The organism is Teichococcus globiformis (assembly GCF_042646265.1).
Classification (GTDB): Bacteria; Pseudomonadota; Alphaproteobacteria; order Acetobacterales; family Acetobacteraceae; genus Pseudoroseomonas; species Pseudoroseomonas globiformis.
The window spans coordinates 181,459-237,847 of sequence record NZ_JBHRTN010000007.1; the positions used below are offsets into that span (position 1 = coordinate 181,459).

Annotated in this window: 51 protein-coding genes (1 of these 51 cut by a window edge); 22 read left to right on the top strand and 29 right to left on the bottom strand. The window is 66.8% G+C overall.

Features of this window, described 5'->3' with window-relative positions; genetic code table 11:
* Window positions 1–331 precede the first annotated feature (331 nt).
* The 6 genes from ACFOD4_RS06095 to ACFOD4_RS06120 all read left to right on the top strand — a co-directional run bounded on the left by ACFOD4_RS06095 (window position 332) and on the right by ACFOD4_RS06120 (window position 6,610).
* The gene (locus tag ACFOD4_RS06095; protein WP_379595047.1) at window positions 332–1,081 is read left to right on the top strand and encodes a gluconate 2-dehydrogenase subunit 3 family protein; all 750 of its coding nucleotides are present in this window, start codon (window positions 332–334) and stop codon (window positions 1,079–1,081) included.
* Window positions 1,078–2,853, top strand: coding sequence for a GMC family oxidoreductase (locus tag ACFOD4_RS06100; RefSeq protein ID WP_379595048.1), 1,776 nt, complete (start codon window positions 1,078–1,080; stop codon window positions 2,851–2,853). The genes ACFOD4_RS06095 and ACFOD4_RS06100 overlap by 4 nt, the downstream gene beginning before the upstream one ends.
* Window positions 2,850–4,103 carry a cytochrome c gene (locus ACFOD4_RS06105; protein WP_379595049.1) on the top strand — a complete coding sequence of 418 codons (1,254 nt, stop codon included), beginning with the start codon at window positions 2,850–2,852 and terminating at the stop codon, window positions 4,101–4,103. Before ACFOD4_RS06100 ends, ACFOD4_RS06105 begins: the two co-directional genes overlap by 4 nt.
* Before the next feature lie 106 nt (window positions 4,104–4,209).
* Window positions 4,210–5,013 (top strand): SDR family NAD(P)-dependent oxidoreductase, encoded by an 804-nt coding sequence (locus ACFOD4_RS06110; RefSeq protein WP_379595050.1) that lies wholly within the window; start codon window positions 4,210–4,212, stop codon window positions 5,011–5,013.
* Window positions 5,014–5,093: 80 nt separating this feature from the next.
* Window positions 5,094–6,179 carry an aminotransferase class III-fold pyridoxal phosphate-dependent enzyme gene (locus tag ACFOD4_RS06115; RefSeq protein ID WP_379595051.1) on the top strand — a complete coding sequence of 362 codons (1,086 nt, stop codon included), beginning with the start codon at window positions 5,094–5,096 and terminating at the stop codon, window positions 6,177–6,179.
* A gap of 158 nt (window positions 6,180–6,337) precedes the next feature.
* Entirely contained in the window at window positions 6,338–6,610 is a 273-nt protein-coding gene (locus ACFOD4_RS06120; RefSeq protein ID WP_379595052.1) for a hypothetical protein, read from the top strand.
* 158 nt (window positions 6,611–6,768) lie between these two features.
* Here the strand turns inward: ACFOD4_RS06120 and ACFOD4_RS06125 are convergent, their stop codons facing one another.
* Genes ACFOD4_RS06125 through ACFOD4_RS06150 form a run of 6 tightly spaced genes read right to left on the bottom strand, consistent with a single transcriptional unit; the run spans window position 6,769 to window position 13,260 of the window.
* The gene (locus tag ACFOD4_RS06125; RefSeq protein ID WP_379595053.1) at window positions 6,769–7,470 is read right to left on the bottom strand and encodes an ABC transporter ATP-binding protein; all 702 of its coding nucleotides are present in this window, start codon (window positions 7,468–7,470) and stop codon (window positions 6,769–6,771) included.
* The gene (locus ACFOD4_RS06130) at window positions 7,463–8,215 is read right to left on the bottom strand and encodes an ABC transporter ATP-binding protein (protein WP_379595054.1); all 753 of its coding nucleotides are present in this window, start codon (window positions 8,213–8,215) and stop codon (window positions 7,463–7,465) included. Before ACFOD4_RS06130 ends, ACFOD4_RS06125 begins: the two co-directional genes overlap by 8 nt.
* The gene (locus tag ACFOD4_RS06135; RefSeq protein ID WP_456316877.1) at window positions 8,212–10,041 is read right to left on the bottom strand and encodes an ABC transporter permease; all 1,830 of its coding nucleotides are present in this window, start codon (window positions 10,039–10,041) and stop codon (window positions 8,212–8,214) included. Before ACFOD4_RS06135 ends, ACFOD4_RS06130 begins: the two co-directional genes overlap by 4 nt.
* Window positions 10,042–10,060: 19 nt before the next feature.
* Entirely contained in the window at window positions 10,061–11,308 is a 1,248-nt protein-coding gene (locus tag ACFOD4_RS06140; RefSeq protein WP_379595056.1) for an ABC transporter substrate-binding protein, read from the bottom strand.
* A gap of 44 nt (window positions 11,309–11,352) precedes the next feature.
* A complete protein-coding gene (locus ACFOD4_RS06145; RefSeq protein ID WP_379595057.1) occupies window positions 11,353–12,540 on the bottom strand; it encodes an aminotransferase in 1,188 nt (395 codons plus the stop codon).
* Window positions 12,541–12,585: 45 nt separating this feature from the next.
* Entirely contained in the window at window positions 12,586–13,260 is a 675-nt protein-coding gene (locus tag ACFOD4_RS06150) for a DNA-3-methyladenine glycosylase family protein (RefSeq protein ID WP_379595058.1), read from the bottom strand.
* Between the two features lie 101 nt (window positions 13,261–13,361).
* Here ACFOD4_RS06150 and ACFOD4_RS06155 point away from each other — a divergent pair, with 101 nt between their 5' ends.
* The gene (locus tag ACFOD4_RS06155; RefSeq protein ID WP_379595266.1) at window positions 13,362–14,129 is read left to right on the top strand and encodes a response regulator; all 768 of its coding nucleotides are present in this window, start codon (window positions 13,362–13,364) and stop codon (window positions 14,127–14,129) included.
* Window positions 14,130–14,154: 25 nt separating this feature from the next.
* On the top strand, window positions 14,155–15,504 hold the full coding sequence (locus ACFOD4_RS06160) for an ATP-binding protein (protein WP_379595059.1): 1,350 nt from the start codon (window positions 14,155–14,157) through the stop codon (window positions 15,502–15,504).
* A 27-nt stretch (window positions 15,505–15,531) separates the two neighbouring features.
* Here the strand turns inward: ACFOD4_RS06160 and ACFOD4_RS06165 are convergent, their stop codons facing one another.
* Entirely contained in the window at window positions 15,532–16,722 is a 1,191-nt protein-coding gene (locus tag ACFOD4_RS06165; RefSeq protein ID WP_379595060.1) for a M20 aminoacylase family protein, read from the bottom strand.
* A 183-nt stretch (window positions 16,723–16,905) separates the two neighbouring features.
* On the opposite strand from ACFOD4_RS06165, the gene ACFOD4_RS06170 reads away from it, so the two are divergent.
* A complete protein-coding gene (locus tag ACFOD4_RS06170; protein ID WP_379595061.1) occupies window positions 16,906–17,217 on the top strand; it encodes a hypothetical protein in 312 nt (103 codons plus the stop codon).
* A 163-nt stretch (window positions 17,218–17,380) separates the two neighbouring features.
* On the opposite strand, the gene gltX is transcribed toward ACFOD4_RS06170, so the two are convergent.
* A complete protein-coding gene (gene gltX, locus ACFOD4_RS06175; protein WP_379595062.1) occupies window positions 17,381–18,775 on the bottom strand; it encodes a glutamate--tRNA ligase in 1,395 nt (464 codons plus the stop codon).
* Between the two features lie 127 nt (window positions 18,776–18,902).
* Between gltX and ACFOD4_RS06180 the strand changes: the two genes are divergently transcribed.
* Window positions 18,903–21,011, top strand: coding sequence for a ComEC/Rec2 family competence protein (locus ACFOD4_RS06180; protein ID WP_379595063.1), 2,109 nt, complete (start codon window positions 18,903–18,905; stop codon window positions 21,009–21,011).
* On the opposite strand, the gene lexA is transcribed toward ACFOD4_RS06180, so the two are convergent.
* The 6 genes from lexA to ACFOD4_RS06210 all read right to left on the bottom strand — a co-directional run bounded on the left by lexA (window position 21,005) and on the right by ACFOD4_RS06210 (window position 27,423).
* Window positions 21,005–21,721, bottom strand: a complete 717-nt coding sequence (gene lexA / locus ACFOD4_RS06185; RefSeq protein ID WP_379595064.1) for a transcriptional repressor LexA — start codon at window positions 21,719–21,721, stop codon at window positions 21,005–21,007. The genes ACFOD4_RS06180 and lexA overlap by 7 nt on opposite strands.
* A gap of 153 nt (window positions 21,722–21,874) precedes the next feature.
* A complete protein-coding gene (locus ACFOD4_RS06190; RefSeq protein WP_379595065.1) occupies window positions 21,875–23,080 on the bottom strand; it encodes a molybdopterin molybdotransferase MoeA in 1,206 nt (401 codons plus the stop codon).
* Window positions 23,077–23,637: a cyclic pyranopterin monophosphate synthase MoaC gene (gene moaC, locus ACFOD4_RS06195; RefSeq protein WP_379595066.1), complete on the bottom strand. Its 561-nt coding sequence runs from the start codon at window positions 23,635–23,637 to the stop codon at window positions 23,077–23,079. The genes ACFOD4_RS06190 and moaC overlap by 4 nt, the downstream gene beginning before the upstream one ends.
* The gene (gene trpC / locus ACFOD4_RS06200) at window positions 23,634–24,446 is read right to left on the bottom strand and encodes an indole-3-glycerol phosphate synthase TrpC (RefSeq protein ID WP_379595067.1); all 813 of its coding nucleotides are present in this window, start codon (window positions 24,444–24,446) and stop codon (window positions 23,634–23,636) included. Before trpC ends, moaC begins: the two co-directional genes overlap by 4 nt.
* Window positions 24,447–24,467: 21 nt before the next feature.
* The gene (trpD, locus tag ACFOD4_RS06205; protein ID WP_379595068.1) at window positions 24,468–25,490 is read right to left on the bottom strand and encodes an anthranilate phosphoribosyltransferase; all 1,023 of its coding nucleotides are present in this window, start codon (window positions 25,488–25,490) and stop codon (window positions 24,468–24,470) included.
* A 31-nt stretch (window positions 25,491–25,521) separates the two neighbouring features.
* Window positions 25,522–27,423 carry a peptidylprolyl isomerase gene (locus tag ACFOD4_RS06210; protein ID WP_379595069.1) on the bottom strand — a complete coding sequence of 634 codons (1,902 nt, stop codon included), beginning with the start codon at window positions 27,421–27,423 and terminating at the stop codon, window positions 25,522–25,524.
* Window positions 27,424–27,548: 125 nt separating this feature from the next.
* Here ACFOD4_RS06210 and tpiA point away from each other — a divergent pair, with 125 nt between their 5' ends.
* On the top strand, window positions 27,549–28,280 hold the full coding sequence (gene tpiA, locus ACFOD4_RS06215; RefSeq protein WP_379595267.1) for a triose-phosphate isomerase: 732 nt from the start codon (window positions 27,549–27,551) through the stop codon (window positions 28,278–28,280).
* Window positions 28,281–28,852: 572 nt separating this feature from the next.
* Window positions 28,853–30,256: a dipeptidase gene (locus ACFOD4_RS06220; protein ID WP_379595268.1), complete on the top strand. Its 1,404-nt coding sequence runs from the start codon at window positions 28,853–28,855 to the stop codon at window positions 30,254–30,256.
* A gap of 40 nt (window positions 30,257–30,296) precedes the next feature.
* Here the strand turns inward: ACFOD4_RS06220 and ACFOD4_RS06225 are convergent, their stop codons facing one another.
* From ACFOD4_RS06225 to hutC, 13 genes are all read right to left on the bottom strand, one after another.
* Window positions 30,297–31,361, bottom strand: coding sequence for a threonine aldolase family protein (locus tag ACFOD4_RS06225; RefSeq protein ID WP_379595070.1), 1,065 nt, complete (start codon window positions 31,359–31,361; stop codon window positions 30,297–30,299).
* 26 nt (window positions 31,362–31,387) lie between these two features.
* Complete coding sequence (locus ACFOD4_RS06230; RefSeq protein ID WP_379595071.1) at window positions 31,388–31,564, bottom strand: hypothetical protein; 177 nt, start codon at window positions 31,562–31,564, stop codon at window positions 31,388–31,390.
* A 100-nt stretch (window positions 31,565–31,664) separates the two neighbouring features.
* On the bottom strand, window positions 31,665–32,156 hold the full coding sequence (locus tag ACFOD4_RS06235) for a type II toxin-antitoxin system RatA family toxin (protein ID WP_379595072.1): 492 nt from the start codon (window positions 32,154–32,156) through the stop codon (window positions 31,665–31,667).
* Entirely contained in the window at window positions 32,156–33,232 is a 1,077-nt protein-coding gene (lipA, locus tag ACFOD4_RS06240; protein WP_379595073.1) for a lipoyl synthase, read from the bottom strand. The genes ACFOD4_RS06235 and lipA overlap by 1 nt, the downstream gene beginning before the upstream one ends.
* Window positions 33,233–33,333: 101 nt before the next feature.
* On the bottom strand, window positions 33,334–34,728 hold the full coding sequence (gene lpdA / locus ACFOD4_RS06245) for a dihydrolipoyl dehydrogenase (RefSeq protein ID WP_379595074.1): 1,395 nt from the start codon (window positions 34,726–34,728) through the stop codon (window positions 33,334–33,336).
* Window positions 34,729–34,744: 16 nt separating this feature from the next.
* A complete protein-coding gene (locus tag ACFOD4_RS06250; RefSeq protein ID WP_379595075.1) occupies window positions 34,745–35,233 on the bottom strand; it encodes a GNAT family N-acetyltransferase in 489 nt (162 codons plus the stop codon).
* Window positions 35,230–36,600, bottom strand: coding sequence for a pyruvate dehydrogenase complex dihydrolipoamide acetyltransferase (locus ACFOD4_RS06255; RefSeq protein WP_379595076.1), 1,371 nt, complete (start codon window positions 36,598–36,600; stop codon window positions 35,230–35,232). Before ACFOD4_RS06255 ends, ACFOD4_RS06250 begins: the two co-directional genes overlap by 4 nt.
* A 12-nt stretch (window positions 36,601–36,612) precedes the next feature.
* Complete coding sequence (locus ACFOD4_RS06260) at window positions 36,613–38,028, bottom strand: pyruvate dehydrogenase complex E1 component subunit beta (RefSeq protein ID WP_379595077.1); 1,416 nt, start codon at window positions 38,026–38,028, stop codon at window positions 36,613–36,615.
* A 3-nt stretch (window positions 38,029–38,031) separates the two neighbouring features.
* Window positions 38,032–39,114, bottom strand: coding sequence for a pyruvate dehydrogenase (acetyl-transferring) E1 component subunit alpha (gene pdhA, locus ACFOD4_RS06265; RefSeq protein ID WP_379595078.1), 1,083 nt, complete (start codon window positions 39,112–39,114; stop codon window positions 38,032–38,034).
* A 299-nt stretch (window positions 39,115–39,413) separates the two neighbouring features.
* A complete protein-coding gene (gene hutI / locus ACFOD4_RS06270; protein ID WP_379595079.1) occupies window positions 39,414–40,613 on the bottom strand; it encodes an imidazolonepropionase in 1,200 nt (399 codons plus the stop codon).
* Between the two features lie 5 nt (window positions 40,614–40,618).
* Window positions 40,619–42,118 (bottom strand): histidine ammonia-lyase, encoded by a 1,500-nt coding sequence (gene hutH, locus ACFOD4_RS06275; protein WP_379595080.1) that lies wholly within the window; start codon window positions 42,116–42,118, stop codon window positions 40,619–40,621.
* Window positions 42,118–43,794 (bottom strand): urocanate hydratase, encoded by a 1,677-nt coding sequence (gene hutU / locus ACFOD4_RS06280; protein WP_379595081.1) that lies wholly within the window; start codon window positions 43,792–43,794, stop codon window positions 42,118–42,120. Before hutU ends, hutH begins: the two co-directional genes overlap by 1 nt.
* Before the next feature lie 20 nt (window positions 43,795–43,814).
* The gene (gene hutC, locus ACFOD4_RS06285; RefSeq protein WP_379595082.1) at window positions 43,815–44,552 is read right to left on the bottom strand and encodes a histidine utilization repressor; all 738 of its coding nucleotides are present in this window, start codon (window positions 44,550–44,552) and stop codon (window positions 43,815–43,817) included.
* Window positions 44,553–44,630: 78 nt separating this feature from the next.
* Between hutC and ACFOD4_RS06290 the strand changes: the two genes are divergently transcribed.
* A complete protein-coding gene (locus ACFOD4_RS06290; RefSeq protein WP_379595083.1) occupies window positions 44,631–46,010 on the top strand; it encodes a formimidoylglutamate deiminase in 1,380 nt (459 codons plus the stop codon).
* Between the two features lie 104 nt (window positions 46,011–46,114).
* Here ACFOD4_RS06290 and ACFOD4_RS06295 read toward each other — a convergent pair whose 3' ends face one another.
* Window positions 46,115–47,140 carry a dipeptidase gene (locus ACFOD4_RS06295; protein WP_379595084.1) on the bottom strand — a complete coding sequence of 342 codons (1,026 nt, stop codon included), beginning with the start codon at window positions 47,138–47,140 and terminating at the stop codon, window positions 46,115–46,117.
* 52 nt (window positions 47,141–47,192) lie between these two features.
* A complete protein-coding gene (locus ACFOD4_RS06300; RefSeq protein ID WP_379595085.1) occupies window positions 47,193–48,287 on the bottom strand; it encodes a serine hydrolase domain-containing protein in 1,095 nt (364 codons plus the stop codon).
* A 93-nt stretch (window positions 48,288–48,380) separates the two neighbouring features.
* Here ACFOD4_RS06300 and msrA point away from each other — a divergent pair, with 93 nt between their 5' ends.
* The 9 genes from msrA to ACFOD4_RS06345 all read left to right on the top strand — a co-directional run.
* Entirely contained in the window at window positions 48,381–48,935 is a 555-nt protein-coding gene (gene msrA, locus ACFOD4_RS06305; RefSeq protein ID WP_379595086.1) for a peptide-methionine (S)-S-oxide reductase MsrA, read from the top strand.
* Window positions 48,936–49,192: 257 nt separating this feature from the next.
* Window positions 49,193–49,936 (top strand): GntR family transcriptional regulator, encoded by a 744-nt coding sequence (locus tag ACFOD4_RS06310; protein WP_379595087.1) that lies wholly within the window; start codon window positions 49,193–49,195, stop codon window positions 49,934–49,936.
* A gap of 133 nt (window positions 49,937–50,069) precedes the next feature.
* On the top strand, window positions 50,070–50,273 hold the full coding sequence (gene rpmF, locus ACFOD4_RS06315) for a 50S ribosomal protein L32 (RefSeq protein WP_379595088.1): 204 nt from the start codon (window positions 50,070–50,072) through the stop codon (window positions 50,271–50,273).
* Window positions 50,274–50,383: 110 nt separating this feature from the next.
* Complete coding sequence (gene plsX / locus ACFOD4_RS06320; protein WP_379595269.1) at window positions 50,384–51,433, top strand: phosphate acyltransferase PlsX; 1,050 nt, start codon at window positions 50,384–50,386, stop codon at window positions 51,431–51,433.
* Between the two features lie 26 nt (window positions 51,434–51,459).
* A complete protein-coding gene (locus ACFOD4_RS06325; RefSeq protein ID WP_379595089.1) occupies window positions 51,460–52,413 on the top strand; it encodes a beta-ketoacyl-ACP synthase III in 954 nt (317 codons plus the stop codon).
* A gap of 140 nt (window positions 52,414–52,553) precedes the next feature.
* A complete protein-coding gene (locus ACFOD4_RS06330) occupies window positions 52,554–52,745 on the top strand; it encodes a hypothetical protein (RefSeq protein ID WP_379595090.1) in 192 nt (63 codons plus the stop codon).
* Window positions 52,746–52,938: 193 nt separating this feature from the next.
* Entirely contained in the window at window positions 52,939–53,355 is a 417-nt protein-coding gene (dksA, locus tag ACFOD4_RS06335; RefSeq protein WP_379595091.1) for an RNA polymerase-binding protein DksA, read from the top strand.
* A 401-nt stretch (window positions 53,356–53,756) separates the two neighbouring features.
* A complete protein-coding gene (gene fusA, locus ACFOD4_RS06340) occupies window positions 53,757–55,838 on the top strand; it encodes an elongation factor G (RefSeq protein WP_379595092.1) in 2,082 nt (693 codons plus the stop codon).
* Between the two features lie 454 nt (window positions 55,839–56,292).
* Window positions 56,293–56,389: the 5' portion of a DUF1129 domain-containing protein gene (locus ACFOD4_RS06345; protein ID WP_379595093.1), read on the top strand. It continues 221 nt past the right edge of the window; 97 of the gene's 318 nt are visible here — the first part of the coding sequence; the start codon lies at window positions 56,293–56,295; its stop codon lies off the right edge, out of view.

Genomic DNA, 56,389 nt, shown 5'->3' on the forward strand with positions numbered 1-56,389 from the left:
CGGCACCGGGCCCGGTGCCAGTTTCGCAAATCCCGCGACGCGTTGGCCGGCCTTCGATCCCGCCCTGCCGCCTCGCACGACGCTGATTGCGCTGTCCAGCGCCAATGGGGCCCCGGTGGGCGGCTGAAGGGGATTCAGGTTCAGTCCGGCACCTTACTCCGAATTCAGAAAACATGGTTTGTCATCGGTCGCCCTAGCTGCTGCTTTGCCAGCCGCCTGCCCGGCGATTCTGTTGCCTGATGAGTTCCCCCTTCGCCTTTGCTTGCCGAAGGGACACCAAGCGTAACGTCTCACCGGACCGGTTCCTGCATTGGGTAGCAAGGGAGCGGTCATGCCTCACTCAACACGTCGCCAGTTGCTGTCGGCGACAGCGCTGGTGGCTTTCGCAAGCCCCGTGCTCGCCCGAAGCGTCACCGGACGCCTCCCCTGGTCGCCAAACGAAGCTTATCCGGTTGAACTGGTCCGGCCGGGCGGTTGGAAATTCCTGCGTCCGGAGGAAGTCGCGGCGCTGGATGCCATTGTCAGCCGGCTGATCCCCGCCGATGAGCTCAGCCCGAGCGGAAAGGATGCCGGCTGTACGGTGTTCATCGACCGGCAGCTCGCGGGTCCCTGGGGAACCTATGACTGGTACTATATGCAGGGTCCCTTCGCCGAGAAGCCGTTGCCGCAACAGGGCATCCAGTCGCCACTGGTGCCGCAGCAGCAATACCGCGCCGGGCTCGCAGCACTTGCGAAGCACTGCCGCCAGAACTTCGGTGGCAAGACCTTCGAGCAGCTTTCACCCTCCGATCAGGACAAGCTGCTGACGGCCATGGAGAAGGGCGAGGTGCAGCTGCCCGACCTCAGCGCGCCCAAGCTCACCACCACCATGTTCTTCAATCTTGTGCTGCAGAACACGATGGAAGGCTTTTTCGCCGACCCGATCTATGGCGGCAACAAGGACATGGCGAGCTGGAAGATGATCGGCTTCCCCGGTGTACGATACGATTTCCGCGATGTGCTGGCCGATCCCGGCAAGCCTTACAACAAGCCGCCCGTTTCGCTGATGGGCCGTCCCGATTGGAATGGAAAGCCGGCATGAACGCGACCCGCCTCCCCAAGAAGGATGTCGTTGTTGTCGGGCTCGGCTGGATGGGCTCGATCATGGCGTATGAGCTGTCCAAGGCCGGCCTGGACGTTGTCGCCATCGAGCGCGGTCCGTGGCGCGACACCGCCACCGACTACAACATCGGCACCGCGCCGGATGAGCTGCGCTACGCGATCCGCCAGGACATCTTCCTGCGCACCGCGCAGACCACGGACACGGCGCGCAACACCATGAGCCAGACGGCGCTGCCGATCCGCAAATGGGGCTCCTACCTACCGGGCAATGGCGTGGGCGGTGCCGGCATGCACTGGAACGGCCACACCTGGCGCTTCTTCCCGAACGATTTCCGCCTGCGCTCGCACTACACTGAACGATACGGGGCTCACTACATCCCCGAGGACATGACCATCCAGGACTACCCGGTCTCCTACGACGAGTTGGAGCCTCACTATGATTTCTTCGAGAAGGTATGCGGAATTTCGGGCAAGGCCGGCAACATCCGCGGGGTGATCCAGGAAGGCGGCAACCCGTTCGAGGGTTGGCGCTCCGACGAGTATCCGACCAAGCCGCTGCGCCCGAATCTGGCGCAGATCAAGTTCAAGAAGGCGGCCGAGGAACTCGGGCTGCACCCGTTCCCGCTGCCTTCGGCCAATATCTCCGAAGCCTACACCAATCCTTACGGCGTCCGCCTCGCGCCCTGCACCTATTGCGGGTTCTGCGAATGGTTCGGCTGCGCCAACTACTCGAAGTCCAGCCCGCAGACCTGCGTGCTGCCGGCGCTGATGCGTCACACGAATTTCGAGGCCCGCACGCTGTGCGAGGTGACGCGCATCAACAAGACGATGGATGGCCGCATGGCCTCCGGCGTCACCTACGTCGATTCCGCCGGGCGCGAATGGGAACAGCCGGCCGAGCTGGTCATTGTTGCCGCCTACGCCACCTTCAACGTCCGCCTGCTGATGCTGTCGGGCCTCGGCACGCAGTATGATCCTGCGACAGGCAAGGGTACGCTGGGCCGCAACTACGCCTATCAGACGAATGCCGGCGTTGTCGGCTATTTCGACAAGGACACGCATTTCAATCCGTTTGCTGGCGCCGGCTCGCAGGGCATGATGGCGGACGACTTCAACGGCGATAATTTCGACCACGCCCGGCTCGGCTTCGTCGGTGGCGCCAACATCAACTGCAACACCCCGCATGGCCGTCCGATCTCGTCGCGCCCCGTGCCGCCCGGCACGCCGCGCTGGGGTTCGGAGTGGAAAAAGGCAACGGCCGAGACCTATGGCCATACGCAAAGCGTGGGCAGCCAGGGTTCGTCGATGGCCTATCGCGACGTTTATCTGGACCTCGACCCGACCTACAAGGACCGGCTCGGCAATCCGCTGATGCGCATGACATTCGACTTCAAGGAAAACGACCTGAAGATGTCGCGCTTCATCGTGGACCGCACGGAGGAGATCATGAAGGCGATGGGCCCGCAGCGCATCGTCAAGACCTACAAGCGCGGCCCCTGGAGCGTCGTTCCCTACCAGACGACGCACAACACCGGCGGCGCGGTGATGAGCAGCACACCCGACCAGGGCGTGGTCAACCGCTATTGCCAGCACTGGGATGCGCCGAACGTCTTTGTCACTGGTGCCTGCCTGTTTCCGCAGAATGCCGGCTACAACCCGACGGGAACGGTCGGCGCGCTGACCTACTGGGCGCTGGATGCGATCAAGAACCAGTACCTCAAGAACCCTGGCCAGGCCCTGGTGGACGCATGATGCGCGCTTCTATCCTCGCGGCGACGCTGCTCGCCTCCATTGTGCTCGGCACCGGCACCGTCCGTGCCGACGCGGACAATTTCGTCGAGGTGGAGCGCGGCCGCGCGCTTTCCAACGCCGGCGATTGCATGGGCTGCCACATCGGGCCCGACGGCAAGTCGATGGCCGGTGGCCACATGCTGGAGACGCCATTCGGCAAGATCTCCGTGCCCAACATCACGCCGGACAATGAGACCGGGATCGGCCGCTGGACGCGCGACGAGTTCGACGATGCCATGCGCCGCGGCATCGGGCCGGGCGGCACGCACCTCTATCCCGCCTTCCCATACACCGCGTTTACCAAGATGCCCCGCAAGGACATCGATGCGATCTACGATTATCTCCGCACGCTGCCTGCCGTGCACAACGATGTGGACCGGGATACACTGCCCTTTCCCTTCAACATCCGCACGGCGATGATCGGCTGGAACTGGTTGAACTTCACGCCGGGCGAGTTCCGGCCCGACCCGTCGAAGTCGGACGAGTTCAATCGCGGCGCCTATCTGGTGGAGGGGCCAGGGCATTGCGGCATGTGCCACACGCCCCGCAACATCATGGGCGGTGACAAGTCGGCCGAGCATCTGCAGGGCGGGGACTTGCAGGGCTGGTTCGCGCCCAACATCACCGCTGACCGCCGCCTTGGTATCGGCGCTTGGTCGGTGGAGGAGATCGTCACCTACTTGAAGACCGGCCATACCGAACGAAGCGCCGCCAGCGGCCCCATGGCGGAGGTGGTGCAGTACTCCACCAGTCTGATGCCCGAGACGGAACTCAAGGCCATCGCTGTTTATTTGAAGGAGCGCGGCGCGGCCGGTCCTGGTACGCCGCAGCCTGTTGCTGCCAGTGACGCGCGGATGCAACGTGGCGCGGCAATCTATGACGATGGCTGCGCGGCCTGCCACGTCGGGAACGGCTCCGGTGTCGCCGGCATGTTTCCGCGCCTGGCGGACAACCAGAACATTCAGCAGAACGATCCGTCCGGTATTCTGAGGGTCGTCCTGCAGGGCGCGCAGTCTGTTGCGACCCGGCATGCCGTGACGGGTCCCTCCATGCCGGCTTTCGGCTTTCGCCTGAGCGACCAGCAGGTCGCGGATGTGGCGACGTTTATCCGCAACAGCTGGGGCAACGCGGCCGCTCCCGTGACAGCGGATCAGGCACGCCAGATGCGTGAGCGCAGTGCCGGGGTGGCGATGCCAGCCGCCGGGCACTGAGAAAAAAGGGCGGGGGCCGCTGCTCCCGCGCACACATCCGCCGGAGCACGTAGAACCTCCTCCTCTCTGCGGCGTTGGCTTGCCTGTTCAGCAAGGATGACCGGAGATGGAGTACGGACTTCGCGGGCAGGGCGCCGTTGTCACGGGCGGCGATTCTGGCATCGGATTGGAAACCGCCCGCAAGCTGCTGGGCGAGGGCGCCCGGGTCGTGCTCAGCGATAAGTCGGATGAGGCGCTCCGCCAAGTGGCGGCGCAGCTGAGCCCGCTGGGAGACATCGTTACCTTTTCCGCCGATCTGACGCAGCCCGGCGAGGTCGAAGCCCTGTGCCGCTCAGCGCTGGATCACCTCGGGCAGGTGCACATCGTGGCGCATTGCGCCGGCATCACCGGTGCCCAGGGCCTCTTCCACGAGCAATCCGATAAGGATTGGATGGAGGCGCTGGACACGAACCTGATGAGTGCCGTCCGTGTTCTGCGGGGTTTCATTCCCAGCATGCTGGCGCAACGTCATGGTCGAATCGTGCTCGTCTCCTCCGAGGACGGGGTGCAGCCCTATCCGGATGAGCTGCCCTACTGCGCCAGTAAGGCCGCGTTGCTCAACCTCACCAAGGGGCTGGCGAAAGCCTATTCCGGCCAAGGCATCCTGGTGAACGCTGTCAGCCCGGCCTTTATCGAAACCCCCATGACGGATGCGATGATGGAGAAGCGCGCAGGGCAAGATGGCACAAGCTTCGACGAGGCCGTACAAAGCTTCCTCAAGCAGGAGCGGCCCGATCTGGTGCTGGGCCGGCGTGGCCGGGCCGAGGAAGTGGCCGCCGCCATTCTGTTCCTCTGCTCCGCCGGCGCCAGTTTCTGCACCGGCACCAACATCCGCGTCGATGGCGGTTCCGTTTCCACCATGGCGATCTGAGCCTGCAGGAGCCTGCGGCAGCACCTCTGGCTGGAAAGCCGCTGCCGGGGCAGGATCATGTGCGGATCAGGGCTCGGAACATGGCGGAAGAGCGAGGCAACAGCCAGGAGTACATGGCCACAGGGGCAGGCTTCCTGGCTGAACTTCCCCTGGCGGAGCTGTCGGCGGCCGAGGCGGAAGCCATGGCTGCGCGTCATTTCGGCTTTCATGGCCGGGCAACGCGGCTGGCGGGCGGGCGATACCTGGCCTTCCATCTTGCCACCGAAGATGGACGAGGCTTCGTCCTGCAGGTGTTGCACCCTGCAGAGGAGCCCGGGCTTGCCCATTTTCAAACCGTCACCCTGTTGAACCTTGCCCGCGCGCACCCGGAACTGCCGGTGCCGCGACTGCACCGGCCTTTGTGCGGCCGGGGGGCGGAAGCGACCGCAGGAATCGGCGGGCAATCCTGCCGTCTTCGGCTGCTGGATCACCTGCCCGGTCGGCCCATGCACCTGACGGCGCCATGCCACCGCCAGCGTCGCGCTGTGGGCACGATGCTGGCGCAGTTGGATCGTGGCCTGGCCGAGCAAGCCGACGGCGCTGACCCAAAACCTTCCGGACTGCCCGTCAGGCGCATGGCCGGCCTGTGGAAGCTGATCACCAGCCTGCCGCAAATTGGCGATCGTGGTTTGGCCGCCGGCCTGCTGGAGCGGTTCGAGCGCAACCTGGCGCCGCGCTTGCTGCGCCTGCCGGTGCAGCCCGTGCATCTCGAGCTGATCCGCCGCAACCTCCGGGTGTCCGAGGACGACCATGCAGCCATCATCGGCATCACCGGCTTCGAGGCGCTGGCCTACGCACCATCGGTAGATGCTCTGGCCCGTGCCTGTGCCGATCAGCTCCAGCCGGAAGGGCATCCGCTCGCGGGCCCGGGCGATGTTGTTGAAGCTTTCCACGCCCTTCGTCCACTACGGCCGGAGGAGCTGGACCTGCTCGCAGGATTGATCGCGGCCCACGTCGTGATGGTGACCATCCAGCATGCCTGGACACTATCCCGCCGGCGGGCCGAAGCGCCTGATGTCCGGCACGACTATGCCCATGCCTTGTCTGGCCTGCGCCGCCTGGGCGTTCTGCCTCAGGATGAGGCAGAGACCTACTTGCGGCGCCGGATCGCCGCGGCGAGGACCTAGCCGCGGCCAAGCCAACTCCTCCCGAAAGCTGGAAATACCTGTTCCGCGGTGCGGAGGGAAGATGCGAGCCGCTTGGCGGATGCCACACTTTCCGTTTTTGTTCTATATGATCGGCTTCTCGCTTGCGTTCATGTTCTGTTTATGTTCGCATCTTCGTCATGCCGATGCCGTATCCAAACCCTCTCGACCCGGCCAGTTGGGCCATCCCGCATCCCCCGGGAGGACCCCCCGACAACTGCAACGGGCGAGGCGGACGGCATGGCGGGGCGCGGGCAGGGGCGGCGACCCTGTCCGCGCTTTTTCAGGCGCCCCGTGCAAGGCGGCAACTTCGACGTGCCGAAGCATTGTTCCGCGACGTCATGCTGGGAGGTGTTATCGGTATTCTGGGTGGCTGGTTAGCGGGATGGCTCGTCTTCTGGATGCTGGGGTAGGAGGCCGGAGACGGTGATGAAGGCGTTTGATCCATGGGGGCCCGGCCTTACCGGATCAGATATAGCAGGCATTTTCCGGTGCCTCATTGATCGTCGGCAATTTGCGGATGGAGCCTCGAAGGCGGCGGCGGACTCGGCGCTCGGACGTGCCGCAGTTCTCAGACCGCCAGATAGCGTTGGCGCAATGCGGCATCCTGCAGAAGCGCCGCCATGGCTCCTTCATGGCGCGGGAGACCGGTTTCCAGCACGAGAGCGCGGTCCGCGACAGCGCCGGCAAAGGCCAAGTTCTGTTCCGACAACAGGATTGCCAGCCCTTCCTGCTTCAGCGCCATCACCGTAGCGGCCATGCTTTCCACCACAACCGGCGCCAGCCCCTCGGATGGCTCATCCAGAAGCAGCAGGGCAGGATTACCCATCAGGGTTCGCGCAACGGCCAACATCTGCTGCTCGCCGCCGCTCATCCTGCTGGCTGGTCGGGATCGCATGGCGGCCAAGGCGGGGAAGAGGGCGAAGACCCGATCCGTATTCCAGGGCGCAAGTCCAGGCGACGCGGGGCGTCGTCCTACCTCGAGGTTTTCCGCAACGGTGAGCCCCGCGAAGATGCGCCGCTCTTCAGGCACGTAGCCGATTCCGGCTCTTGCGATCGCGTGCGGCCTGCGTCCTGCCAGATCTTCGCCGCCGAAGCGCACGCTGCCGGCGGTGACTGGCACCAGCCCCATGATGCTCTTCATGGTCGTGCTCTTGCCGGCGCCGTTGCGCCCTAGCAAGCAAAGCACCTCGCCCTTTGCCACGGAAAGCGAGATCCCGTGCAGAATGTGCGCCTGGCCGTAATGTGCGTGCAAATCCCGGACTTCAAGCATCCGCCAGCCCACCCAGGTAGATCCGCCGCACCAGGGGATCGGCCCGGACCGCTTCCGGCGCACCCGCGGCAATCAGCCGGCCCCTGTCCAGAACCAAAACCCGGTCGGCGTGGGTGAAGACAACGTCCATGTCGTGCTCAGTGAACAGAACGGCGATGCCTGCATCGCGGGCGATGCCGGCGGTCCGCGCCATCAATGCCACGCGCTCTGAGGGGGCCATGCCGGCGGTGGGCTCATCCATCAGCAGCAGCCGCGGATGGTTGGACAGCGCCATGGCCAGCTCCAGCCGCTTCAGCTCACCATAGGCCAGCACGCCGGAGGGACGAGCGGCCTGGTCCGCCATGCCGACCCGGCTCAGCAAGACCTCCGCCTCGCGCGTCATCAGCTGGTCCGCCGGCCGCCAAAGGCCGAACAGGCGACGATGGTGCGAGAGCAACGCCATTCGCACATTATCCAGCACGCTCATCGAGCCGAAGGTGGCCGTGACCTGAAAGGTCCGCCCGACGCCAAGTCGCCAGATGGCGCGCGGGCGCAGCCCAGTGACGTCCTGCCCCAGCAGCCGCACGCGTCCCGAATCCGGTTGGAGCTGGCCGTTCAGCAGATTGAAGCAGGTGCTCTTGCCGGCGCCGTTGGGGCCGATCAGCGCCAGCATCTCTCCCGGTGCCAGGGTGAAGGACACCTCATCCACCGCCCGCACGCCACCCCAGGACTTCACCAACGCCTCAGCCTGCAGCAACGGGATCATGCCCGGCTCCGCAGCCGGAAGGCACCGGCGAGGCCCCGGGGAAAGAACAGCACCAAGGCCAGGATCACCATCCCGAGCAGCATCCGCCAGAGATCGGTCAACCGAGCGAGCTGCTCCTGAAGCCCGGCATAGGCGATGGCGCCCACCACGGGGCCGGCGAGGGTCTGCACTCCGCCCAGCAGCACCATGAGCAGCGCGTCCACGCTGCGCGGGATATCAAGTGACGAGGGGAACACGCTGCCCTTGCCATAGGCGAAGAGCGCACCGGCCAGCCCGGCGCCTGCGGCGCCCAAGCCAAAGGCGGCCCAGCGGATGCGGAAGGCGTCGATGCCGATGGCCTCGGCGCGCCGCGGATTGTCCCGCTGCGCCCTCAGAGCCAGTCCGAAAGGTGAACGAATTGCCCGGCGCAGCAGCCAGATCGCGAGGCCGCACAAGGCCAGCGACAGGTACCAGTAGGTCAGCTTTCCGGCGGCCCAGGCGCTGGGCCAGACGCCGAGGATCCCGTTGTCCCCACCCGTCACCTCGCTCCACTGGAAGGCAACGCTCCACGCGATCTGCGCGAAGGCCAGCGTCAGCATGGCGGAGTAAACCCCGGAAAGCCGCACGCAGAAGGCGCCGAACACCAGCCCGACCAGTCCGGCGAAGAAGGGAGCGACGAGCAGCCCGGCCTCCATCGGCGCAGCGAAGTGGTGGGACAGCAAGGCTGCGGCGTAGGCGCCGGCACCGAAATACGCGGCATGGCCGAAGCTCGCCATGCCGCCCGGACCCATGATGAAGTGAAGCGACGCCGCGAACAGGGCCAGTGCCACGAAATCGGCCAGCAGGATCAGCGGATACTCGCCGAGCCAAGGCGACACCGCCAGAAGCGTCACCAGCGCGGCCAGAAGGAAGCCGCTGACCCAGCGAGGCGTCGGCCCGGGAAGGGGGGGCGCCAGTTCCGAGGCGGGCGGCTCACCCTCAGGTTTGCGGCCCAACAGCCCGTAGGGTCGCAGCACCAGCACCACCGCCATCACCAGGAAGACCAGGACCAGCGTGATGCGGGGAAACACCAGAATGCCGAAGGCGTGCAACTCGCCGATCAACAGCGCCGCCAGGAAGGCTCCCGGCAGGCTACCGAGCCCGCCAACCACCACCACCACGAAGGCCTGGACGATCACGGCCATGTCCATGTGGATGGTCACCGCCTCACGCGGGATCTGCAACGCGCCGCCCAGCCCGGCCAGTGCCGATCCCAAGGCGAATACCCCTGTGAACAGCAGCTTCTGATCGACGCCCAGCGCGGCCACCATCTCCCGGTCCTGCGTCGCAGCACGCAGCAGGATGCCGAAGCGGGTGCGGTGGAACAGCAACCACAGCAGACCCAGCACCACCGGCCCCACCGCGATCAGGAACAGGTCGTAGAGCGGAAATCGCAGCCCCAGGATCTGCACGGCGCCTCGCAGCAGTGGAGCGCGGGGGCCGAACTTGTCATCCGCGCCCCAAAGCAGCAGCACCAGGTCCTGCACCACCAGCACCAGGGCGAAGGTGGCGAGCAGCTGGAACAGTTCCGGCGCTTGGTAGATGCGGCGGAGAATGGCCGTCTCCGCCAGCGCGCCCAGGGCACCCACAGCCAGTGCTGCCAGCAGGATACCGCCCCAAAAGCCCCAGAACCCCGCATCGGCGAGCGGTCCTTGGCTCAGCAGCGTCCAGCCCAGATACGCGCCCAGCATGTAGAAGCTGCCATGGGCGAAGTTGACGATGCGGCTGACGCCGAAGATCACCGTCAGTCCCGAGGCCACCAGAAACAGGGACGAGGCGCTGGCCAGGCCGTTCAGGGCCTGGAGCACTAGGATCTCCAAGGCCGGATCAGCCCTGCGGACGCCAGGCTTTCACCTGCTCGTCCGAGGGCAGATATCGTGCGCCATCCGCGTATCGCCAGTCCACCATGCGACCCACCCGGCCGTTCAGGCTGGTCCGCCCGACAAAGGCGCCCAGCGTGGCCTGGTGATCCAGGGCGCGGAACTCTACCTCGCCGGTGCCATAGCCGGTCGGGTAGCGCAGTCCCTTGAACGCCTCCACCATGCGCTCGACCTCCGTGCTGCCGGCCTTTCGCAGCATGGTGGCGATGGCAAGGGCAGTATCGTAGCCGACAATGGAGCCGCAGCGCGGCAACTCCCCGAACCGCGCCCGGTAGGCGTCGCGCAGCGCGGTGTGGACGGGATTGTCGAGCTCGTCGCGCGGGTAGCCGGTGACGATCCATCCCTCCGGACATTCCTCGCCCAACGGCTCCAGATACTCCGGTTCCCCGGTCAGCATGGAGGCGACCGAACGGCCCTCGAACAGGCCGCGCGTATTGCCCTGCCGGACAAAGTTCAGCAGGTCGGTGCTGAAGGTGACGTTGAAGATGCCATCAGGCCGCACCCGCTCCAGCGCTTGAACCGTGGAGCCGGCCTCGATGCGGCCCAGCGCGGGGAACTGCTCGCCGACGAACTCCACATCGGGCCGTGCCTTGGCCAACAACTCCTTGAACCACCGCACGGCCGACTGGCCGTATTCATAGTTGGGCGCGATGGTTGCCCAGCGCCGGGCGGGCAGTTTCGCCGCCTCCTCCACCAGCATGGCGGCCTGCATGTAGGTGCTAGGCCGCAAGCGGAAGGTGTAGCGATTGCCCCGGGACCAGACCAGAGCATCGGTCAATGGTTCGGATGCGGCGTATAGCACTTTGTTCTGGCGGGCGTAGTCGGCCAGGGCCAGCCCAACATTGGACAGGTAGCCGCCACCCAGCAGTGCCACCTTCTCCGACGCCACCAGCTCGGCGGCGATCCGTACCGCGTCTTCCGGGCGTCCGGCATCATCCCGGAACAGGGTTTCCATGGGCCGCCCGTCGATGCCGCCTGCGGCATTCACCTGCTCCTGCGCCAGCAGCCAGCCATTGCGGTAAGGGCCCAGAAAGGCAGGCTGGGCGGTGTAGGAATTGATCTCCCCGACGCGGATGGACGAGGACTGCGCGCGCACAAGGGCAGGCATTGCGAGGCTCGCCGCGGCCAGCCCCGCTGCTCCTGCCAGCAGGGCCCGCCGTCCGTTCGGGGGCGGGGCGGTGAGGCGGTCGGTCATGGCGGAAACGTCCTTTGTCGGGCGCGGCGTCGCTGCCGCATCATTCAGGCCGTGGCGCAGATGTCCAGGGCGGCGAGCCGCTCCGGCAGAGCGGCCAGCGATTCTTCCGGCGCATTGGCGAAGGCCAGCCGCAAATGCCGCTCCTGCCCCGGACCGAAGAAGGACCCAGGAAGCGTCAGCAACCCGTGCCGGGACGCTAGCGCTTCAGCCACCGCCAACCCGTCAGGCAAAGCCTCCGGCAGGCGGAGATACGCGAAATACGTGCCCATGGCATCGATGCGCCAGGACGGTGCCGCGCCCATGGCGGCACGGAAGCTCGTGGCGCGGCGAGCCATGATGGCGCGGTTGCCTGCACGCCAGCCAGCCAGCGCCGGGATCGCCCAGCAAAGCGCAGCCTGCGCCGGGCGCGGTGCGCAGATCTGCATGGTATCGATCAGCTTCAACAGCTCCGCCCGGAAGGCGCCGCCACCGAGGATGGCGCCGACGCGATGACCGGGAATGCAGTAGGATTTGCTGAAGGAATAAAGCTGTACGACGTGATCCCGCCAGTCTGCTTCAGCGAACAGGTTGTGCGGCGGAGTGGCCTCCTCAGGCAGGAAGTCGCGATAGGTCTCGTCCAGCACCAGCCACACCCCCCGTGCACGGCAGATCGCCGCGATCTCGGCCAGGATAGCGGGCGGAATGATAGCGCCGGTTGGATTGTTGGGCGTCACCAGTACAACCGCCCGCGTGGCGGGTGTCAGAGCCGCCGCCAAGCGTTGCGGATCGGGGATGAAGCCGTCCTCAGCCCGGGTTTGAAGGGCGCGGGTACCGATACCCAGCAGTTCCAGCGCCATCCGGTGATTGAAATACCAGGGCGTTGGCAGAAGAACCTCATCCCCTGTACCGGCCAGCACCGTCATGGCCATGGTGAAGGCCAGGTTGCAGCCCGCGGTGATCGCCACGTCGCCGGCGCTGATCGGGCTGCGGTAGAAAGCCGAGAGTTCCGCCGCAAGCGCTTCGCGCAGCCCGGGTTCGCCATCGATCGGCCCATAGCCGGCGGCCGCCCTGCTGACGGCGGCCTCGGCCAGCTTCGCCAGCATATCGGCATGTGGAGGGTAACCTGGAACGGCCTGGGTAAGATCCAGCATCGGCCCGGCATCGCCGTTGTAGAGGGCGGCCCATTGACGCGCCGCGGGAATGGGGGGGGCGGTTGTGGCCCGGACGCGGGCGGAAAAGGGGAGGCTCGGCATGGTGCCGCGAGATTGTCACGCGGCTGCGCGGACGGCCACCCCGGCTCAGCCGGATTCTCCGGCCGGACGGCCTGTCACATGCCGCCAGTGGTGCCACAGCAGGCGTGCCGCCAGTGAGCGCCAGGGCCGCCACAGGTCCGAGATGCCGATCAGGGCAGGGGCTGAGGGTCGAGCCGACAATTGCTTCAGATGCTGCACCGACGCCGCCAGGGCCACATCGGCATAAGGAAAGATGTCGGCCCGGTCCTCGGCGAACAGCAGATGGACCTGCGCAGTCCATGGACCGAGGCCTCGCTGCGCCGCCAGATGGTCTATGGCCACCTCATCAGACATCCCCGGCAACTCATGGAGCCGCAACGATCCGTCCAGGCACGCAGCTGCCAGGCTCCGAAGATGGGCCACTTTGGGCCGCGACAACCCCGCGATCCGCAACTCTTCATCGGTCAGTGTCAGCATGCCTTCGGGCGTGGAGGCGCCGGGGAGGGCAGAGAAGCGGCGCCAGATCGCCTCCGCGGCCTGATTGCTGATCTGCTGCCCGAGAACGGTGCGCGCCAGCCCGCCGAAGCCGCGGGAGCGGCTTCGCCAAGGCAGTGGCCCCGCAGCCGGAATGATGGACGCAAAATCGGGATCAGCAACGCAAAGGGCGGCAAGGCCCGCCTCCACCCAGGCCGGCAGCGCGCCCGGCAGTGGTGCGCTTTCCGTGCTTGCACCACATGTCATTGCGGTACCCTTTGAAACGAAATGCAACAACACATGGAATCGAAAAAACCTGTAACATGCCAGGCAGGCGGCATCGCCATATCCGCATTATGGTCGAGAATATGGAACCCCCCCCGCATATCCTCGTCGTCGATGATGACCGGGAAATCCGCGATCTGCTGTCGAAGTTCCTCGAACGGCAGTCGTGTCGCGTTTCGGCCGCACGCGATGCCCGGGAAGCGCGTCGCCTCTGGCCGCTGGGCCGCTATCACCTGGTGGTGCTGGACCTGATGCTGCCTGGGGAGTCTGGCCTGGAATTTGCGCGCTGGCTGCGCAGCCAGTCGGATGTGCCCATCGTCATGCTGACAGCCATGAGCGAGGAAACCGACCGCATCGTCGGTCTGGAGTTGGGCGCCGACGATTACGTCGCCAAGCCGTTCAACCCGCGCGAGCTTCTCGCCCGCATCCGGGCGGTCCTGCGCAGAGCCAATGGCGAAGGGACGGCCACGCAGGACCCTCCTGCCAAGGCCATCAGCTTTGCCGGCTGGACGCTGGAGCCGGCGCGGCGGCGCCTGTTGAATCAAGACGGTGTCGAGGTTCCGCTGACCGGCGGCGAATATGAGTTGTTGATGGTGCTGGTGGAGCGGCCCAACCGGGTGCTGACCCGCGACATGCTGATGGACCTGCTGCGTGGGCGGCAGGCCGGCCCGTTCGATCGCGCCATCGATGTTGCGGTGTCCCGGCTGCGGCGCAAGCTGGAGGATGACGGACGAAACCCCAGCCTGATCAAGACGGTGCGCGGCGGCGGCTATGTTTTGGCGGCCACTGTGGAGAAAACGGCGGATCGGGCCACTGCCGCGGCGTCCGGCCCAGCGGAGGCGCATTTCTGAGCGCCCGCGCGCCGGCTGAGAAGGCATGATCCGCCGTTTCCTGCCGACCAGCCTGGCTGGTCGAACGGCGCTGTTCCTGACCCTCGCCCTGACAATGGTGCAAACGGCAGGCCTGACCATCCACGCGCTGGATCGGCTGGACCTCCAGCGCATCACCGTGTCGCGCGAGATTGCCGGACGGGCCTTCATCTTCTGGCGCACGGCCATCCTCGCCCCGGCGGACCGGCGCGAGGCCATGCTGTTTGAGGTCGATCTGATGCGCGGCCTACGGGCCGAGTTGTCGCCGGTGCCGGCGGTGAGGCCCGGCATGCCGAGGGCCACGCCCGGGCTGGTGGAACTGTTCGAGTTGCGCAAATGGCGCCTGCTGCCTGCACGGCTCCGGCCCCGCTCGCTGCTGCTGGCCAATGGGCCTGGGCCGGGGATGCTGGTGGTCGCGGCGCAGCTGCCGGACGACAACTGGGTCAACCTGATGCTGGAACTGCCGCCGCCGCGGCCCTGGCACTCCGAAACCTTTCTTGTCGCCTTTCTGCTGATGACAGGCGCGGCGCTGGGCCTGATCCTGTGGGCGACCCGGCGGCTGACGCGGCCTGTCTCCGCGCTGGCCCGCGCCGCCGAGCGACTGGGACGTGACGTCAACGCGCCGCCGCTGCCCGAGAATGGGCCGCACGAGGTGGCCACCGCGGCACGAGCCTTCAACACCATGGCCGAGCGCATCCGTCGCTTCGTCGGCGACCGCACGCAGATGCTGGCGGCCATTGGGCATGATCTGCGCACCCCCATCACCCGGCTGCGCCTCCGCGCGGAGTTCCTCGACGATGACGAGCAGCGACGAAAGATGCTGGCCGATCTTGATGAGATGGAAGCGATGGTCAACGCCACCCTGGCCTTCGCCCGCGACGACGCCGCGACCGAGCCCTCGGTACCGCTCGACCTCGCTGCGTTGTGCCGCACAGTGCTGGACGAGGCCACCGACGCCCGGCCCGAACTTTCCAACGAGGATGCGGCCTACGAAGGGCCTGAGCGGCTGCGCATCCATGCGCGGCCTATCGCGCTGAAGCGGGCTCTGGCCAATCTGGTCGGCAACGCCCTGAATTATGGCGGACGGGTTCGCATCCGTCTGGACGGCAAGAGCGGGGTCGCCGCGGGGCTGGTGCGGCTATGGGTGGAGGATGACGGCCCCGGCATCCCGGAAGAGTCGCTGGAAGCAGTGTTCCAGCCTTTTCGCCGGCTGGAAACCAGCCGCAACCGCGAAACGGGCGGCACCGGCCTCGGTCTGCCCATTGCGCGCAATATCCTGCGCGCGCATGGGGGTGACGTGGTGCTGGCCAACCGGGTGGGCGGCGGGCTGTCGGCGGTGGTGACGCTGCCGGCCTGAGCGTGGACGCCCCGGCCGGCCGAAACATCAGGCGAGTTCAAGCTCTTCCCGTACCAGGCTGACCCAGTAGCCGACGCCGTAAGGGATGGCGTCATCGTTGAAGTTATAGGTCGGCGTGTGCAGCCCCTCGGAGGTGGCCCCCCCGGCACCTTGGCCCATGAAGATGAAGGCGCCGGGGCGGGCCTCCAGCATATAGGCGAAGTCCTCGCCCCCGGTGACGGGCTGGGCATTGCCATCGGTCTGGTTGGCGCCGACCAGGGCTGCGGCGGCCGCCACGGCGATCGCAGTCTGCTCCGAGTGGTTCACCAGCGGCGTGCCATTGCGGCGGTAATTTACCTCCGCCTGGCAGCCGAAGCTGGCGGCCAGCCCCTGGGCCAGTTCGGTCATGCGGCGCTCGATCGTGTCGCGAACATGCGGAAGGAAGGAGCGCGCCGTGCCGCCCACCCGGATTTCCGACGGCATGACGTTGGTGGAGCCGAAGGAGCCGCCCTCGATGGCGCCGACGCTGACCACCCCGGCCTCGATCGCGGAGATGTTGCGGCTGACGATGGTCTGCAGTGCCAGGATGAACTGTGCCTGCAGCACGGTAACATCGGTGGAGAGATGCGCTGCGGCCCCGCCATGGCCACCCGTGCCGCGGAAAGTGACAACCCAACGGTCCGGCGCCGCCATGAAGGGGCCGGAGCGGATGGCGAAGCGGCCCAGCGGCAAGGATGGCTCATTGTGCAGGCCATAGACGGCATCCACCGGGAAGCGTTCGAAAAGCCCGTCCGCCAGCATGGCCTTGGCGCCACCGCGGCCTTCCTCGGCTGGCTGGAAGATGAAATGCACCGTGCCCCCGAAATCGCGGTGCCGCGAAAGGTGCTGCGCCGCGCCAAGCAGCATGGTGGTGTGGCCGTCATGCCCACAGGCATGCATGGTGCCCTGGTTGGTGGAAGCATAGGGCAAGCCGGTGGCCTCATGGATCAGCAGCGCGTCCATATCGGCGCGCAGTCCAATGGCGCGCTGGCCAGGCAGCTTGCCCTTCAGCGTGCCGACGACGCCGTACTTGCCCACACCTTCGGACACCTCCAACCCATATTCCCGCAGCTTGGCGGCCACCAGGGCAGAGGTCCGCTTCTCCTCCATACCCATCTCGGGATGGGCGTGGATGTCCTGGCGGATGGTGGCGAGGCCGGACTGCGTGGTGCGCAGCTCGGCAAGAAGGGCTTGGTTCACGAGGGCGATCTCCCGGCAATCCCGGCACGCGGCGGGCGAGAGCCGTCCGCGCCTGCGAGAGCCGAGTCATGACCTGCCGTAACGCGAAGGGAAAGAGCGTCGTGTGGCGAATTGTGCGGGCCGCCCCTGTCGCCGCCGGGTGGCCTGCCGCTAGGCTCCCAGTGGATCAAGGAGATTGTCCCCATGGACAAGGACGCGCTCACGGCCTGGGCCCTGAAGAATGGCTGGCAGATGATCTGCGGGCATCCGAGTCTGACCAAGCCGAATGCCCCGAAAGAGGCCATTGTTCGTTTGGTGCTGAAGGCTACCGTGGTCAACCTCGAGGTCAAGAAGCCGGCCGGGAAGTGGGAGAAGGTCGGCGGCGAGTCTTACGCGAAGGTGACGCTGGAAGATGAGGAGGCGTTGCCAGCCGGCCTCGGCTTCGAGAAGGTGCCAAGTATCAGCCGGCTGATGCAGGACAACCGTGACCGGCGGGTCTTCGCCAGCTTCGGGTGAACGCTGAGAGGGGCTAGCCTCTCCCACCAGAGGCCGCAACGACCAATTCGGGACGCGCGAGAAAGCTCAGACTTGGGCTACGGCCGGGCAGGCCCGGCCGCGCTGCCCGGTCGCGGATACAGAAGATCACCTCGTCCGTAGGAAGTTTGAAGGGCAGTATCCCTCAGGAGTCCGCCGCCGCCCTGATCCGCGTCAAGGCTTCTTCCCGTCCCAGGGCAAACAGCACGGCGTCGATCGGCGGCGACTGGGTGGAGCCTGTCAGTGCTGCGCGCAGCGGCTGGGCGACAGCGCCAAGCTTGATCTCCTTCACTTCGGCATAGTCGCGCAGCCACTTGTCGAGATCCTCGCGCTCCCAGGGCGCCTCGGACAGAAATTCGGCCAGGTCGAGCAGCCGCGCCCTGGCTTCAGCCGTCAGCTGCGCCTGCGCCTTGGGCTCGAAGGTCAGAGGGATCGTGGCGATGGCGAAGCCGCACATGGCGGCGGCCTCGTTCAGGGTGCGGGCACGCGGCTGAATGTCCGGCATCAGCGCGCGGATGGTGGTGGCGGCTCCCTGCGGCAGCGGACCGCTGCGTCGCAGGATCTCCAGCACCTCGCCAGTCACCGCGTCCGAATCCTTCTGCCGCAGGTACTGGGCATTCAGATGTGTCAGCTTGGCGTAGTCCATGCGGCTGGCGGCGCGGCCGACATCCTTTAGCTCAAAGAGCTGGATGGCACGCTCTCGCGGAACGAATTCCTCGTCTCCATGGCCCCAGCCCAGGCGCAGAAGATAATTGCACAGCGCTTCGGGCAGGTAGCCCTGGTCGCGGAACTCCAGCGCGCCCACAGCGCCATGACGCTTGGACAGCTTGGCGCCGTCCGCGCCATGGATCAGCGGCACATGAGCGAAGTGCGGCCGCGTCCAGCCCATAGCATCGTAGACCATGACCTGGCGGAAGGTGTTAGTCAGGTGGTCGTCACCGCGGATCACATGGGTGATGGCCATGTCATGGTCGTCCACCACCACCGCGTGCAGGTATGTGGGCGTCCCATCCGACCGCAGGATGATCATGTCATCCAGCTCGGTGTTCTTCACCCGCACCTCGCCCTGGACGAGGTCGTTGATCACCGTCTCGCCCTGGCGCGGAGCCTTGATGCGGATGACGGGCTTCACGCCTGCAGGCGCCTCAGCAGGGTCGCGGTCGCGCCAGCGGCCATCGTAACGGGGCGGGCGGCCCTCCTTCATGGCCGTCTCACGCATCTCGGTCAGTTCTTCCGGCGTGCAGAAGCACTGGTACGCCTTGCCGGCAGCCAGCAATTCGCGCGCCACCTCAGCATGGCGGAGCTCGCGCGTGCTCTGCATCACCGGCTTCTCGTCAGCCTGCAAGCCCAGCCAGTCGAGGCTTTCCAGAATCTGTGCCACCGCTTCCGGGGTGGATCGGGCACGGTCCGTGTCCTCGATGCGCAGCAGGTACTGGCCGCCATGATGGCGGGCAAAAAGGTAGTTGAACAACGCCGTCCGGGCACCGCCGATGTGCAGGTATCCGGTAGGCGAGGGGGCGAAGCGGGTGCGTACGGTCATGGCTCGGCGAATTCCTTCGAGCAGACGCTTCTATCACCCCGGACGCCTGCTGTAGAGTGCGCGCATAAGTTGATGATCCGGAGATAATTCCATCGCCAAAAAGACATGGGCGGCTCTGTTGGAGCTGATGGCCGCCGAGTGGCACCGCCTGCCCTTGTGGCTCCCCGTGGCCATGGGTACCGGCATCATCGCCTACTTCTCCGTTGCGAATGAACCTTCCGCTGCCTGGTGGGTCCTGCCTCTGCCGCTCCTGGTGGCCGCTGTGGCGCTCCGACGACGCGCCTTGGCTGCCTGGCTGCTGGGCTTGGCCGGCATGGCCAGCCTGGGTTTCGCCCTGGCTGGCTGGCACGCCGCCCGGATGCCGCCGCCGCTCGACCTTCCGCGCACGGCGGTCATCGTGGAAGGGCTGGTTGAAGCGGTGGACATGTTGCCGAAAGGCCTCCGCGTGACCCTGACAGAAGCACGCTTTGCCCCGGAAGAGCCGGTTCTGCCGCGCTTCCTGCGCATCCGGCTGCGGGCTGATGATCCGCTTCAGCCCCTGCCGGGCGAGCGGATCCGGCTACGGGCATTGATCCGACCTCCCTCGGCGCCGCCTTATCCCGGGGGCTGGGACTTTCAGCGTGATGCCTATTTCAGCGGGCTGGGTGGCTCCGGCTTCGCCCTAGGGCCGGCGGAACGGCTGGAGGGAGCACGTGAAAAGGCGCCCTTCGGCCAGGCCCGGACGGTTCTGGAACGGCGGGTCATGGCCGTGCTGCACGGCGGACAAGGTGCCATCGCAGCCGCGTTGCTGACCGGCAGTCAGAGTGGCATTCCAGACGACGACATGATCGCCATGCGGGATTCAGGGTTGGCCCACCTGCTGTCCGTCTCGGGTCTGCACATTGCGATCGTGATGGGGCTGGGATTCGGCGTGGTACGCTTCATGATAGCGCTGGTCCCGGCCATTGCCCTGCGCTGGGACAGCAAGAAGATCGCGGCGCCCGGAGCGCTGCTGCTGGGCTTCGGTTACCTTATGCTGACGGGTGCGCAGGTGCCCATGCAACGATCCTTTGCCATGGCTGCGGTGGTCACCCTGGGTGTCATGCTGGGGCGGCGCGCATTGTCCCTGCGCGTCCTGGGTCTTGCTGCCATGATCGTCATGGCGGTTCAACCGGCGGCGCTTCTCGGCCCGTCCTTCCAAATGAGCTTCGCCGCCGTCCTCGTGCTCATCGCAGGCGCCGAGTTGAGCGGACGCTTCATGTTGCGGTGGCAGCGCGGCCCGGAATGGTGGCGGCGGCCGGTGGTCCTGCTTGCGGGATCAGTGCTGACTTCCTTTCTGGCGGGGCTGGCGACGACCCCCTACGGCTTGCATCATTTTGGCCGGCTGCAGCTTTACGGCGTGGCGGCCAACATGGTGGCGGTGCCGCTGACCTCCTTCATCGTCATGCCGGCAGGAATGCTGGCGGCTGCCCTCATGCCGTTCGGCCTGGAAGAATGGGCCCTGCGCGTCATGGGGCTGGGGGTCGAGGCAACGCTGTTCACGGCGCGAACCGTGGCGTCCTGGCCGGGCGCCGCTCTCACGGCATTCCCAATTCCGCCGGCGGGCTTGCTGCTGGCCACTTTCGGCTTGTTGTGGCTCTGCCTCTGGCGCATGCGTTGGCGCTGGTGGGGCGCGCCGGTGGCGATGGCCGGCCTGCTCGGCGCATTTTTCGTGACACCGCCGGACATGCTGGTTTCCGCCGATGCGCGGCTGATCGCCTTCCGGACCGAGGAAGGCATGATCATTCAGCGCAACACCGGCGCTTCCGGCTTTGTGAGGGCCAACTGGTTGCGCAGCATGGGAGAGGATGATGCAGAGGCGCTGCCGTCTGACGGAGGGCCGGAAAACGGCACGTTGCGCTGCGAAGACCGGACCTGCCGCTTCCAGCCGATAGCAGGTGGGCCGGTGGCCATGCTGATCCGTGTGCCGAGACCCAAGCGTGGGCAAGAGGCGGAGGAGGTGAGGGCGCTGGCCTATTGCGATGATGCGACGCTGATGGTCTCGGCTGAACCGATCCGGGGACGCTGCCGGGGGGTAGGCGTCGTGGACCGGTTCAGCGTCTGGCGTGACGGGGCCCATGCGATCTGGCTGGGAACCGACGGTGTAAGGGTGCTGTCGGACCGGGCCGCGCGGGGCGACCGCCCTTGGGTCCCGCCACCCCCCCTCCCGGCCTGGAAGCGCCGGGAGATGGAGCAACAGGCGACGCGCACTCAGTAGCGGCGGAGAAGCCCTACCAGGCGGCCCTGCACCTTGACCCGGTCCGGGCCGAAGATGCGCGTCTCGTATCGCGGATTGGCCGCTTCCAGAGCGATGGAATTGCCCTTGCGCCGCAGCCGCTTCAGCGTCACCTCGTTCTCGTCCACCAGGGCCACCACCACCGATCCATTGTCCGCGATGTCGCCGCGGCGGATGATGACGGTGTCGCCATCCAGGATACCGGCACCCTCCATGGAGTCGCCCGCAACCTCCAACGCGTAGTGATCACCGCCACCCAGCAGCGCGGCGGGCACCTCCACCGTGCTGCCCTGGTCCCGCAGCGCCTCGATCGGCTGGCCGGCAGCAATGCGGCCATAGAGCGGGAGGTGAACCGCAGCGGCATCCTGCGCATTGCGGCTGGCCCCAGGAAGATTGGAGGCGAAGTTCCCGCGAATGACATTGGGAGCAAAGGCGGTTGCCGCCCGGGCGGTGTCGGTCCGGGGCGCGGGAGCCACGCTTTCCGGCAGGCGAAGCACCTCCAGGGCCCGTGCACGGTGGGCGCGGCGACGAAGGAATCCACGTTCCTCCAACGCCGTGATCAGGCGGTGGATTCCCGATTTGGACTTCAACTGCAACGCCTCCTTCATTTCCTCGAAGGAGGGCGAGAAGCCTGTGCTGCGCAGGTGATTGTCGATGAAAATCAGCAACTCATGTTGCTTGCGCGTGAGCATGCGGGGCTCCCCGGAACGGCCGGATCGGCGGCGTGTGCGGTTGCGAACAAAGCAGCAACCCGTACGATGTTCTAGGAAAGTTCTTGGTGTGCCGTCAACAGAGGATCGTCCCGATTCTCAACACAGCGGACTGCGACGCCTCTGCGGCACCGTTCAGATACCGAGCTCGGACAGAATGAGCGCCTCCGTCCAGGCTCCGGCGTCAAGACCCGGAGCGTCCGGAGCACGCCGGATCAGCGCGTCGCAGCCGGCCAGTGTTCGGAGCATCGAACTGTCCTGGCGGGAAGCGGGGGTGACTTGCAGAACGCCATCTTCGCGGCGGGTCACCGTTGCCCGAAGGTAGTCCTCGCGCCGGTCATTCTGCGGCAGGGGCGTTCCCAGGATCGCCGGGCGCAGCGGCGGAGCGGCGGCGGGCCGGCCGCGCAGCACTGCCAGAGCAGGCCAAAGGAACAACACGCCGCAAACCAGTGCGGAAACCGGATTGCCCGGAAGGCCGAGCAGCGGGGTCTGACCGAGCCTGCCCCAGATGAGCGGCTTGCCCGGCCGCATGGCGATCTTCCAAAAATCCAATGCGAAGCCTTGCGGACCCAGTGCCTGCTGGATCAGGTCGTGTTCGCCCACGCTGGCGCCGCCAGTGGTGAGCATCAGGTCGCAGAAGCGCGCCTCCGACGCGGCGGCGGCAATGGCGTTCACATCGTCGCGGGCGATGGGCAGCACCAGCGGCACTCCTCCTGCGGCCCGCACCAGGGCGGCCAGGGCATGGGCATTGGAGGATACGATGCCGCCGGGCGGGAGAGGTTCGCCGGGCAGCACGATCTCGTCGCCCGTGGCGAGGATGCCGATGCGCGGCTGACGGTGTACGCTGAGCCAGGGGTGATTGGCGGCGGCGGCGAGGCCGATGTCGCGCGCCGTCAGTTGCCGACCGGCCGGCAGCAGCAGGTCGCCGGCTGTGAAGTCAAGCCCGGCGCGACGGATCCAGCGCCCGGAGGCCACGGCTTCTTCCACCAGCACGGAGCCGCCTTCCGGCATCGCATCCTCTTGCAACAGGATGCCATCGGCACCTGCGGGGACCACGGCACCGGTGAAGATGCGCACGGCCTCGCCGGGACCGACCCTGCCGGAAAAGGGATGGCCCGCCGGCGCACTGCCGGTGACACGCAGCCGGGCACCCTGGCTCGCATCGGCGGCGCGCACGGCATAGCCATCCATGGCCGACACGTCGGCGGGCGGCTGGGTCAGCCGAGCATGCACCGGTGTAGCCAGCACACGGTTCCAGGCTTCCGGCAGGGCAACGCTTTCGGCACCCGTGGGACGAAGGGCGTCCAGGATGCGGGTGCGGGCTTCCTCGACCGGGATCACCGGGACGCCTCCCACAGCCCCGACTTGCCGCCTTCCTTGCGGGCCAGGTGGATGTTCTCCAACCGCATGCCGCGGTCGATTGCCTTGCACATGTCGTAGATGGTCAGTGCGGCGACGGAAACGGCGGTCAGCGCTTCCATCTCCACGCCGGTGGGACCGGTGGTCTTCACCCGTGCTTCGATTGCCACACTGCCCGGCGCCTGCGGCACCAGATCAAGCTTTACCGAGGTCAGGGCAAGGGGATGGCAGAGCGGGATCAGATCCGCGGTGCGCTTCGCCGCCATGATGCCGGCGACGCGCGCAATACCCAGCACGTCGCCCTTGCCGATGCCCCCGGCCTGGATGGCGGACAGGGTTTCCGGCGCCATCTGCACGCATCCCCGGGCAATGGCGAGGCGCTCCGTCGGGGGCTTGGCCGAGACATCGACCATGACGGCGCTGCCCTCGGCATCGAAATGAGTGAAGCCGCCCTGCGCGCTTCCTGGCTTGCCTGCCGGTTCCCGCTCGCCGCGCGGCGGCAAGGGCGGGTCGAAGCCTTCGCCGCCGCCCTCGCTCATCTCGCCTGCACCATGGCGCGGGCGGCGGCGCTGACATCGGGCTGCCGCAGCAGGTGCTCGCCCACCAGGATGCAGCGCGCTCCTATGGCGGCCATACGGCGCACATCCTCGGGGTTGCGCAGGCCGCTCTCGGCCACCGGAATGCGGTCGGCAGGGATGCCCGGTACCAGCGCCTCGGCGGTCGCCAGATCGGTCTTCAGTGTACGCAGGTTACGGTTGTTGACCCCGATCAGGCGGGTATGCAGACCCAGCGCGCGGTCCAGCTCGGCCTGATCATGAACTTCGGCCAGCACCGCCATGTCGAGGCTGCGGGCAAGGCCCTCCAACTCCCGCGCCTGGCCGTCGGACAGGGCCGCCAGGATCAGCAGGATACAGTCGGCACCCATCGCCCGCGCCTCGAACACCTGGTAGGGGTCGATCATGAAGTCCTTGCGCAGCGCGGGAAGGGGACAGGCGGCGCGGGCGGTGACAAGGTCGGCGGGCCTGCCCTGGAAATAGGGCTCATCCGTCAGCACCGACAGACAGGCGGCCCCTGCATCGCAGTAATCCCTGGCCAGCGCTGCGGGATCAAAGGGATCGCGGATCAGTCCGCCCGAAGGGGAAGCGCGCTTGATCTCGGCGATCAGCCCGATCCTTCCATCCGCGACGGCATCGCAGAGCGCCCCGGTGAAGTCGCGCGGCGGGGCCACCTCCCGGGCGCGGCGCTCCATCTCTTCCAGCGGCACCGCTTCCTTGCGGGCGGCCACCTCCCGCTCCTTGTCCGCCAGGATGCGGAGCAGCGTGTCGTGCAGCGTGTCGGTCGCGTTCACAGGGGCAACTTTCTTGATCGGTCAGGCGTCTGCGGCCGGACGGGTGGCAAGCCGTAGCCGCTCCAGCACGGCGAGGGCTGCACCCTCCTCGATGGAGCGGGCGGCCCGGGTGGCGGCCTCCCGCAGATCGTTCGATTCACCGGCAACAACAAGGGCGGCGGCGGCATTCAGGACCACGCAGTCGCGGTAAGGGCCGGCGGCACCGCGCAGCAGCGCTTCCAGGGCGGCGGCATTGTGCGCCGGGTCGCCGCCGGCCAGCGCCTCCGTAGGCGCTTCGGGCAGACCGGCATCCGCAGGGCTCAGGGTGAACTCTCGGAAGCGGCCATCATGCAGTTCCACCACATGGCTCGGCCCGGCGAGCGTCAATTCGTCAAGCCCCATGCCGTGCACCAGCCAGGCCCGTTCGCTGCCGGTGGCCGCGAGCGTTTCGGCCATTGGCCGCAGCCATTGCGGGGCGAAGGCGCCGGTCATCTGCCGCTTGACCCGCGCCGGGTTGGTCAGGGGCCCGAGCAGGTTGAAAATGGTGCGAGTGCCGAGTTCGATCCGGGGGCCGGCGGCATGGCGCAGGGCGGAATGGTGCCGCGGCGCCGCCAGGAAGACCATGCCGGCTTCGCGCAGCACGCGCGGCAGTTCCTCGAAGGGCAGGTCGAGATTGATGCCGAGGGCAGCCAGCGCGTCGGAGGCGCCGGATCTTGAAGACAGCGCGCGGTTGCCGTGCTTGGCGACCTTCACGCCCGCACCCGCCACCACCATGGCGGCGGCGGTGGAGATGTTCAGCGTGCCGGCGCCGTCGCCGCCTGTGCCGACCAGGTCGATGGTGCCGGGCGGGGCCTCGATGGCGGTCATGCGGGCCCGCATGGCACGCACGGCGCCGGTCATCTCGGCCACCGTTTCGCCGCGCAGCCGCATGGCCATCAGCAAGCCGGCGATCTGTGCCGGGGTCGCCTCGCCTTCCATGATGATGCCGAACCCGCTCTCGGCCTCCGATTCCGAAAGCGTTTCGCCCTGGGCCAGGCGGGCGAGCAGCGGCTTCAGCGTGTTCATGCCGGCGGAGCCTCGTGACGGAAGGGAGCGCTCATGGCGCGGTCACCTGGCCGAGCATCTCGGCATTGTAGGTCACCTCGGCACGGGCCCGCAGGGCGGACAGGTATTGCTGTTCCAGATCCGCGAGCATCGCCTGCTCCACCGTGCCGCGTGTCTGCCCCAGAGCGAGCTGGTCTTGGTCCGGATCAAAGGGCAGGACCTGCGCAACCTCGGCCACGGCGAAGCCTTCCGCCGTTTCGGCCATGGTGGCCTGGTTGAGCGGGGTCGAGAATACCGGGCCCAGCAGCTCGGCGGGCAAGGGCTGCGGCTGGCCCTGCGCCGGGCCACGGCCGAACGGGGCGGTGCGCTGCACCGCAAGCCCTGCCTGCCGGGCAGCATCGGCCAGGGACTGGCCGCCCTTGACGGCGGCAAGTAATGCGGCGGCGCGCTCTTCCTGCGAGCGGCGGCGCGCGTCACGTGTCCAGCCGGAGCGCACGGCGTCCTCGACCTCGGCCAATGGCCTCAGCGCCGGGGGGATGACCTCGTCGATGGTGAAGGCGAAAAGTGCGGTCTGCCCGGCTTCCACCAGGCGCGGCATCTCGCCCGGCTGCGCCTCAAAGATGGCGCGCAACGCGATGTCGCGAGCGCCGCCCGCGAGCGGCAGCTCGGCCGCACCCCTGTCCGGCGTGCGGCCGCCTGAATCCGTGGTCACCGTCGCGAAACCCAGGCCGAAGCGCTGCGCCGCCTCGGCAAGCGGGGTTCCGCCGGCCAGCACATCCTCCACCTGGTTGGCGCGGTCATAGGCGATGTCGAGGGCGCGCTCCTGCTTCACGGCGGCGGCCACCTGGCCCTTCACCGCCTCGAAGCCCCGGTCATCACCGGCCTCCACCGAAACCACCTTCACCACATGCCAGCCAAACGGCGTCTGCAGCGGGTCGCTGACGCCGCCAGCGGCCAGCGAAAAGGCAGCATCGGCCAGCTCCGGAAGCGGCATGCCCTCACGGTCGGTGGTGCCGAGGGACACGGCCTGTCCACCTGCGGCCCGCGCCGCCGCCTCGATCGCGGCGAAGTCGGTTCCTCCGCGCCACTGTTCGGCCACGGCTCGGGCAGCCTCCTCGGACAACATCACCGCCTGTTCGATGGTGCGCCTCTCAGGCGTCTCGAACTGGCTGCGCCGCTGCTCATAGGCGGCGCGAAGATCGGCCTCGCTCACCTCGATCTCCGGCGCCAGTACTTCGGGGGACAGCACGGCCACGCTGTAGCGGCGGTATTCCGGAGAGGAAAAGCGATCCGGGTTGTTCTCGTGGAAGCGTGCGAGCTGTTCGGGCGTGGGCGCCCCGGGCTCGGCGGCGGCGGCCAGTGGCAGGCGTACCAGATTGGCCACGCGCCGCTCGCGCTCCCAGGCCAGAAGAGGGCGAACCAGGGTCTCGGGTCCGGAAGCGCCGGCGCGCACCGCGCCCACCATTTGCTGGCGTTCCAGATCGGCGCGCAGCAACTGCAGGAAGGCCGGCTCGGTCAGGTTGTTGTTGCGCAGGAAGCTGTCGAACACAGGGCGGCTGAAACGGCCGTCGACGCTCTGAAAAGAGGGGATGGAGAAGACATAGTCGCGCAGTGCCGCCTCAGGCGCGGCCAGGCGCAGCCGCGCGGCCTCCTGCCGCTGCACCCGGTCCATGACCAGGGATTCCACTGACTGGCGGGCGATGGCGCCGCTCATCTGCGGCGTGATCTCCATGGCGCCGCCGAGCTGGCGCTGGATGCGCTGCATCTCGCGCCGGGCCGCCATCTGAGCTTCCGGCAATTCGATGGCCTCGCCGCCCACCCGCGCCACGGCACCGTCGCGGCCGAAATTGCGCACGATGTCCTCGATGCCCCAAATGGCGAAGGACAGGATCAGCAGAACGAAGAGCAGTTTGGCAAGCCAGGTGCTGGCGAGGCGGCGCAGGGCAGTGAGCATTGTTTTCCGCGGGTCTGAAGTCGGCGGACCATAGGCAAAAGCGGCGCAGTTGCCAAACGCCCCCGCCCCCTGTAGCGCCAGGGAAGTGAACTTCCGGGAAGGACAGGACGAGGATGACCCCAGGCGTGCGCCCGCTGATCGCCGGCAACTGGAAAATGCATGGCAGCCTGGCCGAGGCCAGCGCGCTGGCCTCCGGCGTCGCCGCCGGCAGCGTCAAGGATGCGGAGCTGCTGGTCTGCCCGCCCTTTCCCTACCTGATCCCGGTGAAGGAGGCGCTGGGCGGCGCCGTGGCCCTGGGCGCGCAGGATTGCCATGCGGCGCCGAAGGGCGCGCACACGGGTGACGTGTCGGCGCCCATGCTGGCCGATCTGGGCGCCACCTATGTCATCCTAGGCCATTCCGAGCGCCGCGCCGACCATGGAGAAACCGACGAGGTGGTGCTGCGCAAGGCCGAGGCGGCGCTGAAGGCCGGGCTGGTGCCGGTCGTGTGCGTCGGCGAGAGCGAAGCGCAGCGCGTGTCCGGCGAGGCTGAGGGCGTGGTCGCAGCGCAGCTTGCCGGGAGCCTGCCTCAGGGCTTCGCGGAGGCCGGGGGTGTGGTGGCTTATGAGCCCGTCTGGGCCATCGGCACCGGCCGCACCCCCACGGAAGAGGACATCGCCGCCATGCATGCGCGCATCCGCGCCGAGCTGGTGCATTGCTTCGGCGCAGCGGGCGAGGGCCTGCGCATCCTTTATGGCGGGTCCGTGAAGCCGGGCAACGCCAAGGCCATTCTGGCATTGCCGCACGTGGACGGCGCACTGGTCGGTGGCGCCAGCCTGGTCGCGGCGGATTTCCTGGGGATCGCCTCGGCGGCTTGACGGCTCCGGCGGCGGCCCGTCCGGGCGCGCCGCCCCTGGCTGGCCTCAGCCGGCGAGGGGCCGTAGGCCGTTATTTTCTGCCGGTATGAGCAGGTAGCCGCCAGGATCCTGCTCAAGGACCCTGCGCTGGCCGTTTCCGATGGTGCCGGTGCAGCGCCAGATCCTTCTGGGGCCAAGGTGCAGGGGGCACTGGGCGTTCGACGAGCAACGCCAGGAACGGTGTCAGATTCGTGCATAGGGCTGGTCTCGCAACGGCATCGCGCTGCCACTGCACAATCTGCTGGCGTTCGGCATGCTCCAGATCGGCGAAGCCCTCTTCCGCCTTGTCGAAGGCGAGGGTGAAGCCTGCGAGATCCCGGCAGAAGCCCAGGCGGGACCTGTAGGTCAGAGACAAGCGGCTCGGTGACCATTGTCGGCCAGCCGGTTTAGGACCGTCCGCCTGACATGTTGCGGTTCCTGGCATCCCGACGCACTTTCCATCGGCTGGCTGGCGCGCCGGTCCAGCGAAGCTGTCGGGCGCACGGGAGAGCTCCGCCTTGCCGCGCGCCCATCCCGGCGCGACACTGCCGGTTATGCCAAACAACAAGACCGCGCAGGCTCTGGCCGCGCTCGATTCCGCCCGCGACGCTACCGAGGCCAGCCTGGTCGAGTGGCTGCGCATCCCCAGCGTGTCCGCCCAGCCGAACCATGCTGGCGATTGTCGCCGTGCCGCCGAATGGCTGGTGCGGGAGCTGGCAGCGCTCGGGTTTGAGGCCGGGCTGGCCGAGACACCTGGCCACCCGGTGGTGATTGCCAGCCATCCCGGACCCGAGGGACAGGCCGAGGGCGACGCCCAGCACATCCTGATCTACGGCCATTACGACGTGCAGCCGCCAGAGCCGCTTGAGCTGTGGCACAGTCCCCCGTTTGAGCCGGTGGTCACAGATGGGCCGCGCGGGCGGCGCATCACCGCCCGTGGCGCAGTGGATGATAAGGGGCAGGTGATGACCTGGCTTGCCGCCCTGCGCGCATGGCACGCCGTGGCCGGTGCGCCACCGGTGCGCGTGACGGTGCTGGTGGAAGGCGAGGAAGAGATCGGCAGCCCCAGCCTGGACCCGGTGCTGGTGGCGGAGAAGGCGCGGCTCTCGGCCGACGTGGCGCTGATCAGCGACACCAACATGTGGGCGTATGGCGAGCCTTCGCTGACCGTCAGCTTGCGCGGCATGGTTTATGTGCAGATCGATCTCAGGCTGGGGGACCGAGACCTGCATTCCGGCCTGTTCGGCGGATCGGCGGGCAATGTGCTAAACCTGCTGACCAGGATCCTGGGCGAGCTGAAGGATACGGATGGCCGTGTGCAGATCCCTGGCTTCTACGATGGCGTGGCCGAGCCAACTGCTCAAGAGCGCGCCGCCTGGGACGCGCTAGGCTTCAACGAGGCTGCCTTTCTGGGGGCACAAGGCTTGTCCGTGCCGGCGGGTGAGAAGGGACGCTCGGCGCCCGAACGCCTTTGGGCGCGGCCAACCGCCGATGTGAACGGCATCTGGGGCGGCTACATGGGCGATGGCACGAAAACCGTGATTGCATGCGAAGGCCATGCCAAGCTGTCCTGCCGCCTCGTGCCGGGGCAGGATCCTGAAAAGGTGGTCGAAGGCATCCGGCAATTCGTGCAATCGCGTCTGCCGGCCGATGCTAAGTTCACGCTGCAGGTCTTCGGCAAGGCGCCCGCGGTCGCGGTGCCGCCCGACTCGCCGTGGCTGGTCGCGGCCGAAGCGGTGCTGGAGGAGGAATTTGGTCGCAAATCCGTGCGGACCGGCGGTGGCGGCTCCATCCCGGTGGCATCCAGCCTGAAAGGTGTGCTGGGGCTGGATTGCCTGCTGATGGGTTTCGGGCTGGATGACGACCAGGTGCATAGCCCGAACGAGAAGTTCGAGCTGGACTGCCTGCATTCCGGCGCCCGCGCCCATGTGCGTTTCCTGGGCCACGTCGCGCGTTAGCCAACGCCGGCGAGGGATGGCAGCCCCTCGCCGATACGCTTCAGCGTGCCAGGATGCGGCGGATCAAACCGAGGCTTTCCTCGACCATGGCCTCTGTCACATCGAGATGCAGGCAGGCCCTTACGCGGCCGCCAAGGGCCGAGATCTGCACGCCCTCGGCCCGCAACGCGGCCACCAGCGCGTCCGGCGCCATGCCGGCTTCTCGCGGGTCGAAGAAAACCAGGTTGGTGTCCGGCTCCTGCACCACGATGCCCGGAATTTGGCGCAGGCCGCGTGCCAGCGCCTTGGCATTCGCGTGATCCTCGGCCAGTCGCTCCACATGGTGGTCCAGCGCGTGGATGCAGGCGGCAGCGCAGATGCCCGCCTGCCGCATGGAGCCACCCAGGCGCTGCTTCCAATGCCAGGCCTGATCAACGAAATCGGCGGAGCCGCACAGAACAGCGCCGAGTGGCGCACCGAGCCCCTTGGTGAAGTCCAGCCAGACGCTGTCGAACCCGGCCACCATCTCCGCCGCGGGAATGCCGCTGGCGACCACAGCATTCATCAGCCGGGCCCCGTCCATATGCGTGGCCCAGCCTTGCTCGCGCGCCACGGCGACAACGGCATCGAGCTGCGCCTGCGGCCAGATTACGCCGCCCCCGATATTCGCCGTCTGCTCGACCTCCAGCAGACGCTGCGGCGGTGCGTAACGGGTGCGGGGACGGATGGCAGCGCGCAGCGTCGCCTCGGTGAACAGCCCGTACTCCCCCTGCAAGGGATGGATCTGCACCCCGGTCAACGAGGCGTGGGTCCCGCCCTCGCTGGACAGAATGTGCGAGGTTTCGTGGGCCAGGACCTCGTCCCCATGCCGGCAATGGGTGCGGATGGCGATGACGTTGCACATGGTGCCGGAGGGCAGGAACACCGCCGCCTCCTTGCCCATCAACGCCGCCATGCGGTCGCAGAGCGCTGTCACGGTCGGGTCGTCGCCGAACTGCTCGTCGCCAACCTCCGCCGCCATCATCGCCTCCTTCATGGCGCGGGTCGGGCGGGTTTGAGTGTCGGAATAGAGGTTGATGCGGACCGGCGGTGCGCCGGCGGGAGGACGGGGAGGAGCATGCACCATGACGGCAGCCTTTCGCGGCTTCAGGGTCAGTCCGAGAGATCGGCGATGCTGCCGCGGATGATGCGGTAGATGGCCAGCAGAGCCGGAAAGGCGAGAAGCAGCCAAAACACCCAGTCCGGCACGGCTTGAAGCCAGGCTGGCCCAGACGGGCGCCACAGATAGGCTGCGCCTACAGGCAGAAGAATCAGCAGGAACTTCAGCATCGTGCCGGGAGCATGGCAGGCGCTGGGGACCGCGTCACCTGTCTTGCGGCCGCGGATCGGGGATGGCCGATGCCGGTCAGGCGCGGATGGCAGCCTGAACCTACTCCGCGGCGGGAGAACTGCCGGGCACCGGCCGCCCTGTGCCGGCCGTGGCCGCGCCATTGCGGCCGTACAGCACCATCGCTCGACGCTCGAAAGCCCGGACCATCAGCCTTACCGCCTCATTGAACACGGTGCCGATCACCGCCTGCAGCAGCCGTGACTTGAACTCGAAATCGACAAAGAAATCGACCTCGGTGCCGCCTTCCACCGGCGTGAACTTCCAGGTGTTGTTCAGGTAGCGGAAGGGGCCATTCTCATATTGCACCCGCACCGAATGCGGCCGCTCCAGTTCCACGCGGGAGCGGAAGGTCTCGCGGAACATCTTGAAGCCGATAGTGAGATCGGCCAGCAACTCCGTGTCCGTGTGAGACACAACCCGCGAGCCTACGCACCAGGGCAGGAACTCCGGATACCGCTTCACGTCGGCTACCAGCGCGAACATCTGCTCGGGCGTGTAGCGCAGAATGCGCTTCTCGGCGTGGGTCGGCATCAGGCGGCGCTGCGGGCAGCGAGCTGAGCGTTGCGGGCATCGCGCAGCGCGGCGAAGTCGCGATCGGCATGGTAGGAAGAGCGGGTCAGTGGCGTGGCCGAAACCAGCAGGAAACCTTTGCCGCGTGCCATGCGCGCATAATCCTCGAACTCGGCTGGCTCCACGAAGCGGTCGACGGCGGCGTGCTTCACGGTCGGCTGCAGGTATTGCCCGATGGTCAGGAAGTCGATCTCGGCGCTGCGCATGTCGTCCATGACCTGCAACACCTCCATCCGCGTCTCGCCCAGGCCCACCATCAGGCCTGACTTGGTAAAGATCGACGGGTCCAGTTGTTTCACCTGATCCAGCAACCTGAGCGAATGGAAGTAGCGGGCACCTGGCCGGATCGTGGGATAGAGCTTCGGCACCGTTTCCAGATTGTGGTTGAACACATCCGGACGCGCTTGCACCACGACCTCCAGTGCGCCGTGCTTGCGCAGGAAGTCCGGTGTCAGGATCTCGATGGTGGTCTCGGGTGCCGCAACGCGGATCGCGGCGATAACCTGCGCGAAATGGCGTGCTCCACCATCCTTCAGGTCGTCCCGGTCTACCGAGGTAATCACCACATGGCGCAGGCCGAGCTTGGCCACGGCATCGGCGACCCGACGCGGCTCATCGGCATCCAGGTGCTTAGGCTGGCCCGTGGTGATGTTGCAGAAGGAACAGGCGCGGGTGCAGATCTCGCCCATGATCATCATGGTGGCGTGGCGCTGCGACCAGCATTCTCCGATGTTGGGGCAGGCAGCCTCCTCACACACCGTCACCAGCTTGTTCTCGCGCATCAGGTTGCGCGTCTCGTGATAGATCGGATGCGTGGGTGCCTTGACGCGGATCCAGTCCGGCTTGCGCTTGATCGGGTTGTCCGGACGGTGCGCCTTTTCCGGGTGGCGCAGTTTTTTCGCCTCGGGCGGGCCCTCCTGGGCGGCATCCGCTGCCGCCTCGAGATGCGCGGGCAAGGCGGACGCGGCCATGTCAGGCGCCTGGGCATGGGAAACCGCGCCGCCGGCCCGGTGGTCGATCAAGATGCGCGTGGCCATTCGGAACCCCGGTACAATGCAGGGCGGCCAGCCGCATGAGCCGCCGCCCGCCCTTATATGAGCTTGTCCGGCCCGGATGCGAGGGTCCGAGCCGTTCTGCTTCAGATGTGGATCACTCGGCCATAGGCATCAAGCACCGACTCATGCATGGCTTCCGAGACGGTAGGGTGGGGGAAGACGGTATGGGCCAGCTCGGCCTCCGTCGTTTCCAAGGTACGGGCGATGGTGTAGCCCTGGATCATCTCGGTCACTTCTGGCCCCACCATGTGGGCGCCCAGCAACTCGCCGGTCTTGGCATCGAAGATGGTCTTCACGAAGCCCTCGGGTTCGCCAAGGGCAATGGCCTTGCCATTTCCAATGAAGGGGAAGCGTCCCACCCGGATCTCGTGCCCCAGCTCTTTGGCCTTGACCTCCGTCAGGCCTACCGAGGCGACTTGCGGCCGGCAATAGGTGCAACCCGGGATGTTGGACACCTCCACCGGGTGCGGATGCATGCCGGCAATGGCCTCCACCACCACGATGCCCTCATGGCTGGCTTTGTGCGCCAGCCAGGGCGCGCCGGTCAGGTCACCGATGGCGTAAAGGCCTTCTTCACCGGTGCGGCCGAACTCATCCACCACGATGTGGGTCTTCTCGACCTTCACCTTGGTGCCTTCAATGCCGATATTTTCGACGTTGCCCACGATGCCGACTGCGGAGATCAGCCGGTCGGCGGTGATTTCCTGCACCTTGCCGTCCACCTCGACCACGGCCGCGACACCGTCGCCGGTCTTGCGGACGCCCTGCACCTTGGCACCGACCAGGATCTTCATCTTCTGCTTTTCGAAGGACTTCTTCACGAAAGCCGAGATCTCGGCGTCCTCGACAGGCAGGATGCGGTCCATCGCTTCGATCAGCGTGACCTCGGCGCCCATGTTCAGGAAGAAAGAGGCGAATTCGCAGCCGATCGCGCCTGAGCCGATGACGATCAGCTTCTTCGGCATGGTGTTGGGTTGCAGGGCCTCGCGATAGGTCCAGATCAGATTGCCGTCCGGCTCGATGCCCGGGATGACACGGGCACGCGAGCCTGTGGCCAGGATGATGTGCTTGGCCTCGATCTCGGCGACCGGATTGCCATCCTTGGTGACGGAAAGCTTGCCCTTGCCGGCAAGCTTGCCATGGCCGTCGAACACCGTGACTTTGTTCTTCTTCAGCAGGCCCTTCACGCCAGCGGAAAGCTGCCCCGCCACCTGGCGCGAGCGCTTCACCACCTTGGCGAAATCGTAGCGGATATTATCCGCTGCGAAGCCGTACTGATCGAGGGTATGCAGCACGTGGTTGATCTCGGAGGCGCGCAGCAGCGCCTTGGTCGGGATGCAGCCCCAGTTGAGGCAGATACCGCCCAGATGCTCGCGCTCCACCAGCGCGACCTTCATCTTCAGCTGCGAAGCGCGGATGGCGGCCACATAGCCACCCGGGCCACCGCCCACCACCACCAGGTCGAACTGCTCGGCCATGTTCTGCTTGTCCTCGTCAGGCCCCGGTGGCGAAGGCGGTCAGCGCCTCGCCCGAGAGCCGTTGATCGGTCCATTCATCCTGCGCCACCGCGCCGATCCGCCGGTAGAAGGCGATGGCCGGCTCGTTCCAGTCCAGCACCGCCCACTCCACCCGCGGATAACCCTCGGCCACGGCCAGCTGCGCCACCTTGCGGAAGATGGCGCTGCCGATACCGAGGCGGCGGTGCTCCGGCTCGACGAACACGTCCTCGATCCAGAACCCGGCCTTGCCGGTGAAGGTAGAGAAGGTTTCGTACCAAAGGCAGAAGCCTACGGCCTCGCCTTCCACTTCCGCGATCAGGCCACGGACGCGCTTGGTCGCCAGCGCGGCATAGAAATCGCCCGCGCTGGCCTTCGCCTCATGCCCCAGCTTTTCGTACTCCGCGAGGGCCCGCACCAGTCGTTCCACTGTTTCCGCATCGCGCGGGCGGGCATCGCGGAGCGTGAAGCCGGAGGCGCCGCTCACAGCATCAGGCTCAACGGGTCCTCGACCACCTTCTTGAAGGCGGCGATGAACTCGGCGGCGAGCGCGCCATCGACCACACGGTGATCGACGGAAAGGGTGCAGGTCATGACCGTCGCAATGGCCAGCGCCCCATCCTTGACCACCGGGCGCTGCTCCCCGGCGGACACAGCCAGGATGCCGGCCTGGGGCGGGTTGATGATGGCCGAGAAGTCCTTCACCCCGAACATGCCCATGTTCGAGATGGAGAAGCCACCACCCTGGAATTCCTCGGGCTTCAGCTTGCCGGACTTGGCACGGGCGGCCAGATCCTTCATTTCGCCGGAGATGGCGGCGAGGCCCTTCTGGTCGGCCTTGCGGATGATCGGCGTGATCAGCCCGTCCGGGATGGACACAGCGACCGAGATGTCCACGTCATGGTACTGGATGATGGCGTCATCGGTCCATGTGGCGTTGACATTCGGGTATTGCCGCAGCACCCGGGCCACCGCCTTGATCACCAAGTCGTTGACCGAGAGCTTGAAGGCGCCCGGTCCGTCCTTCGGCGCGCGGGCATTGAGGTCGGCGCGCAGCTTCAGCAGTGCGTCGATCTCGATGTCCATCGTGACATAGAAGTGCGGAACGGTCTGCTTGCTCTCGCTCAACCGCCGCGCGATCACCTTGCGCATCGAACTGTTCGGAACAGCGGTGTGCGGCGCGGTGATGGCGGGGGCAGGGGCCTTCGCCGGTGCGGGAGCTTGCGCGTTCCCGGGCGCTTGAGCAGGAGCCTGCGCATCCGCCTGCGGCTTCGCGGACTGCGGCTTGCCTGCCGCACCCTCGATATCCGCCTTCACGATGCGGCCATTGGGTCCGGAACCCTGGATGCCCGACAGGTCGATCCCGGCCTGCTGCGCCATGCGGCGCGCGAGCGGCGAGGCGAAGACGCGGTCGCCGGCATCTGCGGTCGTGCCGGCAGCACCGTTGGCGGCGGGCTGAGCCTTGTTCTCCACCGCCGTCGCGGCTTTGGGCTCCTGCTCACCGGGCCCCGTTTCGGGCTTGCCGCCGGCGCTGGAGTTCTGCTTGGGCGCGGCGTCGGGCTTCGGGGCAGGCTTCGGTGCGGCGGCGCCTGCATCGGCCGGCACCTCCTCGCCTTCCTCGACCAGGATTCCGATGGGGGCGTTGACCTTCACCCCCTCCGTACCGTCGGGAACCAGGATTTTGCCGAGGATGCCCTCATCCACGGCTTCGAACTCCATGGTGGCCTTGTCGGTCTCGATCTCGGCGATCACGTCGCCGGCCTTGACCGCTTCGCCTTCCTTCTTGAGCCAGCGCGCCAGGTTCCCCTCGGTCATGGTGGGGGACAGGGCGGGCATCAGGATGTTTGTGGCCATGATCCCGCTCCCTTATTTCTTGTAGGTGACGCTTTTCGCCGCATCGACCACATGCTCGATGGTCGGCAGCGCCAGCTTCTCAAGATTGGCCGCATAGGGCATCGGCACGTCGAGCCCGGCGACGCGCACCGGCGGCGCATCCAGGTGGTCGAAGGCGTTCTCGATGACCTGCATCGCGACCTCGCCGCCGATGCCGGAGAAGGCCCAGCCTTCCTCAACGGTGACGAGCCGGTTGGTCTTCTTCACCGAGGCCACGATGGTGTCGATGTCCAGCGGGCGGATCGAGCGCAGGTTGATGACCTCCGCCTCGATGCCTTCCTCGGCCAGCTTCTCGGCCGCCTTCAAAGCCAGCCCGACCTCGATCGAGAAGGCGACGATGGTGACGTCCTTGCCCTCACGCTCGATCTTGGCTTTGCCGATGGGCAGGATGAAATCTTCGTCCGTCGGGCATTCGAAGCTCTGCCCGTAGAGGATCTCGTGCTCGAGGAAGATCACCGGATTCGGGTCGCGGATGGCGGCTCGCAGCAGGCCCTTGGCGTCCGCTGAAGACCAGGGCGCCACGACCTTGAGGCCGGGAACATGGGCATACCAGGAGGCGTAGCACTGGCTGTGCTGCGCCGCCACGCGGGCTGCCGCGCCATTCGGGCCCCGGAACACGATAGGGCAGCCAAGCTGCCCGCCCGACATGTACAGCGTCTTCGCGGCGCTGTTGATGATCTGGTCGATCGCCTGCATCGAGAAGTTGAAGGTCATGAACTCGACGATCGGCTTCAGGCCGCTCATGCCCGCACCGACCGCCATGCCGGTGAAGCCGTGCTCGGTGATCGGCATGTCGACCACCCGTTTCGGGCCGAACTCGTCCAGCAGTCCTTGCGACACCTTGTAGGCGCCCTGGTACTGGGCGACTTCCTCGCCCATCAGGAACACCTTGTCGTCGCGGCGCATCTCGGCGGCCATGGCATCGCGCAGCGCCTCGCGCACCGTGATGCTCTTGGTCTCACCCCAATCCTTTTCCGGCTCGGAGGCGGGGGAAATCGGCTTGGCCGAGGCCTCGGGGCGCTCGGCGGCACCCTTCGCCGCGATCTCCTTGTGGTCCTCCGCCTTCTTGGCAATCTCGGCGGTTTCGCCACCAGCCTGGACCGCAGGGGAAACCGGCTGCTCCGGGCCATGCGCGGCGTTGCTGCTGTCGCCGCCATCGAGCTCGGCGATCACGGAGTTCACCTGCACACCCTCGGTGCCTTCCGGCACCAAGATCTTGGTCAACTGGCCTTCATCGACCGCCTCGACCTCCATGGTCGCCTTGTCGGTCTCGATCTCGGCGATCACATCGCCGGCGGCGACAGTGTCGCCTTCCTTCTTCAACCAGCGCGCCAGCTTTCCTTCCGTCATGGTGGGGGAAAGGGCGGGCATCAGGATCGTGGCACCCATGGCTCAGCGGGCCTCCAGCAGGATGTCGGTCCAGAGTTCGCTTTCATCCGGCTCGGGCGAGGTCTGGGCGAATTCGGCGGCGTCGGCGACGATGGCCTTGATCTCGTCGTCGACCTTCTTGATCTCGGCCTCTTCCGCGCCATTGGTGAGGAGGATCTTGCGCAGCGTCTCGATCGGGTCGTGCTGCTCGCGCATTTTCTGCACTTCTTCGCGCGTGCGGTACTTCGCGGGGTCGGACATGGAGTGGCCACGGTACCGGTAGGTCTTCATCTCCAGGATGTAGGGGCCGTTGCCCTCGCGGCAGTGGGCCACGGCACGAAGCCCGGCCTCCTTCACCGCCTCGACATCCATGCCATCCACCTGCTCGCCCGGGATGCCCCACGGCGCGCCATCCTTGGAGCGGTCCTTGGAAGCGGAGGCGCGATCCATGGACGTGCCCATGCCGTACTTGTTGTTCTCGACGATGAACACCACCGGCAGCTTGAACAGGGCAGCAAGGTTGTAGCTCTCAAAAACCTGGCCCTGATTGGCAGCGCCGTCGCCGTAGTAGGTCAGGCAGACCGAGCCATCGTCACGATACATGTTGGCGAAGGCCAGGCCGATGCCGAGCGATACCTGGGCGCCAACAATGCCGTGCCCCCCATAGAAGCCCTTCTCGCGCGAGAACATGTGCATGCTCCCGCCCTTGCCCTTGGAATAGCCGCCGGAGCGTCCGGTCAGTTCGGCCATCACACCGCGCGACTCCATGCCGGTGGCCAACATATGCCCATGGTCACGGTAGGAGGTGATCACTTGGTCGCCCGGCTGCAGGCACATCTGCATGCCGACCACCACGGCCTCCTGGCCGATGTAGAGGTGGCAGAAGCCGCCAATCAGGCCCATGCCATAAAGCTGTCCGGCCTTTTCCTCGAAGCGGCGGATCAGCAGCATGTCGCGATAGGCCTGCAGGCGCTCCTCGTCGGTGAGGCCCGGGGCCTGATTGCTGCCCGACTTGCTGCCACGGGCGAGGGCGGGTTTGGGGGTGGAGGGCGCGGCGCTGGCCTTGCCGCGTCGCGTGGTGGTGCCTGCTTTGGCGCCTTGGACCATCCGGCTGCTCCATTCTGCCCGCCGCCGCACGAGATTGGCGGAGGCGCCTGGCGGAAATACGGGTGCGGCGCCACTCCTGCAAGCATACTTGGTTGGCTAAGTCTCTGATGCTGCGCTGCAATAAAGAGATTAACCATTTTCCGGTTAATCTAGCCTGCAGGCGATGGCGTGCCTCACATTCCTCTGAATCCTCCGATGGCCCAAGGTTTCACGGCACTGGCGCAAACATGCGCGTGCACCCTGTGCAGGCAGCGTGAGGCGGCTGCTGATCACATGGAGAGCCTATGCCGCGGCCAGAATCACTCGCCCCCGACAACCCGGCCGATGCAGGGGTTACCGCCGATCCAATAGCAAAGTTCGGCAGGCTGATGGATGCGGTAAAGGGCCAGATCCGCCCGGGCACCGGCCCGCAGCAGCCCGCGATCAGTGAGCCCGAGGGCAGCCGCTGCGTGCCGGGTGACGCCCAGCAGTGCTTCCGACACAGTGAGACGGAACAGTGTGCAGCCCAGGTTGAGCGCCAGCAAAAGGGAGCGTAACGGCGAAGAGCCGGGGTTCATGTCCGTGGCCAGGGCCATCCGCAGCCCGCAGTCACGCATGGCAGCGATGTCCGGCAATCGTGGCTCACGCAGGAAGTAGGTGGCCCCAGGCAGCAGAACCGCGACCGTGCCGGCTTCCGCCATGGCGCGCAGACCATGCGCATTGGCATGTTCGAGGTGGTCTGCCGACAGCGCCCCGGAGCGTGCGGCAAGCATGGCTCCGCCCAGGTCGGACAGCTGGTCGGCATGCAGCTTCACCGGCAGGCCGGCAGCGCGCGCCGCCTCGAACACTCTGGCGGTCTGGGCCGGCGAGAAGGCGATGCCCTCGCAAAAGGCATCCACCGCATCGGCGAGGCCGGACCGGGCAGCGGCCGGGATCATCTCCCGCACCACAGCATCGACATAGGCGTCGGACCCACCCGGGAAGCCTGGCGGCACGGCATGTGCGGCCAGAAGAGCGGTCACGACGCCGACACCCTCGGCGCTACCAAGGGCCCGGGCCACACGCAGCATCTTCATCTCGGTGGCGAGGTCCAGGCCGTAGCCCGACTTGATCTCCACCGTGGTGGCGCCTTCCGCCACAAGCCCCCGCAGGCGCCCCGCGGCGGCGGCGAGAAGCGCGGCGTCGTCTGCGGCTCGCGTGGCGCGCATGGTGGACAAGATGCCACCCCCCGCCTGCGCGATCTGCTCGTAGCTCGCTCCCTGCAGCCGCTGCTGAAACTCGCCCGAACGATCACCGCCGAAAACCAAATGGGTATGGCAATCGATCAGCCCCGGCAGAATCCAGGCGCCGTCGCAATCGATGGTGTCCGCGGCGGGGCCAGGCAGACCGGCGCGGGGTCCTACATAGGCGATGCGGCCCTCGCGCACTGCCACCGCACCATCCTGCACCAGTCCGAGCGGGGCGTCTTCCGGCCCATCCATTGTGGCCAGGTAGGCGTTCAACCATACGCGATCGAACATTGCCCTCAGCCTTCGGTCAGGGGGGTGAAGGCACCCCGCTCCACCAGCCGCTTCACTGCGGCGATGTCGGGCGCCATGTAGCGATCCTCGTCCCAGGGTGCCGCGACGGCGCGGATGCGCTCCACCGCTGGCTGCAGCGCGGCCGAAGTGCGGAGCGGCGCATGGAAGCCAAGGCCTTGCGCCGCCGCCAGGAACTCTACCGCCAGGATGCCCGCCGTGTTGTCGGCCATGTCCGGCAGGCGCAGCGCGGCGCCGGTCGCCATGGAGACGTGATCCTCCTGGTTGGCGCTGGTCGGCAGGCTGTCCACGCTGCGTGGCGAAGCCAGCGCCTTGTTCTCGCTGGCCAATGCTGCTGCGGTGACCTGGGCGATCATGAAGCCGGAATTCAGCCCACCTTCGCGCACCAGGAAGGCCGGCAGGCCGGACAGCACGGGATCGGTCAGCAGCGCAATGCGCCGCTCCGACAGGGCTCCGATCTCCGCCAGCGCCAGGGCGATGATATCGGCGGCAAAGGCCACCGGCTCGGCGTGGAAGTTGCCGCCGGACAGCACCTCGCCCTCTGCGGTGACCAAGGGGTTGTCAGTCACCGCATTGGCCTCGCGCCGCAGCGTTTCGGCCGCCTGCTCCAGAATATCGAGGCAGGCGCCCATCACCTGCGGCTGGCAGCGCAGGCAATAAGGGTCCTGCACGCGTGGGTCACCCAGGCGATGGCTGTCGCGGATGGCACTGCCTTCCAGCAGGTCTCGCAGAATGGCGGCGGCGCGGATCTGTCCGCTCTGCCCGCGCAGGGCATGGATGCGGGCGTCGAAGGGCGTGTCGGAGCCGCGCGCCGCATCGGTGCTGAGTGCGCCGGCCACCAGAGCGCTCCGCCACAGAGACTGGGCGGTGAACAGGCCGGCCAGCGCCAGGGCGGTGGAAACCTGCGTGCCGTTCAACAGCGCCAGACCTTCTTTGGGACCGAGCTCCAGCGGGGCAAGGCCGGCTCGCCTCAGCGCCTCGGCACCGGGGAGGACTTCCTCGCCTACCAGCGCCTCGCCCTCGCCGATCAGCACCAGCGAAAGATGCGCGAGAGGTGCCAGATCCCCCGACGCCCCAACCGAGCCGCGTGCCGGAATGGCCGGCAGCACTTCCATGTTCAGGAGTGCCAGAAGCTGCGTCACAACTTCCGGCCGCACGGCGGAGGCGCCGCGTGCCAGCGAGAGAGCCTTCAGCGCCAGGATCAGGCGTACCACGGGGGTGGGGAGGAAGGGACCGAGGCCGGCCGCATGGCTGCGCAGCAGATTGCGCTGCAGCCGCGTCAGGTCGTCGCTGTTGATACGCTGGCTCGCGAGCTTGCCGAAGCCGGTATTGACGCCGTACAGCGCCTCGCCCGAGGCGATGCGCGCCGCCAGCGCCTCGACCGAGGCCTTGACCGGACCTTGCCAGTCATCGGGCAGGACGAGCGGCTCGCCCTCCATCACAAGCCGCAACTCCTGCAGCGTGGCACCGCCGGGTTGAATGATCATCACCGTGCTCCGATCATCGGCAGGTCAAGGCCCAGTTCACGCGCGCAATCGATGGCGGTGTCGTAGCCGGCATCAGCGTGGCGCATCACCCCCGTCGCGGGGTCGTTCCAGAGAACGCGCTTCAGGCGCCGCGCGGCATCCTCCGTGCCGTCCGCGACGATCACCATGCCGGCATGCTGCGAGTAACCCATGCCCACGCCACCGCCATGGTGCAGCGACACCCAGGTGGCGCCGGAAGCGGTGTTCAGCAGCGCGTTCAGCAAAGGCCAGTCGCTGACAGCATCCGATCCATCGCGCATTGCTTCCGTTTCCCGGTTAGGTGAGGCGACGGAGCCGGAATCCAGGTGGTCGCGGCCGATCACCACCGGCGCCGACAGCTCGCCCTTCGCCACCATCTCGTTGAAGGCGAGGCCGAGCCGGTGACGCTGCCCCAGCCCGACCCAGCAGATGCGCGCGGGCAGACCCTGGAAGTGGATCCGCCGCTGCGCCATGTCGAGCCAGCGATCCAGGTGCGGATCGTCGGGGATGAGCTCGCGCACCTTGTCGTCGGTTCTGCGGATGTCTTCCGGATCGCCGGAAAGCGCGGCCCAGCGGAAGGGGCCGATGCCGCGGCAGAAGAGCGGGCGGATATAGGCCGGCACGAAGCCAGGGAAATCGAAGGCGTTGGCCAACCCTTCATCCTTGGCCATCTGGCGGATGTTGTTGCCATAGTCGAGTACGGCGCTGCCCATGCGTTTGAAGTCCAGCATCGCCTGGACATGCGCCACCATGCTGCGCTTGGCGGCAGCCGCGACGGCCTTCGGGTCGCTTTCCCGCTTTGCTTGCCATTCCGGCAGGGTCCATCCGGCAGGGAGGTAGCCGTTGGAGGGATCGTGCGCGCTGGTCTGGTCAGTGACGATGTCCGGCACCACCCCGCGCCGCACCAACTCCGGGAAGATCTCAGCGGCGTTGCCGAGGAGCCCGATACTGACCGGCTTCTTCTCGATGCAGGCGGCGCCGATCATGGCCAGCGCCTGATCCACCGAGCGGGCGTGCTGGTCGAGGTAGCCGGTCTCCAGCCGTTTCTCGATGCGGGAAGGCTGGCATTCCACGGCCAGCACCGAGGCGCCGGCGAAGACACCTGCCAGGGGCTGCGCGCCCCCCATGCCCCCCAGCCCGGCGGTAAGGATCCAGCGCCCGGCCAAATCGCCGCCGAAATGCTGGCGTCCGGCCTCGGCAAAGGTTTCGTAGGTGCCCTGCACGATGCCCTGGCTGCCGATGTAGATCCAGGAGCCGGCGGTCATCTGGCCATACATCATCAGCCCGGCACGATCGAGCGCGTTGAAATGCTCCCAATTCGCCCAGGCCGGCACCAGGTTGGAGTTCGCCAGCAGCACACGCGGCGCGTCCCTGTGCGTCTCGAACACGCCGACGGGCTTGCCGGACTGCACCAGCAGCGTCTGGTGCTCTTCAAGCCGTTTCAGGACGGAAAGAATGGTCTCGTAGCTCTGCCAGTCTCGCGCGGCGCGGCCGATGCCGCCATACACCACAAGCTCCCCAGGGCGCTCGGCGACCTCGTCGTCGAGGTTGTTCATCAGCATCCGCATGGCCGCCTCGGTGGTCCAGTGCTTCGCGCTCAGGACGTTGCCGCGCGGGCTGCGGATGGCGGGGGCGTTGCGGAAGCGGGTCTGCGACATGCGAGACGTCTCCGATGACATCAGCTCAGCGCGCCGCCGAGGCGATAGCGCGAGCCAGGATGGGTGAGCAGCGCCCGGGTGGCGACCAGTTGCCAAGACCAGGTGCGGCGATGGATCAGCAGGCAGGGCTCGTCCAGCGCGATGCCGAGCGCCTCTGCAATCAACGGATCGGGGTGGCAGGCTTCCACCACATGCTCCACGCGCTCGGCTGGAGCGCAGGAGGTGAGGTATCGGTACGGGGTGAGGCGGGTGAAGTCCTGCTCCAGGAAGGCGGGTGCGATCACCGGATTGACCATGCGGTCTTCGAATTGCACCGGCACCCCATTTTCACTGTGGATCAGGCGGCAGCGGAACAGTTCCACATCCACGGGCACGCCGAAGGCTGCAGCGAGCGCCGCGTCGGCGCGACAGCGGCCAAGATCCAGCACGCGCGTGCTGTGCGCGGCGCCGCGCTCCGCCATTTCCTCCGCAATATCGCGCAGCTCCAGCATAGAAGATTGTGGCTTGGCCCCGGCAACAAAGGTACCGACGCCCTGCACCCGCACCAGCAGCCCCGCATCGGCCAGTTCGCGCAGGGCGCGGTTAACGGTTACCCGGGAAACCCCGGTCAGCTTCACCAGCTCGTTCTCTGAGGGCACCCGGTCCTCGGCGCCCCATTCACCGCTGGCGACGCGTGACAGGATCATCGCCTTGATCTGCTGGTAGCGGGGAGTGGCGGGCGAGGGCGTAGGCCGCAGCCGCAATTCGGTGGCAGACATGCATCTAGGGTGGTTGTCTTGACAAGTCTCGTCAAGCTGAAAGACGATCAAAGGCGCGCAGCAGGAAAGGATGCTCCCATGATGCGATTCTTCGCCCGGGAAGCTTTGTTGCCGGATGGCTGGGGGTCGGACGTGCTCATTGAGGCCGATGTTGCCGGTACCATCCACACTGTCCGGCCTAACGCTGTGTCGGTGGATGCGGAGCGGCTGCCTGGAGTGGTCATTCCTGGTATCCCCAACCTGCACTCCCATGCCTTCCAGCGCGCCATGGCGGGTCATGCGGAACGCCGCTCGCCATCCCAGGCCCGGACGGCCGAAGGGGGGGCAGACTCCTTCTGGACCTGGCGCCACACCATGTACCGCTTTGTAGGGCTGTTCTCGCCGGAGGATGCCGAGGCGGTGGCGGCACAGCTCTATGTTGAATGCCTGGAATGGGGCTTCACCAGCATTGCCGAGTTCCACTACCTGCATCACCAGCCGGATGGTTCGCCGTATGCGGAGCCCGCGGAGATGGCGATGCGCCACCTGACCGCAGCGCGCGAGGCCGGCATCGGCATCACCTTGCTGCCCAGCCTCTACCGATATGGCGGGATTTTCGGGAAGGAACCGGCTCCTGGACAGCGCCGCTTCCTGAACAATCCTGACCGCTTCTGGCGGATTGTGGAACGCCTGGGCGTTGCGGTGGCCGGCGACAAGCAGGCCGGGCTGGGGATCGCACCGCATTCCCTGCGCGCAGTGACGCCCGCCATGCTGCGGGACGCGGCTGGCTTCAACGGACCCATCCATATCCACGCCGCGGAGCAGCAGCGAGAGGTGGCCGAGTGCGAGGCAGCCACTGGCGCGCGCCCGGTACAATGGCTGCTGGAGAACTGCCCCGTCGATCCGCGCTGGTGCCTGATCCATTGCACGCACATGACCGAACAGGAGACTGCAGCGCTGGCGCAGAGCGGTGCCGTGGCGGGACTATGCCCCACGACCGAGGCCTCGCTCGGCGACGGCATCTTCGGTCTGCCCGCTTTCCGCGAGGCGGGCGGACGCATCGGGTTCGGGACGGACAGCCATGTCGGGACCTCACCGCGCGACGAGATGCGGCAGTTGGAGACCAGCCAGCGTCTGGCGCTGCAGGAACGCTCGGTCGCGGCGGCCGAGGCCTTGCCGCATCCGGGCCGCAACCTGATCGATGCGGCGGTGGCAGGCGGCGCTCAGGCCTGTGGCCGGCCGATCGCCGGCATTGCACCGGGGCAGCGCTGCGACCTTGTGGCGTTGGAGGACAGCCACCCCGCCCTATGCGGACGTCATCGGGACGAGTTGCTGGATGCCTGGGTGTTCAGCGGCCAATCGAACCCGGTGGCTCAGGTGGTTGCCGGTGGCCGAACGGTGGTGCGTGACGGACGCCACGTCGCGCGCTCGACGATTGCCGCGAGGTTCCGCGCCGCCATGGCGAGGTTCGCCGGGTGATGCCGGACCGCCGGGGCCAGCGGCGGTCCGGCATCATGACCGAGCAACGGCCGGACGACCTGTTCGCCGCCCTGGCAAAATCAGCTTCCCTGGATGGCGGCGCTTCAACCTTCCGCCGCCACCGCCTCGGCCGCGCGCATGACGCGCAGGAAGTTTCCGGACCACAACAAGGCGATGGCTTCGGTGTCGTAGCCGCGGCGTAGCAGCTCGGTCGTCAGGCTGGCGCTGTCGGCGGCGCTCATCCAGCCCTCGACGCCTCCGCCGCCGTCGAAATCCGAGGAGAGGCCGACATGGGCGATGCCCATGCGCTGCACGGCATAATCCACATGGTCGACAATGTCGGCCACAGTGGCATGAACCCGGCCATCGGCTCCCGGACCGCGCAGGAAGCCGGGCACGGCGGTGATCTGCATCAGGCCTGCGCCTCGCCGCAGAGCCTCCATCTGTTCGTCATCGAGGTTGCGGGGGTGGTCGCGCAGGGCACGCACGCAGGCATGGGTGGCCACCACCGGCGCGCGCGAGATTTCGACTGCCTGCATCATGCTGCTCTTGGCCGCATGCGATACATCAACCATCAGCCCCAGCGCGTTCATCTCGGCGACTGCCGAGCGGCCTAACTGCGACAACCCGCCGTGCAGCACGGGTCCATCGCCCAGGTCAGGGCGGGAAATGGCGGCATCGGCCAGCAGGTTGTGGCCGTTGTGCGTGATGGTGACATAGCAGGCCCCAAGGCCGCGCCATAGCGCCAGGCGAGACAGGTCGTCAGCCATGCCATAGCCATTCTCCACAGCCAGCAGCGTGCCGAGGACGCGACCGCCATGGAGCGCCTCCAGCTCAGCGGCGCGGGCAACGATGCGCCGGCCGCCACCGGCATTGGTGGCGCGGATGGAGCGCAGCATGGCTTCGGCCCGGGCGCCGGCCGCCGCATGAGCTTCCGGCGTGCGTGGCCCCTGCGGGAGGTAGGCGGCGAACACCACCGCCTGCAATCCGCCAGCCAGCATCTTCGGGTAGTCCACGCAGCGGTCTGTGCTGCCACGCGGATCGGGAGTCATGGGCCAGGGAATGTCCACATGGGTGTCGAGCGTCAGGGTCGCGGCATGGACGCTGGCGGGGGCGGGGCTGTCGGTCATCTCGCATCCGGCGGCGGTGAAGCCCGCAGCGTCCCGCCACCGGAAGGCGCCGTCAACCAGGGGCCTGGAGGGCGGAAGTGACGCGAGCCAGCATGTCCGGCAGTGCGGCAGGATCGAGCCAACGGAACACGGCAACAATGCCGTGGCCCGGGTCGATCCAGATGGTGTTGCCGCCCGCGCCCTGGGCAAAGAAGCTTTCGCGGCTGGCGCCCGGATGGCGGCCTTGGCCATTCAGCCACCACAGCAGCCCGTAATCCGGATTGAGCGCGCAAGGGGTGGTGCAGGCCGCGACCCAGCCCTCCGGAAGGACGCGCCGACCGTTCCACATCCCATCCTGCAGCATGAGCTGTCCAACCAGCGCCTGGTCCTCGGCATGGGTGATGACGCCGCCACCCCAGTGGCCGCCGCCCGAGACCGACTGGATCTGGCGACCATCGATGTCAACGAAGCTGGTTCGGTAGCCTTCCCAGCGGAAATCGCCACCGCCACCAAGTGGTGCCATCACCCGCTCGGCCCAGATCTCCGGCAGGGGCCGCCGGAAACGATGCAGCAGCGCGAGCGAGAGGGCGTTCACGCGGACGTCATTATACTCCCAGTAGGTGCCCGGCTCACGCATCGGCCGGTCGATCCCCTTGGGACCGCTGCCCTCCCGCTTGAGGTCGCGTCCCCGGTCGATCCGCTCGGCCTTTCCGAACAGCGATCCTTCCCATTCGCTGGTCTGTTGCAGCAGCATGCGCCAGGTCACCGCGCCATTGCGCTCCCCTTGGAAGGCCGGGTCGGCCACGCTGCCGGACACCGGCTCGTCAAGGTCGCGGATCAGGCCGTCGCCCAGTGCCAGTCCTGCCAGCAACGCCAGATAGCTTTTCGCGACGCTGAAAGTCATGTCCGCCTGCCGGGTGTCGCCCCAGCTGCCCACCCGCCGGCCATGCCGCAGAATCATCCCGTTGGGTGCGCCACGAGGCTGAGTGTGGCCAAGAACCTCATTGTCCGGGGCCGGCTCGAAGTAGCCGGATTGCAGATGCGCCAGCAGGTCTCGTGGAAACGGGCTTTCATGCGCTTTGGCAAAGGCGATCGCCTCGGCCAGACGTGTGGAATCGAAGCCGGCTTCGACAGGATCCTGCGGCGGGAAGGGGATGTTCTGTTGCATGGATGGACGGTGCCGGGGCGAAGGCGAGGGCGCAAGGGATGCAGATGCCGTCGCGGCACCCTATCTACCTCGCCGCAGAAGGAGACGAGCCCTATGGCCGAAACCACGACCGAGACTGCCATTCTGGGTGGCGGTTGCTTCTGGTGTATCGACGCGGCAATGCGCGACCTCCAGGGCGTCACCGAGGTGGAATCCGGCTATGCCGGCGGGCACGCCGAAAATCCAACCTACGAGCAGGTCTGCGGCAAGCGCACAGGGCATGCGGAGGTGGTCCGGGTCGCCTTCGATCCCTCGGTGATCAGCTATGCCGACCTGCTGCGCATCTTCTTCACTCTCCACGACCCGACCACGAAGGACCGGCAGGGAGCCGATATCGGCCCGCAATACCGCAGCATTATCCTGACGACCTCGGACCAGCAGGCGGAAACAGCCCGGCAGGTCATGGCTGAAATCGAGGCTGAGGGAATCTGGGATGCAACGTTGGTGACCGAGTTGTTGCCGGCGGAACGCTTCTGGCCTGCAGAACCCGAGCACCAGGACTACTTCAACCGCAATCCCTGGGCCGGATATTGCCGCGCGGTGGTCGCCCCCAAGGTCGCGAAGTTCCGCCACAGCTTCGCAGGAAGGCTGAAGAGCCAGGTTGCCTGAAAAGGCGGCGAAGGGCGGAAGGCAGAAAAGCGGACGGCGCCCTGGCATGGCCGGGCGCCGTCGTAACGCTGAACTTGGTCCCTTTGCGGAACCTTCCTCCCCAAACTCGGCCTGCGTTGCAATCCCGAGAGCCCTCTTCTAGCAGGTCTTGTATAAGACACAAGTCTTCTTTTGGACACCGGATCAGGCTGCGCGCCTGCGGAAAACTCGGCTATGGTGCAACTGCTCACAATGCCGCCGGAGATCCGCCCGCAGCCATGCCGACTGCCCTTCGCCCTGCCTCACCCCAGTTGGATGCGCGGCCGCTCTACCGGCAAGTGGAGGAGATCCTGCTCGGCCGCATCGTCGGCGGCGACTGGCCTCCCGGCCATGCCCTGCCTTCCGAGCCGGAACTGGCAGCGGAGCTCGGCGTGTCGCAAGGCACTGTCCGAAAGGCGCTGACGGAGCTTGAACTCCGCCATGTGATCGAGCGACGCCAGGGCCGTGGCACCACCGTATCCCGCCACAACAGCGAGACGGCGCGCCGCCACTTCTTCCGCCTGCGTGATCTGAGCGGCTCCGCGGTGATCTCCCGCATCATTGTCGTGTCCTGTGACGAAGGACGCGCCGAGCCCTGGGAAGCCGCGGCGCTGGGCATCAGGGAAGGCGACCCGGTGCATCACCTGCGGCGGATCCGCCTGCTGGACGGCAGCCCGCGCATCTTCGAGCGTTGCACGTTGTCCGCGACCCTTGTTCCCGGATTCGGCGTCCCGCCGGGCGAGTTCGCGCAGGAGCTGTACGTTTACTTGCAGCAGGCGCACAACGTGACGATCCGCCGGGCTGAGGAGGATCTTTCCGCGGCTGGAGCCGATGCCGAGACGGCCGAGGCGCTTGGCAAGCCGGTCGGCACGCCCTTGCTCATGGTGCAGCGAATCGCCTACGACGTGGCTAACCGCGCGGTTGAGGTGCGGTTGTCGATGATCGACACGGAGCGGCACCGCTACGCCGTGCGGCTGGATTGACGCTTCGTCCCCGCCGGGCAGGGGAGGGCACGCGATGCTTGCACCAGGGGGGGCAGGATGGTATTCGCCGCGCCTTCCTGTTTGACCGCTGACCCTTTCAGCACATCACTGACGAAAAGAGAGGCCCGGCGCCATGGCCGTTCCGAAAAAGAAGGTTTCGCCCTCCCGCCGCGGGATGCGCCGCAGCCATGAGGCCCTGTCCGCCCAGGCGCACCACGAATGCCCCAATTGCGGCGAGCTGAAGCGCCCGCATCATGTCTGCGCCTCCTGCGGCCATTATGACGGCCGCGAGGTTGTGGCCGCCGGCAAGCCGCTGAAGGCGGCGGTTCGCGTCTGAAACCGACGGAGCCGGCTAGGGATAGGCATATCTTGTCACAGGCGAGTTTGCCGCAGGACGGCGCCTCCGGTGCGCCGGCCCTGGCCGGTTATGACCTGGCCATCGATGCCATGGGTGGCGACAACGCGCCCGACGTTGTGCTCGACGGTTTGGAGCTGGCGGCTGAACGTCACCCCAAGGCCCGCATCCTTCTGGTAGGTGACGAGGCTCGCCTTGCGCCGCTGCTGGAACAGCGCAAGCGCGCCGCCAGGATCTGCTCGTTGCGCCACGCGCCGGATGCCATTCCGGGCGACATGAAGCCGACGGCCGCGCTGCGTCTGCGCAACGCTTCCATGCGGGTGGCCATCGACGCCGTGGCGGCTGGCGAAGCGTCCGGGGTGGTGTCAGCGGGCAACACGGGTGCGCTGATGGCGCTCGGCAAGATCGTGGTGAAGGCTCTGCCGGAGATCGATCGCCCGGCGCTGGCGGCGATCGGCCCCTCCGCCCGCGGCGATGTGGTCATGCTCGACATGGGCGCCAACATTGTCTGCAATGCCCGGAACTTGGTTGAGTTTGCGGTGATGGGCGATGCCTTCGCGCGCACCGTGCTGGGCTTGCCCGAGCCTAGCATTGGCCTTCTGAACGTCGGCAGCGAGGAGCTGAAGGGCGACGATCGCGTGCGGCAAGCTGCCGAGATGCTGCGCGAATCCGGCCTCGCCGGCAATTTCCACGGCTTTGTTGAAGGCCACGACATCACCGCCGGAACGGTGGACGTGGTGGTGACGGATGGCTTCACCGGCAATGTCGCACTAAAGACCGGCGAGGGCGCGCTGAAGCTGATGATCGGCCTGTTGAAGCAGGTCTTCGCTTCTTCCGCCCGGGGCAAGCTGGGCTATCTGATCGCCAAGCCGGCACTGGATCAGCTGCGCGCCTTTATCGACCCGCGTCGGTACAACGGGGCCGTGCTCATCGGACTCAACGGACTGGTGGTGAAGAGCCATGGCGGCGCCGATGCCGTAGGCTTCGCCCATGCCGTTGATGTTGCGATGGACATGGTGACGCACCGCTTGAACGAGCGCATCCGCGAAAAGCTGGCCACCCTGCCGCCCCCCCGCAGCGCCACCGCCGAAATCGGAGTGGCCGATCCTGGTTCGGCCGGAAGCGGCGTCGAGCTGCGCTGACAGGCTGCCACGGGAGCGATCATGCCATGACCCTTCGCGCCATCATTGCTGGCACCGGTGGCTATCTGCCAGAACTCGCCCTGGACAACGACGCGCTCGCCGCACGTCATGGGCTCGATACCTCGGATGCCTGGATACGCGAGCGTACCGGCATCAGGCGCCGCCACATCGCGGCGCCGGGGCAGATGGCCAGCGACTTGGCGCTGTTTGCGTGCCAGGCTGCTCTGGAGCAGGCCGGAGCGATGGTGGACGAGGTCGATGGCATCCTGGTGGCCACGGCTACGCCGGATTCGGTGTTTCCCTCCACCGCAGCCCGCTTGCAGGCCAAGCTCGGCATGGAGCGCGGCTTCGCCTTCGATATCGCGGCGGCCTGCACGGGTTTCGTGTATGCGTTGTCCGTCGCGGACGCGATGATCCGTGTGGGGCAGGCGCGCAACCTGCTTGTGGTTGGCACGGAGGTCTTCTCACGCATCCTCGACTGGACGGATCGAGGCACCTGCGTGCTGTTCGGGGATGGGGCGGGCGCCGTGCTGCTGCGGGCATCGGATGCTGAAGACGGCCGTGGCATCCTGTCCTGCCATCTCCATGCTGATGGCCGCCACGGAGACATCCTGCAGGTCGAGGGACTGCCAGGCCAGTTGCGCATGGCGGGACGCGAAGTGTTCCGCCATGCGGTCGCGAAGCTTGCGTCCGTTGTTGACGAGGCGCTGGAGTCCAATGGACTGACAAAGAGCGACGTTGCGTGGCTGGTGCCGCATCAGGCCAATCTGCGCATCATCGAGGCCATGGGCCGCAAGCTGGGCTTGCCGCAGGACCGCGTCGTGGTGTCCGTGGACCGGCATGCCAACACTTCCGCCGCCTCCATCCCGCTGGCCCTCGCGGAAGCGACACGGGATGGCCGCATCGCACGCGGTGATCTGGTGCTGATGGAGGCGATCGGTGGTGGCCTCACCTGGGGCGCGTCGCTGGCTCGTTTCTGATAGGCCTTTCGCCTGATCACAGAAAGCGGCGCGTATTCTCACTACCTTGTGGATTGTGGGCTGGGTCTATCCGGGGCAACCTCCTGATACCCCTTGGGCTGGGCGTTCAGCCCGGGCAGGGATCCGGAGCAAGGCTGGTCATGATCCTCGATGAGTCGCGCCGTGTTGCAAAAGCCGGGCGGGAGCTCGGCGTTGCCGAAAGCCGCCCCTCCCGTCCTGCCTACCATCCGGAGGAGGGAGCTTCCGACCGCTCCGATTGGGCAAGCCTCCTCAAGGCGGCGGCCATCATCCTTCTTCCCATCGCTTTGGTGTCGCTGCTGCTGACCCACTGAACGCAGGTACAACGAAGCGCCTGGAACAGGCTGCTGTGCCGAAGAATTCAGCAGAAGAGTGGCTGGCGCGAAAAATTCATGCTGATGCGGAATGCCCTGCCTCTTGGCGCGGGCGGGGCCGCCCTTGTATGGTCCGGCCGCCTTTCGGGGGGCCTCGCTGTGGTGCATCCGATCGGCTGGGGGATCGAACAAAATGCTGATTACCGTGCCGCCTGACTACCGGCCCTCGGATACCGAGGAATTCATGAGTCCCCTGCAGCAGGCCTATTTCCGGCAGAAGCTGCTCCGCTGGCGTCAGGATCTGCTGCGCGAGGCCGGAGACACCCTGGCCAGCCTCAGCGAAGGCGGCATTGCGGAAGCCGACCTGACCGATCGTGCCAGTGTTGAAACCGACCGGGCCTTGGAACTCCGCACCCGCGATCGTGCCCGGAAGCTGATCTCCAAGATCGATCAGGCACTGGAGCGGATCGACAACGGCACCTACGGCTATTGCGAGGAAACCGGCGAGCCCATCGGTTTGCGGCGCCTCGAAGCCCGGCCCATCGCGACGCTGTCCATTGAAGCACAGGAACGCCACGAGCGTATGGAGCGCGTACACCGCGACGACTGAACCTCCCTTTCGGGTGCAGCGGTGCCACCCTGCGATAGCCCTTGCAATCGGGCCGGATCCGGTGCATCTGCCGCCGCAAGGCTTGACGCCGTGAATCGTTTGATGGCGGTCTGGAACCGGCCCTGAAGAGGGGCGGCCCGGGCCTGTCAGGCTTCGCGGGTCAGGAGCTTGGCGGCAAGCTGCGGCGTAGGCCGTCTCCGGGGCGGGCTTGGCGATGCCTTGTCGGCTGCCACATGGTGTCCGCCATGTTCACCCGTCCAGACGGCGGGTGCCAGCCGGCTTCGGCCGGCGGCACTGGTCGTTTCATCATGGCGCGGCTCTCGCCGCGTGTTGTTTAGCGCGGCTGCCGCCGCGCATCATCGTCAGCGCGGCTGCCGCCGCGACGCGTATGGAGGCCCACCGTGGCGCGCACCCCGCTCGAAAAGATCCGCAATATCGGCATTACGGCGCATATCGACGCCGGCAAGACCACGACGACTGAGCGGATCCTGTATTACACCGGCAAGTCCCACAAGATCGGTGAGGTCCACGAGGGCAACACCACCACCGACTACATGGAGCAGGAGCGTGAGCGCGGCATCACGATCACCTCCGCCGCCGTGACGGCCGAGTGGAAGGGCCACCGGATCAACGTCATCGACACCCCGGGCCACATCGACTTCAACATCGAAGTCAACCGCTCGCTGCGCGTGCTCGATGGCGCGGTGTTCGTGATCGAGGGCGTCGCCGGCGTTCAGCCGCAGTCCGAGACCAACTGGCGCCTGGCCGACCGCTACCATGTGCCGCGCATCATCTACATCAACAAGCTGGACCGCACGGGGGCCGACTTCTACCGCGCCGCCGCGACCCTGACCGAGAAGCTCGGCATCAACTGGATCGCGCTGCAGCTGCCGATCGGCATCGAGGACACCCTGAAGGGCATCGTCGATCTGGTGGAGATGAAGGCGCTGATCTGGGAAGGCGACGAGCTTGGCGCCAAGTACCACGAGGCCCCGATCCCCGACGACCTCAAGGACAAGGCCGCGGAGTACCGTCAGCTGTTGCTGGACACTGCGTTGTCGGTCGATGACGCGGCGATGGAAGAGTATTTCGACAAGGGCGACGTTTCGGTCGAGACCCTGAAGAGGTGCATCAAGAAGGGCACCATTGCCGGTACCTTCCGCCCCGTGGTGTGCGGCTCCTCCTTCAAGAACAAGGGCGTGCAGCCGCTGCTGGATGCTGTCTGCGACTACCTGCCGAGCCCGATCGAAGTTGAGGGCATCATGGTCGCCCCCGAGGAAGGCCAGGACGAGACCGCGCCGCGCCGCATCATCGAAGTGAGCGAGACTGCGCCGTTCTCCGCGCTCGCCTTCAAGATGATCAACGACAAGTATGGCAACCTGACCTTTATCCGCGTCTATGCCGGCGTGGTACGCCAGGGCGACACCGTCCTGAACACCGCCAAGGGCAACAAGGAACGCATCGGCCGCATGTTCCAGATGCATGCCGACAAGCGCGAGGAAGTGAAGGAAGTCTACGCGGGCGACATCGTCGCCATCGTGGGCCTGAAGGACACGCTGACCGGCGACACCCTGGCCGACCAGGCCGACCCGGTGGTGCTGGAGCGGATGGCCTTCCCGGTGCCGGTCATCGACATCTCGGTTGAGCCGAAGACCAAGGACGGCGTCGAGAAGATGACGCTGGGCCTGCAGAAGCTGGCCGGCGAGGATCCCTCGCTGCGCCTGAAGACCGACCAGGAGACCGGACAGACCATCCTGTCCGGCATGGGCGAACTGCATCTCGAGATCATCATCGACCGCCTCCGCCGCGAATATGGCGTGGACGCCAACATCGGCGCTCCGCAGGTGGCTTATCGCGAGACGATCACCAAGGCGCACACCGAGACCTACACGCACAAGAAGCAGTCGGGTGGCTCGGGCCAGTTCGCTGAGGTGAAGATCACCTTTGAACCCAAGGAGCGGAACGAAGGCATCGAGTTCGTCAACGCGGTGGTCGGTGGCACCGTGCCGAAGGAGTATATCCCGGCCGTCGACAAGGGCATCAAGGTGCAGGCCGACACGGGCGTGCTGGCCGGCTTCCCGACGGTGGACTTCAAGTACACGCTTTCGGACGGCAAGTACCACGACGTCGACTCGTCGGCGCTCGCCTTCGAGATCGCTGCCAAGGCCTGCTTCCGCGAAGGCATGAAGAAGGCCGGTCCGGTCATCCTCGAGCCGATCATGGACGTCGAGGTCACCACGCCGCAGGACCATGTCGGTGACGTGGTGGGCGACCTGAACCGTCGCCGTGGCATCATCCAGTCGCAGGACATGGCCGGCACCTCGGTCATCGTGCGCGCCCACGTGCCCCTGAAGGAGATGTTTGGCTACATTTCCAACCTGCGCGGCATGACGAAGGGCCGTGCGTCCTTCTCCATGTCGTTCCACCACTACGATCCGGTGCCGCGCAATGTGGCGGACGAGATCATGAAGCAGTCTGCCTGATGACGGGGCAGGGGCAGTGTACTGCCCCTGCAGTCTGGGCTTTGCCGATGGCGCGGGTGAGCAATCATCCGCGCCTTCTTCGTTCAGGGTCGCGGGAACGTCATAGCGGCAGACAGCGATGCACTTCGCTTCGCCCTCGTGCCGGCACTGGACGTGTATCGGGCGGGCAGTCAGTGGAGGCTGTTCGATCAGGTGGCGGTAGGCCTCGGTCCCAGCGAGGCTCGGCCGCGCTGTCGCAACGTCCAGGTCGCCCCCGTACTGGAGTGCCGCCATGCGGGCATAGCCAGCGATGAATCGCCGCCAATTCTGCCGGCCCGGGCCTGCGGTACGGTTCGGCGAAAGCCGGCGATGTCGTCAGGATGGTGAGCGCCAGCAGGGCATCACGGACTCGGCAGCCTCGACCCGGTCTCACGGCCCTCCATGCCCTCTTGAATTACGGCCCGGTAACCGCGACATGGCAGCCATGGATCCGCGATCTAATGACCGCCCTGTTCTCGACATGACGCCCGACGGTGAATTCCGTGGGCCGACGCCACGTCCGACCTCCTGGC

What these genes read in the sequence shown, in the direction of transcription:
- ACFOD4_RS06100 (WP_379595048.1), top strand. Translation starts at nt 1,078, where the DNA reads ATGAACGCGACCCGCCTCCCCAAGAAGGATGTCGTTGTTGTCGGGCTC.
- ACFOD4_RS06210 (WP_379595069.1), bottom strand. Translation starts at nt 27,423, where the DNA reads ATGCTCACTGCCCTGCGCCGCCTCGCCAGCACCTGGCTTGCCAAACTG.
- pdhA (WP_379595078.1), bottom strand. Translation starts at nt 39,114, where the DNA reads ATGGTCCAAGGCGCCAAAGCAGGCACCACCACGCGACGCGGCAAGGCC.
- ACFOD4_RS06295 (WP_379595084.1), bottom strand. Translation starts at nt 47,140, where the DNA reads ATGACCGACAGCCCCGCCCCCGCCAGCGTCCATGCCGCGACCCTGACG.
- ACFOD4_RS06235 (WP_379595072.1), bottom strand. Translation starts at nt 32,156, where the DNA reads ATGCCGACCCACGCCGAGAAGCGCATTCTGCGCTACACGCCCGAGCAG.
- ACFOD4_RS06150 (WP_379595058.1), bottom strand. Translation starts at nt 13,260, where the DNA reads ATGACATGTGGTGCAAGCACGGAAAGCGCACCACTGCCGGGCGCGCTG.
- ACFOD4_RS06330 (WP_379595090.1), top strand. Translation starts at nt 52,554, where the DNA reads ATGATCCTCGATGAGTCGCGCCGTGTTGCAAAAGCCGGGCGGGAGCTC.
- hutU (WP_379595081.1), bottom strand. Translation starts at nt 43,794, where the DNA reads ATGTCGCAGACCCGCTTCCGCAACGCCCCCGCCATCCGCAGCCCGCGC.
- ACFOD4_RS06170 (WP_379595061.1), top strand. Translation starts at nt 16,906, where the DNA reads ATGGACAAGGACGCGCTCACGGCCTGGGCCCTGAAGAATGGCTGGCAG.
- ACFOD4_RS06105 (WP_379595049.1), top strand. Translation starts at nt 2,850, where the DNA reads ATGATGCGCGCTTCTATCCTCGCGGCGACGCTGCTCGCCTCCATTGTG.
- rpmF (WP_379595088.1), top strand. Translation starts at nt 50,070, where the DNA reads ATGGCCGTTCCGAAAAAGAAGGTTTCGCCCTCCCGCCGCGGGATGCGC.
- dksA (WP_379595091.1), top strand. Translation starts at nt 52,939, where the DNA reads ATGCTGATTACCGTGCCGCCTGACTACCGGCCCTCGGATACCGAGGAA.
- lexA (WP_379595064.1), bottom strand. Translation starts at nt 21,721, where the DNA reads ATGCTCACGCGCAAGCAACATGAGTTGCTGATTTTCATCGACAATCAC.
- ACFOD4_RS06310 (WP_379595087.1), top strand. Translation starts at nt 49,193, where the DNA reads ATGCCGACTGCCCTTCGCCCTGCCTCACCCCAGTTGGATGCGCGGCCG.
- moaC (WP_379595066.1), bottom strand. Translation starts at nt 23,637, where the DNA reads ATGAGCGAGGGCGGCGGCGAAGGCTTCGACCCGCCCTTGCCGCCGCGC.
- ACFOD4_RS06130 (WP_379595054.1), bottom strand. Translation starts at nt 8,215, where the DNA reads ATGATCCCGTTGCTGCAGGCTGAGGCGTTGGTGAAGTCCTGGGGTGGC.
- gltX (WP_379595062.1), bottom strand. Translation starts at nt 18,775, where the DNA reads ATGACCGTACGCACCCGCTTCGCCCCCTCGCCTACCGGATACCTGCAC.
- hutC (WP_379595082.1), bottom strand. Translation starts at nt 44,552, where the DNA reads ATGTCTGCCACCGAATTGCGGCTGCGGCCTACGCCCTCGCCCGCCACT.
- ACFOD4_RS06255 (WP_379595076.1), bottom strand. Translation starts at nt 36,600, where the DNA reads ATGGCCACAAACATCCTGATGCCCGCCCTGTCCCCCACCATGACCGAG.
- ACFOD4_RS06125 (WP_379595053.1), bottom strand. Translation starts at nt 7,470, where the DNA reads ATGCTTGAAGTCCGGGATTTGCACGCACATTACGGCCAGGCGCACATT.
- lpdA (WP_379595074.1), bottom strand. Translation starts at nt 34,728, where the DNA reads ATGGCCGAGCAGTTCGACCTGGTGGTGGTGGGCGGTGGCCCGGGTGGC.
- hutH (WP_379595080.1), bottom strand. Translation starts at nt 42,118, where the DNA reads ATGATCATTCAACCCGGCGGTGCCACGCTGCAGGAGTTGCGGCTTGTG.
- ACFOD4_RS06110 (WP_379595050.1), top strand. Translation starts at nt 4,210, where the DNA reads ATGGAGTACGGACTTCGCGGGCAGGGCGCCGTTGTCACGGGCGGCGAT.
- ACFOD4_RS06180 (WP_379595063.1), top strand. Translation starts at nt 18,903, where the DNA reads ATGGCCGCCGAGTGGCACCGCCTGCCCTTGTGGCTCCCCGTGGCCATG.
- ACFOD4_RS06230 (WP_379595071.1), bottom strand. Translation starts at nt 31,564, where the DNA reads ATGCTGAAGTTCCTGCTGATTCTTCTGCCTGTAGGCGCAGCCTATCTG.
- ACFOD4_RS06220 (WP_379595268.1), top strand. Translation starts at nt 28,853, where the DNA reads ATGCCAAACAACAAGACCGCGCAGGCTCTGGCCGCGCTCGATTCCGCC.
- ACFOD4_RS06300 (WP_379595085.1), bottom strand. Translation starts at nt 48,287, where the DNA reads ATGCAACAGAACATCCCCTTCCCGCCGCAGGATCCTGTCGAAGCCGGC.
- trpD (WP_379595068.1), bottom strand. Translation starts at nt 25,490, where the DNA reads ATGAACACGCTGAAGCCGCTGCTCGCCCGCCTGGCCCAGGGCGAAACG.
- ACFOD4_RS06115 (WP_379595051.1), top strand. Translation starts at nt 5,094, where the DNA reads ATGGCGGAAGAGCGAGGCAACAGCCAGGAGTACATGGCCACAGGGGCA.
- ACFOD4_RS06225 (WP_379595070.1), bottom strand. Translation starts at nt 31,361, where the DNA reads ATGGTGCATGCTCCTCCCCGTCCTCCCGCCGGCGCACCGCCGGTCCGC.
- ACFOD4_RS06095 (WP_379595047.1), top strand. Translation starts at nt 332, where the DNA reads ATGCCTCACTCAACACGTCGCCAGTTGCTGTCGGCGACAGCGCTGGTG.
- ACFOD4_RS06155 (WP_379595266.1), top strand. Translation starts at nt 13,362, where the DNA reads ATGGAACCCCCCCCGCATATCCTCGTCGTCGATGATGACCGGGAAATC.
- ACFOD4_RS06325 (WP_379595089.1), top strand. Translation starts at nt 51,460, where the DNA reads ATGACCCTTCGCGCCATCATTGCTGGCACCGGTGGCTATCTGCCAGAA.
- ACFOD4_RS06120 (WP_379595052.1), top strand. Translation starts at nt 6,338, where the DNA reads ATGCCGATGCCGTATCCAAACCCTCTCGACCCGGCCAGTTGGGCCATC.
- plsX (WP_379595269.1), top strand. Translation starts at nt 50,384, where the DNA reads ATGGGTGGCGACAACGCGCCCGACGTTGTGCTCGACGGTTTGGAGCTG.
- ACFOD4_RS06160 (WP_379595059.1), top strand. Translation starts at nt 14,155, where the DNA reads ATGATCCGCCGTTTCCTGCCGACCAGCCTGGCTGGTCGAACGGCGCTG.
- ACFOD4_RS06145 (WP_379595057.1), bottom strand. Translation starts at nt 12,540, where the DNA reads ATGCCGAGCCTCCCCTTTTCCGCCCGCGTCCGGGCCACAACCGCCCCC.
- msrA (WP_379595086.1), top strand. Translation starts at nt 48,381, where the DNA reads ATGGCCGAAACCACGACCGAGACTGCCATTCTGGGTGGCGGTTGCTTC.
- ACFOD4_RS06260 (WP_379595077.1), bottom strand. Translation starts at nt 38,028, where the DNA reads ATGGGTGCCACGATCCTGATGCCCGCCCTTTCCCCCACCATGACGGAA.
- ACFOD4_RS06140 (WP_379595056.1), bottom strand. Translation starts at nt 11,308, where the DNA reads ATGACCGACCGCCTCACCGCCCCGCCCCCGAACGGACGGCGGGCCCTG.
- hutI (WP_379595079.1), bottom strand. Translation starts at nt 40,613, where the DNA reads ATGTTCGATCGCGTATGGTTGAACGCCTACCTGGCCACAATGGATGGG.
- ACFOD4_RS06290 (WP_379595083.1), top strand. Translation starts at nt 44,631, where the DNA reads ATGATGCGATTCTTCGCCCGGGAAGCTTTGTTGCCGGATGGCTGGGGG.
- lipA (WP_379595073.1), bottom strand. Translation starts at nt 33,232, where the DNA reads ATGGCCACGCGCATCTTGATCGACCACCGGGCCGGCGGCGCGGTTTCC.